The organism is Pseudomonas sp. GD03875, assembly GCF_029840585.1.
In the GTDB taxonomy this organism is placed as follows: domain Bacteria; phylum Pseudomonadota; class Gammaproteobacteria; order Pseudomonadales; family Pseudomonadaceae; genus Aquipseudomonas; species Aquipseudomonas paralcaligenes.
Genome location: NZ_JAOCCV010000039.1, coordinates 1 through 46,974 on the forward strand (window position 1 = coordinate 1; position 46,974 = coordinate 46,974).

42 protein-coding genes and 1 pseudogene are annotated in these 46,974 nt (G+C 59.7%); 21 read left to right on the plus strand and 22 right to left on the minus strand.

Annotated elements, in window-relative coordinates; all coding sequences use genetic code 11:
- Positions 1-53: 53 nt before the first annotated feature.
- The 3 genes from N5D30_RS23130 to N5D30_RS23140 form a co-directional block, all read right to left on the minus strand.
- Positions 54-398 (minus strand): hypothetical protein, encoded by a 345-nt coding sequence (locus N5D30_RS23130; RefSeq protein ID WP_279910877.1) that lies wholly within the window; start codon positions 396-398, stop codon positions 54-56.
- 66 nt (positions 399-464) lie between these two features.
- Positions 465-845: a ribbon-helix-helix protein, CopG family gene (locus N5D30_RS23135; protein WP_279910878.1), complete on the minus strand. Its 381-nt coding sequence runs from the start codon at positions 843-845 to the stop codon at positions 465-467.
- A 698-nt stretch (positions 846-1,543) separates the two neighbouring features.
- Complete coding sequence (locus N5D30_RS23140) at positions 1,544-2,575, minus strand: zinc-dependent alcohol dehydrogenase family protein (protein WP_279910879.1); 1,032 nt, start codon at positions 2,573-2,575, stop codon at positions 1,544-1,546.
- Positions 2,576-2,746: 171 nt separating this feature from the next.
- On the opposite strand from N5D30_RS23140, the gene N5D30_RS23145 reads away from it, so the two are divergent.
- Positions 2,747-3,664, plus strand: coding sequence for a LysR family transcriptional regulator (locus N5D30_RS23145; protein ID WP_279902407.1), 918 nt, complete (start codon positions 2,747-2,749; stop codon positions 3,662-3,664).
- On the opposite strand, the gene N5D30_RS23150 is transcribed toward N5D30_RS23145, so the two are convergent.
- Positions 3,661-4,113 carry an RES family NAD+ phosphorylase gene (locus N5D30_RS23150; RefSeq protein WP_279910880.1) on the minus strand — a complete coding sequence of 151 codons (453 nt, stop codon included), beginning with the start codon at positions 4,111-4,113 and terminating at the stop codon, positions 3,661-3,663. The two genes, N5D30_RS23145 and N5D30_RS23150, sit on opposite strands and share 4 nt — an antisense overlap.
- Positions 4,110-4,574 (minus strand): antitoxin Xre/MbcA/ParS toxin-binding domain-containing protein, encoded by a 465-nt coding sequence (locus N5D30_RS23155; RefSeq protein WP_220814156.1) that lies wholly within the window; start codon positions 4,572-4,574, stop codon positions 4,110-4,112. Before N5D30_RS23155 ends, N5D30_RS23150 begins: the two co-directional genes overlap by 4 nt.
- Positions 4,575-4,784: 210 nt before the next feature.
- Here N5D30_RS23155 and mexE point away from each other — a divergent pair, with 210 nt between their 5' ends.
- From mexE to N5D30_RS23170, 3 genes are all read left to right on the plus strand, one after another.
- Positions 4,785-6,026: a multidrug efflux RND transporter periplasmic adaptor subunit MexE gene (gene mexE, locus N5D30_RS23160; RefSeq protein WP_279910881.1), complete on the plus strand. Its 1,242-nt coding sequence runs from the start codon at positions 4,785-4,787 to the stop codon at positions 6,024-6,026.
- A 108-nt stretch (positions 6,027-6,134) separates the two neighbouring features.
- Positions 6,135-9,317: an efflux RND transporter permease subunit gene (locus N5D30_RS23165; protein WP_279910882.1), complete on the plus strand. Its 3,183-nt coding sequence runs from the start codon at positions 6,135-6,137 to the stop codon at positions 9,315-9,317.
- On the plus strand, positions 9,314-10,702 hold the full coding sequence (locus N5D30_RS23170) for a TolC family protein (protein WP_279910883.1): 1,389 nt from the start codon (positions 9,314-9,316) through the stop codon (positions 10,700-10,702). The genes N5D30_RS23165 and N5D30_RS23170 overlap by 4 nt, the downstream gene beginning before the upstream one ends.
- A 115-nt stretch (positions 10,703-10,817) precedes the next feature.
- Here the strand turns inward: N5D30_RS23170 and N5D30_RS23175 are convergent, their stop codons facing one another.
- The gene (locus tag N5D30_RS23175; protein ID WP_279910884.1) at positions 10,818-11,246 is read right to left on the minus strand and encodes a hypothetical protein; all 429 of its coding nucleotides are present in this window, start codon (positions 11,244-11,246) and stop codon (positions 10,818-10,820) included.
- A 200-nt stretch (positions 11,247-11,446) separates the two neighbouring features.
- On the opposite strand from N5D30_RS23175, the gene N5D30_RS23180 reads away from it, so the two are divergent.
- Positions 11,447-12,526, plus strand: a complete 1,080-nt coding sequence (locus N5D30_RS23180; RefSeq protein WP_279910885.1) for a hypothetical protein — start codon at positions 11,447-11,449, stop codon at positions 12,524-12,526.
- Positions 12,527-12,898: 372 nt separating this feature from the next.
- Positions 12,899-14,308 carry a site-specific integrase gene (locus N5D30_RS23185; RefSeq protein WP_279910886.1) on the plus strand — a complete coding sequence of 470 codons (1,410 nt, stop codon included), beginning with the start codon at positions 12,899-12,901 and terminating at the stop codon, positions 14,306-14,308.
- On the opposite strand, the gene N5D30_RS23190 is transcribed toward N5D30_RS23185, so the two are convergent.
- The 4 genes from N5D30_RS23190 to drt2 all read right to left on the minus strand — a co-directional run bounded on the left by N5D30_RS23190 (position 14,302) and on the right by drt2 (position 17,000).
- The gene (locus N5D30_RS23190; protein WP_279910887.1) at positions 14,302-14,595 is read right to left on the minus strand and encodes a type II toxin-antitoxin system RelE/ParE family toxin; all 294 of its coding nucleotides are present in this window, start codon (positions 14,593-14,595) and stop codon (positions 14,302-14,304) included. The genes N5D30_RS23185 and N5D30_RS23190 overlap by 7 nt on opposite strands.
- The gene (locus tag N5D30_RS23195) at positions 14,583-14,855 is read right to left on the minus strand and encodes a CopG family ribbon-helix-helix protein (RefSeq protein WP_003155922.1); all 273 of its coding nucleotides are present in this window, start codon (positions 14,853-14,855) and stop codon (positions 14,583-14,585) included. Before N5D30_RS23195 ends, N5D30_RS23190 begins: the two co-directional genes overlap by 13 nt.
- A gap of 123 nt (positions 14,856-14,978) precedes the next feature.
- The gene (locus N5D30_RS23200) at positions 14,979-15,224 is read right to left on the minus strand and encodes a type II toxin-antitoxin system Phd/YefM family antitoxin (protein ID WP_279910888.1); all 246 of its coding nucleotides are present in this window, start codon (positions 15,222-15,224) and stop codon (positions 14,979-14,981) included.
- Between the two features lie 486 nt (positions 15,225-15,710).
- Complete coding sequence (drt2, locus tag N5D30_RS23205; protein ID WP_279910889.1) at positions 15,711-17,000, minus strand: antiviral reverse transcriptase Drt2; 1,290 nt, start codon at positions 16,998-17,000, stop codon at positions 15,711-15,713.
- 492 nt (positions 17,001-17,492) lie between these two features.
- On the opposite strand from drt2, the gene N5D30_RS23210 reads away from it, so the two are divergent.
- The gene (locus N5D30_RS23210) at positions 17,493-17,714 is read left to right on the plus strand and encodes an AbrB/MazE/SpoVT family DNA-binding domain-containing protein (RefSeq protein ID WP_279910890.1); all 222 of its coding nucleotides are present in this window, start codon (positions 17,493-17,495) and stop codon (positions 17,712-17,714) included.
- A 139-nt stretch (positions 17,715-17,853) separates the two neighbouring features.
- On the opposite strand, the gene qatD is transcribed toward N5D30_RS23210, so the two are convergent.
- From qatD to qatA, 4 genes are read right to left on the minus strand one after another with little or no spacing between them, the layout of a single operon-like run.
- Positions 17,854-18,621 (minus strand): Qat anti-phage system TatD family nuclease QatD, encoded by a 768-nt coding sequence (qatD, locus tag N5D30_RS23215; protein WP_279910891.1) that lies wholly within the window; start codon positions 18,619-18,621, stop codon positions 17,854-17,856.
- A complete protein-coding gene (gene qatC, locus N5D30_RS23220) occupies positions 18,618-19,994 on the minus strand; it encodes a Qat anti-phage system QueC-like protein QatC (protein WP_279910892.1) in 1,377 nt (458 codons plus the stop codon). The genes qatD and qatC overlap by 4 nt, the downstream gene beginning before the upstream one ends.
- A complete protein-coding gene (gene qatB, locus N5D30_RS26130) occupies positions 19,991-20,854 on the minus strand; it encodes a Qat anti-phage system associated protein QatB (protein ID WP_347881211.1) in 864 nt (287 codons plus the stop codon). Before qatB ends, qatC begins: the two co-directional genes overlap by 4 nt.
- Before the next feature lie 8 nt (positions 20,855-20,862).
- Positions 20,863-22,812 carry a Qat anti-phage system ATPase QatA gene (gene qatA / locus N5D30_RS23230; protein WP_279910894.1) on the minus strand — a complete coding sequence of 650 codons (1,950 nt, stop codon included), beginning with the start codon at positions 22,810-22,812 and terminating at the stop codon, positions 20,863-20,865.
- Positions 22,813-23,194: 382 nt separating this feature from the next.
- Here qatA and N5D30_RS23235 point away from each other — a divergent pair, with 382 nt between their 5' ends.
- Positions 23,195-23,467, plus strand: coding sequence for a hypothetical protein (locus tag N5D30_RS23235; protein ID WP_279910911.1), 273 nt, complete (start codon positions 23,195-23,197; stop codon positions 23,465-23,467).
- A gap of 96 nt (positions 23,468-23,563) precedes the next feature.
- A complete protein-coding gene (locus N5D30_RS23240) occupies positions 23,564-24,532 on the plus strand; it encodes a DUF932 domain-containing protein (protein WP_279910896.1) in 969 nt (322 codons plus the stop codon).
- A gap of 86 nt (positions 24,533-24,618) precedes the next feature.
- Here the strand turns inward: N5D30_RS23240 and vapC are convergent, their stop codons facing one another.
- Complete coding sequence (gene vapC / locus N5D30_RS23245; RefSeq protein WP_009408500.1) at positions 24,619-25,023, minus strand: tRNA(fMet)-specific endonuclease VapC; 405 nt, start codon at positions 25,021-25,023, stop codon at positions 24,619-24,621.
- Positions 25,023-25,253 carry an AbrB/MazE/SpoVT family DNA-binding domain-containing protein gene (locus N5D30_RS23250; protein ID WP_003285520.1) on the minus strand — a complete coding sequence of 77 codons (231 nt, stop codon included), beginning with the start codon at positions 25,251-25,253 and terminating at the stop codon, positions 25,023-25,025. The genes vapC and N5D30_RS23250 overlap by 1 nt, the downstream gene beginning before the upstream one ends.
- 156 nt (positions 25,254-25,409) lie before the next feature.
- Between N5D30_RS23250 and N5D30_RS23255 the strand changes: the two genes are divergently transcribed.
- From N5D30_RS23255 to N5D30_RS23270, 4 genes are all read left to right on the plus strand, one after another.
- The gene (locus N5D30_RS23255) at positions 25,410-26,414 is read left to right on the plus strand and encodes a lambda-exonuclease family protein (RefSeq protein WP_279910912.1); all 1,005 of its coding nucleotides are present in this window, start codon (positions 25,410-25,412) and stop codon (positions 26,412-26,414) included.
- A 137-nt stretch (positions 26,415-26,551) separates the two neighbouring features.
- Positions 26,552-27,577: an IS110 family transposase gene (locus tag N5D30_RS23260; RefSeq protein ID WP_279910913.1), complete on the plus strand. Its 1,026-nt coding sequence runs from the start codon at positions 26,552-26,554 to the stop codon at positions 27,575-27,577.
- 273 nt (positions 27,578-27,850) lie between these two features.
- Entirely contained in the window at positions 27,851-28,762 is a 912-nt protein-coding gene (locus N5D30_RS23265) for a hydrolase or metal-binding protein (protein ID WP_279910897.1), read from the plus strand.
- Positions 28,759-28,941 carry a hypothetical protein gene (locus N5D30_RS23270; protein WP_279910898.1) on the plus strand — a complete coding sequence of 61 codons (183 nt, stop codon included), beginning with the start codon at positions 28,759-28,761 and terminating at the stop codon, positions 28,939-28,941. The genes N5D30_RS23265 and N5D30_RS23270 overlap by 4 nt, the downstream gene beginning before the upstream one ends.
- A 58-nt stretch (positions 28,942-28,999) precedes the next feature.
- Here N5D30_RS23270 and N5D30_RS23275 read toward each other — a convergent pair whose 3' ends face one another.
- The 4 genes from N5D30_RS23275 to N5D30_RS23290 all read right to left on the minus strand — a co-directional run bounded on the left by N5D30_RS23275 (position 29,000) and on the right by N5D30_RS23290 (position 36,078).
- Positions 29,000-30,343 carry a GIY-YIG nuclease family protein gene (locus N5D30_RS23275; RefSeq protein ID WP_279910899.1) on the minus strand — a complete coding sequence of 448 codons (1,344 nt, stop codon included), beginning with the start codon at positions 30,341-30,343 and terminating at the stop codon, positions 29,000-29,002.
- Positions 30,344-30,354: 11 nt separating this feature from the next.
- Positions 30,355-32,439, minus strand: a complete 2,085-nt coding sequence (locus tag N5D30_RS23280; protein WP_125863953.1) for an ATP-dependent helicase — start codon at positions 32,437-32,439, stop codon at positions 30,355-30,357.
- Positions 32,440-32,454: 15 nt separating this feature from the next.
- Complete coding sequence (locus N5D30_RS23285; RefSeq protein ID WP_279910900.1) at positions 32,455-35,235, minus strand: DNA methyltransferase; 2,781 nt, start codon at positions 35,233-35,235, stop codon at positions 32,455-32,457.
- 174 nt (positions 35,236-35,409) lie between these two features.
- Entirely contained in the window at positions 35,410-36,078 is a 669-nt protein-coding gene (locus N5D30_RS23290) for a hypothetical protein (protein WP_279910901.1), read from the minus strand.
- 138 nt (positions 36,079-36,216) lie between these two features.
- Here N5D30_RS23290 and N5D30_RS23295 point away from each other — a divergent pair, with 138 nt between their 5' ends.
- The 8 genes and pseudogenes from N5D30_RS23295 to N5D30_RS23330 all read left to right on the plus strand — a co-directional run bounded on the left by N5D30_RS23295 (position 36,217) and on the right by N5D30_RS23330 (position 46,080).
- Complete coding sequence (locus N5D30_RS23295) at positions 36,217-37,092, plus strand: WYL domain-containing protein (protein ID WP_279910902.1); 876 nt, start codon at positions 36,217-36,219, stop codon at positions 37,090-37,092.
- A 13-nt stretch (positions 37,093-37,105) separates the two neighbouring features.
- A complete protein-coding gene (locus tag N5D30_RS23300) occupies positions 37,106-37,687 on the plus strand; it encodes a plasmid pRiA4b ORF-3 family protein (protein ID WP_279910903.1) in 582 nt (193 codons plus the stop codon).
- 349 nt (positions 37,688-38,036) lie between these two features.
- On the plus strand, positions 38,037-39,677 hold the full coding sequence (locus N5D30_RS23305) for a VRR-NUC domain-containing protein (RefSeq protein WP_279910904.1): 1,641 nt from the start codon (positions 38,037-38,039) through the stop codon (positions 39,675-39,677).
- Positions 39,674-40,297, plus strand: a pseudogene (locus tag N5D30_RS23310) (ATP-dependent DNA helicase); the annotation flags it as partial. The gene N5D30_RS23305 and the pseudogene N5D30_RS23310, both read left to right, overlap by 4 nt.
- 248 nt (positions 40,298-40,545) lie before the next feature.
- Complete coding sequence (locus N5D30_RS23315; RefSeq protein ID WP_279910905.1) at positions 40,546-40,923, plus strand: hypothetical protein; 378 nt, start codon at positions 40,546-40,548, stop codon at positions 40,921-40,923.
- Positions 40,924-40,980: 57 nt separating this feature from the next.
- A complete protein-coding gene (gene imuA, locus N5D30_RS23320; RefSeq protein WP_279910906.1) occupies positions 40,981-41,598 on the plus strand; it encodes a translesion DNA synthesis-associated protein ImuA in 618 nt (205 codons plus the stop codon).
- 7 nt (positions 41,599-41,605) lie between these two features.
- The gene (locus tag N5D30_RS23325) at positions 41,606-43,015 is read left to right on the plus strand and encodes a DNA polymerase Y family protein (protein ID WP_279910907.1); all 1,410 of its coding nucleotides are present in this window, start codon (positions 41,606-41,608) and stop codon (positions 43,013-43,015) included.
- Positions 42,991-46,080 carry an error-prone DNA polymerase gene (locus N5D30_RS23330; protein ID WP_279910908.1) on the plus strand — a complete coding sequence of 1,030 codons (3,090 nt, stop codon included), beginning with the start codon at positions 42,991-42,993 and terminating at the stop codon, positions 46,078-46,080. Before N5D30_RS23325 ends, N5D30_RS23330 begins: the two co-directional genes overlap by 25 nt.
- Positions 46,081-46,169: 89 nt before the next feature.
- On the opposite strand, the gene N5D30_RS23335 is transcribed toward N5D30_RS23330, so the two are convergent.
- Both N5D30_RS23335 and N5D30_RS23340 read right to left on the minus strand, forming a co-directional pair.
- A complete protein-coding gene (locus tag N5D30_RS23335) occupies positions 46,170-46,643 on the minus strand; it encodes a hypothetical protein (RefSeq protein ID WP_279910909.1) in 474 nt (157 codons plus the stop codon).
- 3 nt (positions 46,644-46,646) lie between these two features.
- Positions 46,647-46,974, minus strand: a 328-nt coding sequence (locus tag N5D30_RS23340) for a DNA/RNA non-specific endonuclease (protein ID WP_279910910.1), incomplete at its 5' end; no start/stop codon positions are given.

Sequence of the window (46,974 nt, forward strand, 5' to 3'; positions counted from 1 at the left end):
ACCCGTTAGGACACGCTGCCGTCAGCAGATCACGTCAGCGTGGCCACCCCAGATCAATGCCGGCTTTGCTCCAGGACGCGCAACGTGCGGATATCTGACCAGAACATCTCATTCGGATATGTCTGGCCACCTGATGCACTGAAGACCATGAAATGAGGATGTTCGTAGACCCCCTGCAAAGCAAGGAATACGCCCACGATGTGAACCAGGCACCAGAGAGGTTCCGGATCATCACCCCAAGCAAGCTCAACCAAAGCGGTCTTGCCGAGAAGTAAAACCGCCTCCTGAACGCTGATCGAACATGATTTTTTTTCATTGTTGACCAGCTTTTCGGCCTGGCCCGGCGAGGCGACAAAACCAGCAAACACAAGGGTTTCAGTAGAATTTGCGACAGCCATTTTCGATCTCCTAGTGATCGAGGGTGGTTAGCTGAACCCAGGAGTTGCCGCTCCTGGGCTCAGCGATTAAACCGGACGAGACTTGAGGTAGACCCTGATCGCCTGCCGGATATGGTGCGAGACGGACGAATCATCCCTCTCAGCAAAAACCTTTAACGCCTCCAGTTGCTCAGGTGGCAGCAAAAGCGTGTAGGGAACCTTCTTCGAACGTGACTCACGAACCGGCGCTCGCTTGGCTTCATCTGGAGCAACAGATGGCTGAACCGAGACCGCAGCCGGTGCAGAACGCGCAGCCTTTGCATCACGTAAAGCTAACAGCGATTTTTTCAAATCGAACGGCTTGGCATCGCCAACGAGGCGTTTTGCATGGGTCTTCGACATGCCCTCAAACTCAACAAACAGATCAATCAGTTCGCGTCGTTCAGACGATGAAATTATGTTAGTCATGCCTATACCATATGTATGTTATACATCGATTATCCATAAAAATGGATTTCTCGCAAGGCGCTGTAGGCCCCGTATTTACTGGGCTGCGTAAGAAACATGACTTATTGACGGTTTTCACACCGGTTTATCTGACGTGTTACGTGTTACAGGGACGTCAGGCGGGCGGCGCACGGCGGCCGTTGGTCTCGCACGCTCGACCTAACGGACGTCGGGCGCCGCCCGCCTAGCAACCTGCTGACGCGCTTCGCTTGTCCCCTACCCGCTCCCAGGACAACAAGTTGCCCTGAGCCCGGGCAGGCCGATTTGCATCAGAGATTGAGGATGGCTTTGCAAGCATCCTGCAAAGCCTCAAGACGAGAGTCGAAAGCCGAACTCTCAGCATCGAAATCAGACAGCCTGCGGCGCAGATCCCGAAGCTCTGCGACCAAGTGTGAGTGACGTTCCAGGATGAAACAAACGGCATCGAGAGGGTGCCGACTGGGCGCATAGAGCTGCGCCAGTTCGACAAGGTGTAGCGGGATTTCGAGGGGGGTGGGCTTGCACATAATCGGCCCTATGTTACGCGGCGCCCGGAGGCATAGAGATTGTCCGGGCGCCGCTCAACATAAGGCCGGAGCATTATGCGAACTTACGTATTGCGTGTCAGGAAAGTCACACGCCACTTTCGAATCGGAAATTCGGTCACGCCAGGCTGACACTCAGTCAGCCCGGGTATCCAGAGTCATCACCACGCGCCCGCCCGCCGGACAGGTTTCCATGAACTGGTTGGCCGCAACGAAATCCTCGAAGGCAAAGGTCTTGGCGATGGTCGGCTTGAGCAACCTGTCCGCGGCCATCTGGTTGATGCGTACGATCGCGCGCTGCACGGCAGCCTCGTCGCGCTGCAGGCCCAGTTCGGGCTGGCCGGTGAAATCCATCACGCAATGCCGGAAGAACTGCAGGTGCTTCTTGAACGCGGCACAGGCCGGAAACGCCGCATCGTTGCCACCGTTGACGCCGTAGATGATCAGCTTGCCGCGGGTCGCGGCCACGTCGCCGAGCAGCTTCATCTGCGGGCCCGCGCACTGGTCGAGCACGACTTCGACGCCCTTGCCGTCGGTGAAGCGCTCGACTTCCAGGACCAGATCCTGTTCTTCCGTATCGATCACCTTGTCGGCGCCCAGTTCGCGCAGATAGCCACGGGTATTGCCGTCACTGGTGGCCGCCACGACCTCGGCGCCGAGCGCCTTGGCCATCTGCACCGCCTGGGGCGCCAGGCAATGGGCCGCCTCGGTGACCAGCACGCGTTGGCCCGGCTGGACCTCGGCGAGTTCGACCAGGGCGAAATACGCCAGCATGTAGGGGGTGTAGAGAACAGCGGCCTCGGCCGGCGTCAGTACGTCCGGGTAGCGAGCCAAGCCCTTGGCCGGCATCAGCACCAGGTCGCCCCAGGCCGGATACTGGTTGGTACTGAACGCGGGAAAGCTGGCCACGGCCATGCCCGGCGCGAAGTCCGTCACGCCCGGCCCGACCGCCTCGATCACGCCGGCCAGTTCGAAACCGACGCCCGCCGGCAATTGGGCAGTCTGATCAGGTGCCAGGTTCTGCCTCCACAGCACGTCTCGCCAGCCGACGCCGAGCGCTTGGGTACGCACCAGCACCTCGCCGTGGCCGGGTTTCGGAGTCGGCAGTTCCTCCAGGCGCAACACGCTGGCGTCACCGAACTGATGGAAGCGGATCATGCGGGACATCACACACCTCGCCGTAGTCTCTATGGCCACGGACTCTATACGGGCTTTCCCTCGGGCACCACCCGGACGGATTGATAGTCACCATAAACGGTGCTGATCCGCGAGCGGCGGCGGGCTTGACGTTATCTTGCCACGGCCGCACCTTTCACACACCCAAAGTGGAAGCCCGCCATGAACCGCAACGATTTGCGCCGCGTCGATCTCAACCTGTTGATCGTATTCGAGACGCTGATGTACGAGCGCAGCGTGACCCGTGCCGCGGAAAAACTCTTCCTGGGCCAGCCGGCCATCAGCGCCGCCCTCGCCCGCCTGCGCAACCTCTTCGACGACCCGCTGTTCGTGCGCACTGGCCGCAGCATGGAACCCACCGCCCGGGCCAACGAGATCTTCGCCCTCCTCTCTCCCGCGCTGGATTCGATCTCGACCGCGGTCAGCCGGGCCACCGACTTCGACCCGGCCACCAGTACCGCGGTGTTCCGCATCGGCCTGTCCGACGACGTCGAGTTCGCCCTGTTGCCACCATTGCTGCGGCGCCTGCGCGCCGAGGCGCCGGGCGTCGTGCTGGTGATCCGCCGGGCCAACTACCTGCTGATGCCCAACCTGCTGGCCTCCGGCGAAATCTCGGTAGGCGTGAGCTACACCGACGAGCTGCCCGCCAACGCCAAGCGCAAGGTGCTGCGCCGCAGCAAGCCCCGCCTGCTGCGGGCCGACAGCGTGCCCGGCGCCATCAGCCTGGACGATTTCTGCGCCAGGCCCCATGCCCTGGTTTCGTTCGCCGGAGACCTGACCGGCTTCATCGACGAGGAACTGGAGAAGCTGGAGCGCAAGCGCCGGGTGGTGCTTGCGGTGCCCCAGTTCAACGGATTGGGGACTCTGCTGGCGGGCACCGACATCGTTGCCACCGTGCCGGACTACACCGCCGCTACGCTGACCGCCGCGGGCGGTCTGCGTGCCGACGATTTGCCGTTGCCGACCCGCACCTTCGAGCTGCATATGGCCTGGCGCGGCGCGCAGGACAACGACCCGGCGGAGCGCTGGCTGCGCTCGCGCATCCAGATGTTCTGCGGCGATCCGGACAGCCTCGGCTAAAGAAGACGGGGATCGAGCCGCAGCTCCACCTCGCGGGCCGAAGCCTGGCAGTGGGCGAAACCGGAATGACGGGGGTTGAGCAGGACGTTGTATTCCAGCGGCACGATCACCGAAGGCACCACCAGACCCAGCGAGCCCAGGCTATCTAGCCAGGCGTCGCCGGCCTGCTGGGAGGTCGGCGTCAGCGGCTCGGCGTTCCATTGCTCGGGCAAGGGAAACAGACGCATCAGGCTGTCGTCCGGCACCTGGATTTCCAGCACCACGAAATCCTCCAGCGCCTGCTCGTCCTTGAGGTGAACCAGCACCTCTAGGATGGCCAGGGAAATGCTGGTCGCGCAGTACACGGCGCGCCGCCCGACGCTGTTCCAGCGGCCACCGTACAGCTCCGCGCCCAGGCCGCTCCAGCAACTGTCGAGATGGCGACGCCGGCAGATGCGATAGAGCTTCACATGAACACGCCGTGTTCCAGACGATGGATCAGCGCCAGGACTTCCCGGGTGCCGAGTTCGGTGCGCAGGTACTCGACGGGCGTCTGTCCGCCCAGCGCCCGCTCGGCGCTGTTGAGCCAGCGGGAAGCCGCCTCGGCGTTGCCGCCGAACAGCTGCAGCGCCGCGTCGTAGATGGTCAGCAGACTGACTAGGCGATCGCTCTCCTCCCGCTGCAGGCGGCCGCTCTCGCGGCGCCTGGCCAGGGTGCGTTCGCTCAGGTTGAGGCTGCGCAGGATCTGCGCTGGCGCCAGGTGCGAGATACGAGCGAAGCGCTCGATCAGCGCGTGATTCATGCCCTTCTCTATCTCGCGTTGCAGCAGCCTGACGTCGGTGGGAAGGCCGAGAAGGCTCCAGATCGAGCCGTCGCGGGGCGGCGGCGGCTGGAAGCGCGGCATTTCGGCCAGAGCAGCTACGATAGCCATGGAGAACTCCTTCTGTCAGATGGCATTAAAATATATGCCATATGGCAATCATACTGCCTGGCGCCGCCCTCGCCAACACCACAACCACGCCCTGCTTTGATGAACCAAAATCACGCGCATTGATAATTGAATTTGTGGCGTTCGATTCGTGCCTTCAAATTCCGCGCCGCAGACTCCGCCCATCCACAAATCCGACTGGCGGAGTCAAACATGGAACAGTCACGCAATCTCTCCTGGCGCTTCCCCCTGGCCCTCGCGGCCATGCTGGTGCTGAGCGCCTGCGGCAAGGGCGAGGAAGTCGGCCAGCAGCCCTCGGCCGCCAAGGTCAGCGTCGCCGAAGTGATCGAACAGCCGATCAACGAATGGGACGAGTTCACCGGTCGCCTGGAGGCGCCGGAATCGGTCGAGGTGAGGCCGCGCGTCTCCGGCTACATCGACCACGTCGCCTTCGACGAAGGCAGCCTGGTGAAGAAAGGCCAGCTGCTGTTCCAGATCGATCCACGCCCGTTCGAGGCCGAGGTCAAGCGCCTGCAGGCCCAACTGCAACAGGCCCGCGCCGGCCAGACCCGAGCCATCAACGAAGCCCGTCGCGGCGAGCGCCTGCGCCAGAGCAACGCGATTTCCGCCGAACTGGCCGATGCCCGCGCCAGCGCCGCGACCGAAGCCCAGGCCGCCGTCGCCGCCATCCAGGCCGAGCTGGAGAACGCCCAGCTCAACCTCAGCTTCACCCGCGTTGCCTCGCCGATCGACGGCCGCGTCAGCCGTGCCGAAATCACAGAGGGTAACCTGGTCAACGCCGGCCAGTCGCTGCTGACCTCGGTGGTTTCCACCGACAAGGTCTACGCCTACTTCGACGCCGACGAGCGCGTGTTCCTCAAGTACATCGAGCTGGCCCGCAAGGCCGGCGGCGACGCCCGTGGCGCCAGCCCGGTGTACCTCGGCCTGTCCAGCGAGAGCGGCCATCCGCACGCCGGCCAGCTGGACTTCCTCGACAATCAGGTCAACCCGCGCACCGGTACCATCCGTGGCCGCGCCGTGTTCGACAACAGCAAGGGCGAGTTCACCCCCGGTCTCTACGCCCGCCTCAAGCTGGTCGGCAGCAGCACATACCCGGCCGCGCTGATCAAGGACGACGCAGTCGGCACCGATCTCGGCAAGAAATTCGTCCTGGTGCTCGGCGAGAACAACACCGTGGACTACCGCGCCATCGAGCTCGGCCCGAAGCTGGAGGGCCTGCGTATCGTCCGCACCGGTCTGGCCAAGGGCGAGAAGATCGTGGTCAACGGCCTGCAGCGCGCCATGCCCGGTGCCACCGTCGAGCCGCAGGCCGTGCCGATGGCCGACGAGGCCACCCTCGCCCAGCTGGCGAGCCTGCGCCAGGCGGTCGACAACCGCGATGCACCGCGCGTGGCGGAAAAGAACACCACCCTGCCCCGCTCGCCGCGTAGCTGAGCCAGACGTAGGGCGGGCAATGCCCGCGCCTCACCGAACCCGCGGGTTTCACCCGCCCTGCGAATGACCCAAGCCTGGCGCGCATGACGCGCCAAGTTCGAGGACTCCATGAACTTCTCCCAGTTCTTCATCAAGCGGCCGATCTTCGCCGCCGTGCTATCCCTGCTGGTGCTGATCGCCGGCGCGATCTCGCTGTTCCAGCTGCCGATCAGCGAATACCCGGAAGTGGTGCCACCCACCGTGGTGGTGCGCGCCAACTTCCCCGGTGCCAACCCCAAGGTGATCGGCGAAACCGTCGCCTCGCCGCTGGAGCAGGCCATCGTCGGCGTGGAGGGCATGCTCTACCTGTCCTCCCAGTCGACCAACGACGGCAAGCTGACCCTGACCATCACCTTCGCTCTCGGCACCGACCTGGACAACGCCCAGGTGCAGGTGCAGAACCGCGTGACCCGTACCATGCCGACCCTGCCCACCGAGGTGCAGCGGCTTGGCGTGACCGTGGACAAGGCCTCCCCCGACCTGACCATGGTGGTCCACCTGACCTCGCCGGACCAGCGCTACGACATGCTCTACCTGTCCAACTACGCCGCGCTCAACGTCAAGGACGAGCTGGCGCGGCTGGACGGCGTGGGCGACGTGCAGCTGTTCGGCATGGGCAACTACTCGCTGCGCGTGTGGCTCGACCCGAACAAGGTGGCCTCGCGCAACCTCACCGCCACCGACGTGGTCAACGCCATCCGCGAGCAGAACCGCCAGGTCGCCGCAGGTGCCCTCGGTGCGCCGCCCTCGGATGCCGGCAACAGCTTCCAGCTGTCGATCAACACCCAGGGCCGCCTGGTCAGCGAGGAAGAGTTCGAGAACATCATCATCCGCGCCGGCGACGACGGCGAGATCACCCGCCTCAAGGACATCGCCCGCATCGAACTGGGCTCCAGCCAGTACGCCCTGCGCTCGCTGCTGAACAACCAGCCGGCCGTGGCCATCCCGGTGTTCCAGCGCCCGGGCTCCAACGCCATCGAGATTTCCGACTCGGTGCGCGAGCGCATGGCCGAGCTGAAGCAGGCCTTCCCCCAGGGCATGGACTACGAAATCGTCTACGACCCGACCATCTTCGTGCGCGGCTCCATCGAGGCGGTGGTGCACACCCTGCTCGAAGCCATTGTGCTGGTGGTACTGGTGGTGATCCTGTTCCTGCAGACCTGGCGTGCCTCCATCATCCCGCTGGCCGCCGTGCCGGTGTCGCTGATCGGTACCTTTGCCGTGATGCACCTGTTCGGCTTCTCGCTCAACGCCCTGTCGCTGTTCGGCCTGGTGCTGGCCATCGGCATCGTGGTGGACGACGCCATCGTCGTGGTGGAGAACGTCGAGCGCAACATCGGCCTCGGCAAGTCGCCCATCGACGCCACCCGCCAGGCCATGAAGGAAGTGACCGGCCCCATCGTCGCCACCGCCCTCGTGCTGTGTGCCGTGTTCGTGCCGACCGCGTTCATTTCCGGCCTCACCGGGCAGTTCTACCAGCAGTTCGCGCTGACCATCGCCATCTCGACCGTGATCTCGGCGTTCAACTCGCTGACCCTATCGCCGGCCCTGGCCGCCGTGCTGCTGAAGGATCACCACGCGCCGAAGGACCGTTTCTCCCGCGTGCTCGACAAGCTGTTCGGCGGCTGGCTGTTCAACCCCTTCAACCGCTTCTTCGACCGCGCCAGCCATGGCTACGTCGGCACCGTGAAGCGCGTGCTGCGCGGCAGTTCGATCGCCCTGCTGGTCTACGGCGGCCTGCTGGCGCTCGGCTACCTGGGCTTCTCCAGCACCCCGAGCGGTTTCGTGCCGCAGCAGGACAAGCAATACCTGGTCGCCTTCGCCCAGCTGCCGGATGCCGCCACCCTCGACCGTACCGAGGACGTGATCAAGCGCATGTCGGAAATCGCCGGCAAGCATCCGGGCGTGGAGAACACCGTGGCCTTCCCGGGCCTGTCGATCAACGGTTTCACCAACAGCCCGAACAGCGGCATCGTGTTCACCCCGCTCAAACCGTTCGACGAGCGCAAGGCCCCGTCGATGTCGGCCGCCGCCATCGCCGCCGAACTGAATGCCCAGTTCGCCGACATCCAGGATGCCTACATCGCCATCTTCCCGCCGCCACCCGTGCAGGGCCTCGGCACCATAGGCGGCTTCCGCCTGCAGGTGGAGGACCGTGGCAGCCTGGGCTACGAGGAGCTGTACAAGCAGACCCAGAACGTCATCGCCAAGGCGCGCCAGCTGCCCGAACTGGACCCGATGTCGATCTTCACCAGCTACCAGGTCAACGTGCCCCAGGTGGATGCGGCCATCGACCGCGAGAAGGCCAAGACCCACGGCGTGGCCATCAGCGACATCTTCGACACCATGCAGGTGTACCTGGGCTCGCTGTACGCCAACGACTTCAACCGCTTCGGCCGCACCTACCAAGTCAACGTCCAGGCCGACCAGCAGTTCCGCCTGGAGCCGGAGCAGATCGGTCAGCTCAAGGTGCGCAACAACCGTGGCGAGATGATCCCGTTGTCGACCTTCGTCAAGGTGGAAAACAGCGCCGGTCCGGATCGGGTGATGCACTACAACGGCTTCCTCACCGCCGAGATCAACGGCGCGGCAGCGCCCGGCTACAGCTCCGGCCAGGCCGAGGCGGCCATCGCCAAGCTGCTCAAGGAGGAACTGCCCAATGGCATGACCTACGAATGGACCGAGCTGACCTACCAGCAGATCCTCGCCGGCAACACCGCGATCTTCATCTTCCCGCTCTGCGTGCTGCTGGCCTTCCTGGTGCTGGCCGCCCAGTACGAAAGCTGGAGTCTGCCGCTGGCGGTGATCCTGATCGTGCCGACCGTGCTGTTCTCCGCCATCGTCGGGGTGATCCTGGCCGGCGGCGACAACAACGTGTTCACCCAGATCGGCCTGATCGTGCTGGTGGGCCTGGCGTGCAAGAACGCCATCCTCATCGTCGAATTCGCCAAGGAGAAGCAGGAAGAAGGCCTGGATCGCGTCGCCGCGGTGCTGGAAGCCTGCCGACTGCGTCTGCGCCCGATCCTGATGACTTCCATCGCCTTCATCATGGGCGTGGTGCCCCTGGTGCTCTCCAGCGGCGCCGGTGCCGAGATGCGCCATGCCATGGGCGTGGCGGTGTTCAGCGGGATGATCGGCGTGACCTTCTTCGGCCTGTTGCTGACCCCGGTGTTCTACGTGCTGATCCGCGCCTTCGTGGAGAAGCGCGAAGCGCGCAAGGCCAACCAGATCGCCCATGAGGTGCATGCATGAAGCCGTTGATTCCCGCCCTGCTCGCCCTCGCGGTCAGCGCCTGCGCCGTCGGCCCGGACTACCAGGCGCCGGATACCCGGCCAGCGCAGATCGCCAGCCTGGAAGCCGGAAACTATGACCGCACAGGCTTCGAATCGGCCTGGTGGCAACAGTTCGACGACCCTACCCTGAGCCAGCTGGTGCAACAGTCGCTCAAGGAAAACCGCGAGCTGCGCGTGGCCTTCGCCCGCCTGCGCGCCGCCCGCGCCATCCGTGACGATGTCGGCAACGACCAGATGCCGGTGATCACCAGCCGCGCCAGTGGCGAGTTCGGCAAGGCCCAGCAACCGCCGACCACTGAGGAGCGCGTGCGCCAGGAACGCTACGACCTCGGCCTGGACATGGCCTGGGAACTGGACCTGTTCGGCCGCATCCAGCGCACCATCGAAGCCAGCGATGCGCAGAGCGAAGCCGCCGAGGCCGAGCTGTACCAGTTGCAGGTCAGCCTGATCGCCGAACTGGTGGACGCCTACGGCAACCTGCGCGGCGCCCAGCTCAGGGAGCGGATTGCGCGCGACAACCTGAAGAACCAGCAGGAGTCGCGCGGCCTCACCGAGCAGCTGCGCGACGCCGGCGTGGGCAGCGAGCTGGACGTGCTGCGCGCCGACGCCCGCCTGGCCGCCACCGAGGCCAGCCTGCCGCAACTGCAGGCCGAGGAAGCGCGGGCCCGCCATCGCATCGCCACCCTCCTCGGCCAGCGCCCGGAACAGCTCAGCGTGGACCTGTCGCCCCGGCCGCTGCCGGTGATCGCCAAGGCCCTGCCGATCGGCGACCCGGCCGAGCTGCTGCGCCGCCGCCCCGATGTGCGGGTGGCCGAGCGCCAGCTGGCCGCCGCCACCGCCAACGTCGGGGTGGCGACGGCGGACCTGTTCCCTCGGGTGAGTCTGTCCGGCTTCCTCGGCTTTACCGCCGGTCGCGGTTCGCAGCTCGGCGCCGCCGATGCGCGGGCCTGGGGCGTGGCACCAACCATCAGCTGGGCCGCGTTCGACCTGGGCAGCGTGCGGGCCCGCCTGCGCGGCGCCGAAGCCGAGGCCGACGGCGCGCTGGCCCAGTACGAGCAACAGGTACTGCTGGCCCTGGAAGAGTCGGAAAACGCCTTCAGCGACTACGCCAAGCGCCAGCAGCGCCTGGTCTCGCTGGTCCGCCAGTCCGAGGCCAGCCGCGCGGCGGCAGCCCAGGCCGCGGTGCGCTATCGCGAAGGCACCGAGGACTTCCTGGTGCTGCTCGACGCCGAGCGCGAACGCCTGGCCGCCGAAGACGCCCAAGCCCAGGCCGAAGTCGAGCTGTATCGCGGCATCGTCGCCATCTACAAGGCGCTCGGCGGCGGCTGGCAGCCCAGCGCCTGATCCATCGAGCCCGTCCGCCACGGCGGGGGCATGATCCTCCTGGGCCGACACCGCCCTTTGTCGGCCATTGCGCATCCCCACGGTTCAGCTCCTATCCGTGGGGATTTTTTTATCTTCAGACATCTCCAGCGCGCGAGTACCTGACTCCGCCTCCACCGAAGCCCGCGCGAGGATCATAGCCGGCCCATACCTCACCCCAGCCATATAGGCCGGGCGCCCAGCCGCGTACGGCCAGCCACTTGCGCAGTGCCTTGGCGCGACGACGCTCCTTGTGCTCGGACCATTCATCCCAGCCACGGCCATAGGCGCTTTCGTCATCGTGGAACAGTACGCACTCCACCAGCGCACCCTGGTGGAAGGCCAGCTCGATGCCCAGCCGGAAATCTCCGTCCAGCCACGGTTCGAGCCGGTACCAGACCCAGCCCGGCCCGTTCTTGCGCCGATGCAGAATCAAGCCCCCATGGCTTCCCACCAGAAACGACTCCTCCAGGCCTGGCGCAATATGCAGACCCGCCGGGTGCAGCAATTCGAAGACCTTATTCACTCGCCCAAGGCTCCGGATGAATCGCATCGGCGCCCACGGGCACGCCGTCGGCAGCAACGGCATAGCGGCTGGGAGCTTCGGGGCAGTGAGTCGTATCCATGTGACGCTCGAATCCATGGCGGTTCTATATGATGGGACGGCTATTCCCTTGCGACCAGCCTGGGAACGATCAAGCGCCCTGCTCACCCCTGGAAACCGCCATGCCGATCATGCCCACCGCCGTCCGCCAGCTCATCGACCAGGCCATCGTGCCGGGTAGCATGTCCCTGCCCCGCCACTACCCGCGGCCGGACGACTGGGATGGCTGGCAGATCGGCTTCCGCCGCCACGGCCTAACCGGCGAAAGTCTGGTCGGCACCGCGCCGGGCGCCTGGCAGCCCGGGTGGTATGTGATCGCGCTGAACGGCTTCGACGATCCGTTCTTCATCGACCTCGACGAAGAAGCGCAAGGCTTTCCCGTCTACTACGCGCCCCATGGCGCCGGACGCTGGGACGCCGAGTGGGTCGCCTCCAGCCTGCAGCACTTCGCCGAGATACTGGCCACTCTGCGCGATATTGCCGCAGACGAGACGGCGGCGCAGAACTACCTAGAGCGTGAGGTCGGCCTGGCCGGCGAACTGTGGCCCGAAGTGCTTGAGCACTACCGATCTGCAGCGTTGGTGGAACATGAAGATGTGTCCCTCGAAGCACCACCCGGTGATGAGATCTGGCAGCACGGAGCCCTGATCATCACCCGCATCGGGCCACAGAAGATGAAGGTCGTCCAGTTCCTCCGGCAGGCACTGGAGCTGTCGCCGCAGGAAGCACTGACGCTGGCGGGGCAGCAGAGCATCCCCGTGGCGCAGGGCTACCTAGTGCGCCTGCAGCGAACCCAGGTCCATCTGCAAGGGCTGGGCGCCACGGTGGAGTTCCGTCCGGACAGCCCGGCGCTGAGAACTTTCCAGCGCGACACGTTCCTTCGCATCGAGGAGCTGATCGACTGCGTCAAGGCACAGCAGGAGCGTGAACTGGCCTACGACCTGTATACGGCGGAGGCCGACGCCTTTGATCCTAGAGACGCGGTATTCCTCGCCGGCCCCGTGCAAGTGGCTGCAAATGGCGAAGAGGCATACCCGGACTCGGTCACCCGCCGGGGGCTACGGTTCTCCTACTCCGGCGAGCAGTTCCAGGACGTCGTCGACCTCGCCATCCAGCAAAAACCCGACGCCAGCCACGCCGAAATCATCCGCGCGCTCAACCACTACAGCGAGCACGACGACTTCCTCGATATCGGTGAATGACCTCAGCGCTGGTGGCTCCAGCGGCCTTACAGCCAGCGCCTGGCACATCCACCGCTCGGACAGGCCAGACAACCGAAAAAGTCCCCAAAACGAAAAAGGCCAGCTCATCTCTGAACTGGCCTAAGTCGTGGAGTTATTTGGTCGGGACGGAGTGATTCGAACACTCGACCCCTTGCACCCCATGCGCTTATTTTATAGATCCCCATAGATCGTACCGGACACTATCGGAAAGGCTAAACCCTAGTAAATACGCGCCTTAGAGGCTACTCTTTCATCCAATAGCATCCGATACCGTCCACCACCAGCCAAGCATTTTGGTGGCACAAAAGTGGCACAAAATTCGGGCGCGAGGAATTTTACTAGGGGTAGAGAGTGTCCAAGGTAACGATCAAGCAATTGGAGGCACTGACAGCGCAAGATGACGGCAAGGTCTTCCGTGAGGATGGAGGACTGGTTGCTGAGGTGCGTGTCGGAGTCCGCGGGATCACAGTTCAGTTCAGCTATGAATTCAAGCTGGATGGAGCGCGCACCAGGAAGCGCTTGGGTAGTTGGCCGAAGAAAAGCTTGGCGCAAATTCGGTCTGAGCGAGACGAAGCCCGGGTACTTGTCACAAAAGGATTGCACCCCACTCTTGCAGCAAAAGCAGCACGGATCGAAGCGCAAGCGGCAATCGCCACCACTATTGCTGAAGCAGAGCGTGAAGCCGCAGAAAACAAGACAGTGGCCGATCTGTTTGATGACTGGATACGTGACGGCGTCTCCCGCCAGGACGGCAATGCTGAGCTGATCCGCAGCTTCAAGAAGGACGTCCTGCCACTGATTGGCAAGAAACCGCTGCGCAACCTGAGCGAGAAGGATCTGCTAGCAGTCCTGCGCTCTGTCAAATCTCGCGGCCTCAATCGCACCGTCGTTATCCGCAGCAAGGACATCGGCCAGATGCTGCGCTGGGCCGAGAAACGAAAGCCATGGCGTGGCCTGATGGCTGACGGCAATCCGGCCGACCTGATAGACGTCAACAAGCTGCTGGACCATGACTACGAAGAACAGCGTGATCGACTGCTCTCCCCTGATGAGATTCGAGAACTGCGCGACATCCTCGAACGCCTGGAGAAAGACTACGAAGATCTTCCTGCTGGCCAGAAGTATTCCGGCATTCGACCGGTTAACACGCGTGTCCAGTGCGCGCTGTGGATTTGCCTGAGCACGCTCTGCCGAATCGGCGAGCTGCTTAAAGCCGAATGGCGCTACGTGGACCTGGAGAAAGGCACCTGGTTCATCCCGGCAGAAGCCACCAAGGGCCATAAAGGAAAGCGCCAGGATCACCACGTGTTCCTGTCAGCTTTTTCCATCACACAGTTCAAACGCCTGCAGAAAGAAACCGGCGAAACGCCGTTCTGCTTCCCCAGCAAAGACAATCAAAGCCACGTCGACACCAAGACCGTCAGCAAGCTCATCGGAGACCGCCAGTGTCGATTCAAGAACCGCAGCAAGCCACTGGCTGGCCGGCATCATGATGACTCACTGGTGCTGAGTAATGGTGCGAAAGGGGAATGGACGCCGCATGATCTCCGCCGAACCGGCGCAACCATGATGCAGGAGCTGGGAGTGACACTTGAGATCATCGACCGCTGCCAAAACCACCTGCTGGGCGGCTCAAAGGTTCGCCGTCATTATCTGCACCATGATTATGCCAAGGAAAAAAGCGAGGCATGGCGGTTGTTGGGCGAGAAGCTGGAGTCGATCCTTACAGGTAGCCCAGTAGCTGCTGTCGAGCCTCAGTAGCCAGCTTCTTTTTGATGGCGAAAGGCCAAGACATAAGCTGTGTCATCTGCGCGCTCATAGCGATACAGGGCGACGTAACCTGAGTCCCCAAACTCGATGATGAGCTCTCGCAGCTCAGGCAGATCTGGAAATGGGCGCCCTACTTCCGGACTTTCCTCCAATCGAGCGAATTGGCGCTCGATTGCCAGTGCAGCGCGGCGCGCGACCTGCGGATCTTTATCGGAGAGGAATCGCCGGCAACGCTCCAAACCCTTCGCCGCGCCTTCAGTGACAATCAGTCGTGGCACTTGGGAAGCTCTGCCTCAGCATCTGTACCCCAGCTACCAAGCCAGGTGCGAGCCTCTTGGCCGGTCAAATGCCTACCGGTTTCCTGATACGCAGCCCAAGATGCCAGCGCTTCTTGTTTGAAGCTCTCGCGGGCCTCCTCACGCTCGACGTACTGGGTGATCGCCTCACGCATGATCCAGTGAGATGAACGCTGCCGCAAACCAGCCAAATGCTGAATGCGACCTTTCAGCTCGTCGTCAATTTTGATGGAAGTGGCCATGGTTAGCCCTCCGTTATCTAAAGGTATTACCTTTTAATAAGGTAGCAGAGAAAAAACTGTGCTGTCCATGAATACGCCGATGGGCATAGCGCCGGATGGTCCAATCCAAGCTGGAGCATCTGCTTACAGGTCTTCCAGGGACACTTGAATGGATTTTTCAGCTGCCCGAGCCTTCGCCAATGTAGCCAGCTCGAAATCGTCCAGACGTTCCAGTATTTGCTTGTACAGCTCTGCTGGCACTAGATATGCCATAACACGATCTTGGTCGAGCAAGGCTACAGGGGCACCTGCGGCTTCAGCCAAAATGCGGGATGGGTTTTTCTTCAGCTCAGAAATGCTGACTGCTGCCTGAGAGAAGATCTTTTGCATAGAAAGCCTCTTTGTCCCTATTGCCCGAGGGTTGCAGGACGAATCTGGATGAGAGATCACTACCCCGGATGAGCTTGAAGCCCACACGGCCTTTCAAATATAGATAGGCCAGACTTTTATTTGTTAACTGGGCCGGACACTGATGTCGGAATGGGCAGAGTTCTGCACGAGAAAAAATGACCATCCACAGCCAGCAACAAAGCAGCCGGTAGCAACAGGCAGAAACCGGCCGATTCTGTTGAAAAACTCCCTCGGCGATTTTCTTCGCCGAAAGTGCACGGCTGAGGCTGAAATCTGAATCGTTGCGCTGGTCGAGTTGCTCTGGATTTCGCGTAGAAGCGCTCGATTTGTACATTTTTCCGGCTACGAGCAAGCAGCTCTGTCGCACATCGAGTTTTTCAACAGAATCGGCCAGAAGCAGTCACTAGCTGAGAAGGCACACGCCCCTTCTCGCAAGCCTTGCTTGAGGCCGGAAGCATGGCCTATTCAATGTCGTTCGCCTTGCGCATCTGAAATGCGCTCGCGGAGCCTGTTCCAGTGTGGTTTGAGCTGCTTCTTGATCGATGGGGCGTTCATGATTCTGGCTGCCCGGTAGCCATAAGAAATGAAATTCCTTCGGCCCAGGTAGGAGTAACGCTTGTACAGCTTCTTCAGGAACATCGAACGGGGCAGCTGGCCTCTGGAAATTCGCTTGGCGTTGACCTTATCCATGCATTGTTCCGCCATCCAAATGCCTTTCCTCACACGATCCTGGTAGCGAGCCAGTGACGATGAACGCAGGTAGATGTTGGTCCCGTCGAAGATAAAGCCCAGGTATTGCAGAGGTCGGTCAGATCTCAAGCCCTTAGCCGAGAGCTTAAATTTGCAGGTCTCCGTCTTGGAGGCCTGGATCTCCAGGCCTATCGCATTGACCCGTTGGTCGACTAGGGCTTTGGCCTCCGCCTCCTTCTCCAGCGGCACAATTAGCAGCACATCATCGCAATACCGGTAATAGGCACCGCCGCAGGTTTGGAGATAGGTGTGGATCTGCTCATCGAAGCCCATCATGTACACGTTGGACAGTAGGGCGCTGATAGGGGAGCCCTGAGGGATACCCTTTTTATCCTTGTTGGTTTCGATCAGGCCGCCATCACGCACCTTGGTCCGGAACTCATGGGGCTCGCATATTCGCTTGCGGCCTTGTTTTGAGGTGTTCTTGGAGAGCCCCAGCTTCTCGTAGACTTGGTCCCTGTAGACGAACGAGAACTTGGTGAGGGATCGATACACCGCGTAATGGTCGTCGGACAACTGGCTGGTGCCTAGTAGCGTCTGCCAGGCACTTTTGAGATGCGCATGATCTAGGTTGTCAAAGAAACCTTTGATGTCGATGGCGATGACGCAGCAGGAGTCTCGCGTCGCGATATCTAGGAACGCCTCGCGAGCAAAATTGATATTGCTTTTGCCAAGGGCCCGAAACGCCAGAATGGCGGGGGACCACTGCACCTTAGCCAGATGGTCCTCGTAGGCCTGGTTCAGCAGTTCGCAGTAGTAGGAATAAATGTGGCTGTCGACATGCGCAGCGTAAGAAATGGGCCGTTCTTTGGGGTCTTTTTTGACCACCTTCCCTATACTTTTGTCGAAAAACACTTTCTGTGTTTGTGCGACATAGCGAATAAAGGGATAAAAGGCATGCTTAGCAACAGTCTTAGGGCTTGAGACTATCTCTAGCGCCGCAGCCTGGTTGATCGGGCGATCAAAGTGCAGATAGCCCCGAGATTTGTACCAATTTTCTGGCATCAGCGTACATCCATGTTCGAGCCAACCGGCCAGGCATAGGATGGCGGCAATCCTCAGCCGCCTGGCCGGATAAACTCAAATGCTCCTCACATCATCCAATCGGTGTTGGTCACCCAGTTCCGATTTCGCCGCGATTGCTAGGATCGACGTATAGTGTCAGCGTCACACTTGGAGTACCTATGAAGATAAGTATCCGAGGGCTGCTGGCCGCATTGCTGGTCACCCTGGGTTGTTACACCTGGGATGCCGCCTTGGGGCTTGACAGCTTGTGATGCACCTTCGGATCTATACCCGAAGCCCTTGCAGGCTAGCATAAATCTGGCTGAATCAGCCCCCCATCCTCGATGGAGCTCATCAGAATCACTGCTGTGCCAGTTCCGGTAGGGGACATCCACTAAGGGCTGCTCGCCACAGAGTATGATCCCGGCTAGCGGCCTGACCGAGCCCCAAGATCGACCGCACCGAAGGTGATCATGACGGTGGAGAAAAGACATGGGCCCCAAGCAAGTGACTATCGAAGACTGGGACGGCGATGGCGCTATCCGCATGCCGGATGAAGCCCTTCAGGAGCTAGGCGTCGACGTTGGCGACACTCTCTATGTGATCGAGGAGTACGTCGGCAATGCCCGGTGCCTTGTACTCAGCAATACACCACAGATCCCGGATCGTACCGATGAGCTGGTCGCCCACTGGAATCGAGATGGCGACGAATAGCGCCGATCACAGCAGGCAGCTTTCGCCTGTAGATTCAACCGGTCGACGCAATCAGGGACAACCAATACCAGTCGGAGTGAAGGCAGCATCCCCGCTCACTGACCTGATGCTACCTTGAAAGCCATTCACACCTGGAGTACTAGCTGGACACTAAATCACGCAAATTACTGATAATCTGGGCAGCTGCTTGCTCTGGCGATTGCTCTCGAAGTATTGCCAAAGCTTGTACAGTTTTCGGAATGTCTGTGACAGGCCTGATTGACCGTCCCTCGCTCTGCACGAACGGGCCATCGGTCTCTGTGAGAATTCGACCAGGAGGCAGTGAGGCAACTAAATTTCGATGTTTAGCTGAGGTCAGCATCTGAGAATTGATCGAAAAATAGCATCCAAGCTCCACAGCCCTTCTAGCCTCACTAGCGGAGCCAGTGAACCAGTGAAGCACAACTGTTCCGCGGTCGCGCGGAAGCAGGCGTTCGATATGTGACAGAACTTTTCCCACACTGCGTACGCTGTGGACAGTGAGGATCTTCCCGCCCTGCTCCGAGCAAGCCTCCAGCACCCTCTTAAACACACGCTCCTGGGCCTCAAAGCTTCGATAGAACTGGGGCCCGGCATCAAGCCCCACCTCTCCAACGTATCGAGTCTCCTCAAGGAGGCGCTCTAGGAGCGGCAGCTCCGATTCACGCTCTGCCACCAGTTGGGGATGTAACCCCAATGCCACCCGGACATGTCGAGAGGATGCCGCAAGTTCACGATTGCGCCGCCATGCTTTCGGTGTCGTGGTCACGGCCAAGGTAGCGACCTCTGCCTGATCGCACTCCAATATGAGGCGCTCATGATCAGGATAAAGGTCGAGATGGCAGTGGAAATCCACCCATTTTGGAATCGGGCTTTTTTGCGGCTTCATAGAGGTATAGCTGTGACACCCTTGAGATAGTCGTCGACCTCCAGCAGCCCATTCCGATAGACCTGCTCGAAGTCCCCTAAACGGTCAGGGTGATCGATCAACGGCCCCGGCTCATGAATTGCGAACTTGGCTCGGTGAGGCGCACGCTTGAGACGCGCGATGGCGAGCTGGAAGGAACGCACATGTTCGCCGTCAGACTTGTTAGTGTCCAGCGCTTGCGCATGCAGATCTGGGATGACATATCGGGTCTGATCGGGGCCACACCCACGGAGAATCGCTGCCCGCCTGATGATGCAGGGGACGCAGAACCCACAGTGCTTGGGGGATCGATTCGAGGGATCAGGATGGTACCTAGCCTTTCCAGGCGAGGAGCATGACATAGTCAGATGCACATGATCCGCTAGGAACGCAGGGTCAGAGCACTGCTCTGCCATTTGCCCCTTTGTCAGATGGCTGAACATGTTGAACAGCCTCGTGCTAAGGCCCAAACGCCCAAAGAGCTCATTCACCCGCGCCATGTAGTATGGATGCGTCGTGCGCGTGCTACATGCACCCAGGCGGCGTGGGTCTAAGGGGACGTTCAGAGATATCAAGCCATTTTCAGGCACATGAATGGTGATCGAATCGCCGATAGCTTCCGCAGCCATGGCCGCCAGCGCGAAGAACAGGAATGAGCGCGCTCGAAGTGTATCTTCACTACCCCCACCTTCCACGAGATCGTGCGGGAACCCCACACGGGCCTGGACGTGGTTGATCGATATCTCGGAAAACCTTTCCTGCAGCGCTGCCCGGCAGTCGTTCTGATAGGTGCTGGTGCTGTTGGTGTCCCAGTAATGGCTCACAAGCAATGGCTTGCCGCCGCCACTGAGTAGATCGATCGCCCCGATGAAGCTGTCCATCCCCCCTGAGAACAGGCAGACGCTATCCGACTCATCTGTTCTCAAGCTCTCCGGAGCGGGAGATAGCTCATCGATATCCAAGGGCCGCTCGCGGAAGACCAGGCGCCAGCGATCACCAGTGAGGAATTTCAATGTCGAGGCCAGCATGTCAGACGATGCTTTCCATAGTGCTGGATCTGCGACGGGGACGTAGAGGTCGATCTCTCTCGTCCAGGAGTTCTCTGATTCAGTGTCTCGTGAGATTCTGGTGTCCGCTGCGGTAAGGGTCGCTGCCAGCAGTGCCAAGTCTACGGCGGTCTCTCCTGGGGTCAGACCCAGATCAGCCAATTGCTCAATGGCTTGGCCAATCCCGTACTGCAATCGCCCGTGTCCGTCGAGGAACTGGATGTCGGTGATGACACTGCCAGGCTGCAGTAGCGCTAGATCCTGGTCATCCGTTTCGCCAAGCCGACAGATGATGCTGTGGTGCCTCATTCCAGCCCCTCCGCTGCAGTCGCGATAAGATCGAACGCCGCTTCATAGATCGCAGAGGTGACTTGATTGACCTCTTGATCTGTGGGAGCCGGCCATTGCTCAAGCCGATTGGCGAGCTGGCCCCGTGTACAGCCTGTGATGAAGGAACTCAGCTGAGATTGGATGCGCTCAACTGCATCCACATCATCCGGCATGGTGATCCCCCGGCCGCCCAAGTCCGCCATGATCATGCTCTCAATCGAGTTCGCTACGAAATCGAGGAAGAAGTTCTGCCGATCAGTTTGAGTCATATCCTCGAAGCTACCACTGCCTGCCTCGTCCAGTTCCGCGATCGTGTTCAGTGCAGCCTGGCGAGCAACACCTTCGTCAATGGCACCGCCAGGCGGGCAAATGAACTCAAGCAGCGAGAGCAGCACCTGAGAGGCCGGTTGCCCTGGCGCTACGGTGAGCTGCAACCGCCGCAGTGTTTCCGCGGCCCCGTTGCGCTGAACATCTCCGAAGATACTGAGCAACTTTGCCGCAGCAGCGCGGGATGTCCCCATGCGGCGCGCGCCTCTCGACGATCCTCCTACGCCTTTACGCACATATGAAGACAGGGCATTCCCCAAATCGCTGGGGCTTCCAGTGCGGGCGAACCGAGTGAAGCTGCTGCGAGCCCCCCGAAGTGAGCCAGTGCCGTCATTGTTTACTGGCCCTGACGGAGCTGAGCCTGGCTGAGATGGCGTAGAACCGGGCTGAGATGGATTAGATTGGCCTGGCCCGTTCGGTTGAGCGGCCGGAGCAGCTGGTTGTGCGACATCATCAATCCAGGAGGGCACCAAGCCGGAGCTCGGGCCTCCATATCCTTTGGAGGTACCCATATCAATCCTTATGATTTCCCGCTTAATTCAAGTACGCGCTTGGCTGCCTTTTGAAGCGTCTCGTTCTCAATCTGCTGACTCCAGCCCCTCAAAATTCCCTCAAGCCCCTGGATGGCATTTGTATCCTTAAGGCACTCATGCCATGGGGCGGGAGCCCACATGCCAAGCTTGGGCGTGGGCAGCGATCGGACGAACTCTATTAGGCGTTTCTGCAGCGCGGGGCGCTGTTTGACAAGTTCGATCAAGCCCGCAACGCCTTTGGGTTGATTCGAATAATCATCTGCTTGGATTATCCGATCACGGAGTGCATCAAAAACATTCTCGGCATCAATTTCAGCTAATGCCACGATGTCCTTCTTCGTGGCCGCTTGCCGGACCTGCAATGGCGGGCCCATTAGCTTATCGACGAGCGCCTCAAGATGGCTCACTGCGACTTGCCCCATCAAGGAGCTGCGTTTGTCTCGAGTCACGAAGATGTAGGGACGCAGATCAACGCCGGTCAGCACGGGATCGATCGCCGCCCAATTGCTGATCCAATCGCTCTTCTCCCAATCGTTCACATCGCCAGAGTTGGCCACTGCCTTGAGCTTCCCAGAGCCTTTCCCCTCACCCGGCTCTGAGTCGGATCCCTTGGACTTCTTAGCCCGCTTTTCCAGCTCCGCGATGGCAGGTACCGTACCGTCCGCATCCAGGCTCGCGATCCGGGCCAACTGCTCGTAAAAGTCTGGGTGAAAACGCTCCGCCAGCATGATTTTCGCAAGTATTGGACGCCGGATATCCTCAGCAAACCCACGAGCCTCGGCGATGGCGTAGCGCAGCATCATGGAGTTCAGGAAGCGTTTGATCTGCCGGGGGTTGCCCCGAGTACCCTCGCTCAAGATCCGGGCCAGCAAGGCGCTGGTATCCAATGCTTCCTGGGCAAAGTCGGGAAGCGGGCTGCCGAAAGCGCCAGCTACGGCTTTGCGGTCGAGGCCGGTGCTCTTCCAGGGACGGAGCATGTCCTGTTGAGCGGTATTCAAGAGCTTCTTGAATCGATCATCATCCGTTTTGACGAAGCTCTCCAGCTGAAGCAGCGTGATGTAACTCCGGGTCTCTGCCAGCCCCAGCGCCGGGATGCGGAATGGTACTTGAATGAGTTTTTCAAGGTAGTTGCGCGCATAGGTCACCGGCCCCGCACCCTGTGGCAGGTCTGGGAAGTGCTCGCGCACTGCGTATTCAATCATCGCCTCATCGGCACCGACCACGAACGCCGTCCGGTTTACGAAGAGGAAGAGACGGATAGCCTCAAGCGTGGCGATGGCAGTCTTGGGCAGGCATCGATCAAGGTCATCAACGATAACTACTAGTTGGTCTATGTCTGCGGCCGTTAAGAGTTCTTCGAACTCGGCCCGGAACTTATGCATGTGCTCGGGAAGCTGCTCAGAATCTGTTTCAGCATCCTTAATGAAACCCCCGGCCTTCTCCGCAAGGCCCGTGAGGCTTTCAATGCTCAGATGGTCACCCGGGTTCTGCACGAAGGCGGAAATGGACTCCACTGCCCCTTTGAGCTGGTCAATACTGGGAATGCCGGTCAACGCGGTGAGCCCTAGCCCTCCAGCATGCTTGGCTAGCTTGAACCAATCAACGCGCCGCAACACTTTTTTTGCAGCATCAGCGACCTTTGTAGAGTTAGGGCGAGCGCGGCGTAATTCATCGACAATCGTCTGGATGACGACAGTCTTTGCATCCTCGAAACCTTCGAATGTCCAGCCGTTGAACCAGATGCAGCAGACGCGATCATCAGAATTGAGGATCTGCTGTGTCATCTTCAGAACGCTGGATTTACCGGCACCCCAGTCGCCGTGAACGCCAATGGTGACCGGTGCCCCCCGTGATTCTCGAAGTAGACGTTCTACTGTTTTAGCGATGGGGGTGTAGTACAGCAGGTCAGTAGCCGTTTCCTGGTCGTTCAAGAACATGCAAAGAACTCCCTTCCTAGCATTTGAGATCTACCCATTGAAGTAAATTCAGCGCTGGAAGACAGCTGTTTTCACATCACCTGACGGGCATACATAGATGCCACGAGTAGGCCAAAGCCAGCGCACTGCTGTCAATGCACCAAGCTGATGTGGCCGCGCTCGCTGTGTCTCGTACGGTGCGGCATCACGCTGAATGCCTCCTGCTGTTGTAGACACTCAATGAGCGCTTTTGGCCGACTCCAGCTGCTGCAAAGCAGCCATTCGATTCAAAAAAATCTCGACCACACATTACTGCCATGACATCAGCACCAAGGAGGATCTTCCCATGTCATTGCAGTGCCCCCGCTGTCACTCCCCCAAAGTCGCTTCTTTCCATCACGCCATGAAAACCGGCGCAGCCATCGGCGCTGTCGGTGGCCTCGCCCGTGGCGTCAGTGCTGCTCTTGCAGGCGGCAAGGCCGGCGCAGCGCTCGGCGTAATCGCCGGCCCTTTCGGTATCACACTCAGCTCGGTATCGGGCGCCATCCTCGGTGGCCTGGCCGGAAGCGTCGGTGGCTGTGCGCTCGGCGCTCAGCTTGGCGAATCGCTCGATCGCCATGTGCTGGCCCACAATCTCTGCCTGCTCTGCGGTCACCGCTTCAACCTGCCGGCCTGATCCGGCAACCGCTCTCCTCTTCCTTATCTCTCATTGATTGCCGGTGCTGCGCCATGCGCGGCGTTTATGCCGGCCTGCACCCAAAGGAAATTCGTCATGGCTCATCAAATCGAACAAATGGCCTATGTTGGCGCTACTCCGTGGCACGGCCTGGGCAACAACCTGCCGCAGAAACAGCCCATCGAAGTCTGGCAACGCGAAGCCGGTATGGACTGGCAGATCCTGGAAAGCCCTGTGCATTTCAAGTCGGACGCAATCGGCCACCTGGGCGCGATCCATTCGTTCCCGGAGCAGAAAGTGCTCTACCGCTCGGACAGCAAGGCACCGCTGTCGGTGGTCTCGCAGCGCTACCACACCGTTCAGCCCAAGGATGTGCTGGAGTTTTACCGGGATCTGACCGAGGTCTCCGGCTACGAGCTGGAAACCGCTGGCGTGCTCAAGGGCGGGCGCAAGTTCTGGGCGCTGGCGCGTACCGGACAGGGCGCTGCACTCAAGGGTAACGACCAGGTGAATGGCTATTTGCTGCTGGCCACTTCCTGCGACGGCACCCTGGCCACTACAGCAACGCCTACCACCATCCGCGTAGTCTGCAACAACACGCTGACCATCGCCCTGGACGGCACCAGCCGTGCGATCAAGGTGCCGCACAGCACCCGCTTCGACGGCGACCTGGTGAAGAAGCAGCTTGGCATCGCCGTCTCGCAATGGGACGACTTCATGTACCGCATGCGCCACCTGGCTGAACGCAAAGTGCAGTGGCATGAGGCACTGGGCTTCTTTATGAACGTGATGTGTGAGACCAACCCGACCGGTCCGCTTCCTGAACAGCTGCCGAACGAGCGCGCTCTGCGCAAAGTTCAGGAGCTGTACGAAGGCCGTGGCCGGGGCAGCCAGCTGGACTCAGCACGCGGCACTGCCTGGGGCTTGCTCAATGCCGTGACCGAGTACGTCGATCACGAACGCCGGGCGCGCAGCACTGAGTATCGATTGGACTCTGCCTGGTTCGGCCAGGGCGCGCAGATCAAGCAACGCGCGCTGGACGCAGCACTGCAGCTCGCCGCTTAAGCTGATGCGGCATAAACACAACCCCTGATCGCCACAAGGGTGATCAGGGGTTGTTCAGCTGCTCTGCATTAAATGATCGCCCTTAATCAGGCGTTCACCCAATCCTCGACGCGCAAACCTGGAACTCGCTCGAACTCACGAAGATTATTCGTGACCAGAATCAGTCCCTGGGCACGTGCGTGTCCTGCAATCATCTGATCATACGGGCCAATAGGCTTGCCGATACGAGCCAGCTCAGCTCGCAATTGCCCGGAATGAGCCGCTGCCTGAGCGTCGTAAGGCAGTACTTCCAGGCGCGCAGCAAAACCTTCAACGTCCGCCAGATTACGCTCGGGATTAGCGGACTTCTCGGCGCCGTAAATAAGCTCCATCAGGGTGACAGTGCTGATGCTCAGCTGCCCTGAATGGCGCTTGAAGGCTTCCCGCACCTGCTCAGGGCGATTCTTGATCGTGAAAATGCAGATGTTGGTATCAAGCATGTATTTCAGCATCAGAACGCATCTCGCTCTTGATCTGCAGGCTGCTCGCGATCCGCCATGTAGTCAGCGGTCACACCTTCGCCATCGAACCAGACGTCCCAGGCTTCGCCTGCCGGCGTGATGATTCGGGCTCGACCAACTACCACTACATCCACCCGCTTCACATCCTCAGGCAGCGCAACCGCCTTGGGCAAACGCACCGCCTGACTGCGGTTGCTCTGAAAAACTGCACCTTGTTCCATGGAAACCTCCTGGGGATATGCCTTACGTATAGCCCATTGTGCCAATCAAGCGGGATATGTCAAAGGCATATCCCTAACTAGCCATCCACCTACCACCATAAACGCCCGGTCAGCCTTGTGCTGGCTGGGCGTTTTTATGCCTGCAGGAGAAACATGATGAAAGCTACTTCATTAAACCGCAGCACCAGCAAATCCCGCCCGGCTCTGCGCCTGGTCAGCACCAAGGAACTGCCGCGCGAGGACTGGCTGCAGATCCGCAAGCAAGGTATCGGCAGTTCGGACGCTGCGGCTGCGGTCGGTCTGAACCCCTATAAATCGCAGCTTGAACTGTGGATGGAAAAGACCGGCCGTGATGCTGGCATGCCCAAGGCCGACCCACAGGATGAGGAAAGCCCGATGTACTGGGGCAACGTGCTGGAGCCCATCGTGGCGTGGCACTACAGCAAGCGCACCAAGCACAAGGTCCGCCGCATCAATGCCGTGCTGCAGCATCCGAATCCGGAGCTGTCCTGGATGCTCGCCAACATCGACCGCGAGGTGATCGGTGCTGACGACGTGCAGATCCTCGAATGCAAGACCGCCGGCATAAACGGGGCACGCCTCTGGAAAGAAGGCGTGCCTGAGTATGTACACCTACAGGTGATGCACCAGCTCGCCGTCACCGGCAAGCAGGCGGCGGATGTGGCAGTGCTGCTGGGCGGCCAGACGCTGGAGATCCATCGCATCGAGCGGGACGAACAGATGATCGCTCGCCTGATCGAGCTGGAGCGCCGGTTCTGGCACTACGTGGAAACCGACACCCCGCCTCCGGCTGATGGCACCGCATCTGCCGAGGCCGCTCTGCGCTGCCTCTATCCGGAGGACAACGGCCAGGTGGTCGACTTCAGCCAGCATGCGGGACTCACCGCCGCCTTCATCGAGTTAAAGGCGCTGCGCCAGTCGATTGCCGACAAGGAAAAGCGCGAGGCTGAGCTCAAGCAGATGCTGCAACAGGCCATGGGCGATGCTAGCCGGGCGGAGTTCGCCAGCGGCTACATCACCTGGCGCAAGGCCAAGGACAGCATCGGTCTCGATGTCGCGCAGCTACTCAAGGACAAGCCGCACCTGCAGGCCAAGTACCCACTGCTGAAACCGGGTGCGCGGCGTTTCCTGGTCGGTTGAAACACACTCCCATCATCCCTTCCCCCCTTGGCCAGTCCATGCCGCTCACCCTGCATGGCTGGCCTAATGAGATGGTCACCCCCGACACCCTGCGAAGGCTAGCCTTCGCAGGGTGTTTATTTCCAGAGGCCATCGCCATGAACAACGCAGCATTGATCGGTATTGATCTGGGCAAGCACAGCTTTCATCTGCACGCCCAAGACAGCTCCGGGCGGGAGGTCATGCGCAAGAAGACCACACGTCAACAGTTGTTGCGTGTGCTGGCCAACCTGCCGCTTTGTACGGTTGTCATGGAAGCCTGTGCAGGCGCTCATTACCTGGCCCGCGAAATCCAATCACTAGGGCATGAGGTCAAGCTGATCTCGCCACAGTTCGTGCGGCCGTTTGTGCAAGGCAACAAGAACGACTTCATCGATGCGCAAGCCATCTGCGAGGCTGCCTCACGACCTGCCATGCGTTTTGTAACGCCCAAGAGCGAGGCCCAGCAGACCCTCTCGGTTCTGCATCGGATGCGTGAGTCACTGATTCGTGATCGAACCAAGAGCATCAACCAACTCCACGGTTTTCTCCTGGAGTTTGGAATCAGCCTGCCCACGGGCATGGCAGTCATCAAGCGGTTGGCCATGGTCTTGGCCGAGCATGAGTTGCCCGCCAGGCTGGTGGCGTTGCTCAAGCGCCTGCATGACCACTTTGGCTACTTGGATGAACAGATCAAAGCGTTGGATAAAGAGCTGACGGGGCAGTTGGCAGAGGATGATCTCGGCAGTCGGCTGCTGAGTATTCCTTGTGTGGGCCCGGTTACCGCCAGCGTGCTGGTCGCGGAAATGGGCGATGGTAAGCACTACGCCTGCAGCCGAGATTTTGCGGCCTCCGTAGGCCTGGTGCCGAGGCAGTACAGCACAGGCGGACGCGCCAATCTCTTAGGCATCAGCAAGCGTGGTGACAAGAACTTGCGCCGCCTGCTGGTGCAATGCGCTCGCGTATACCTGCAGCGCCTGGAGTATCAACGCGGCGCTTTGGCCGACTGGGTACGCCAGCTACTCGGGCGGCGCCACACCAACGTGGTCGTGTGTGCGCTGGCCAACAAGTTGGCACGCATTGCCTGGGCGATTGCCACCAAACATTCCCGCTACGAAATCGAACCAGACGGCTATGCCGCCTGATCTCGTTTGCTGGGCAGTACCACCACCCCTCCAGGTTTGCGATAGCTGAACAACTGATGACGTGAACGGCCCACCGGCCTGGCGAAGAACCTGTATTAAAAATCGGCTCATGAAGCCGTTGGCCTTTTCAGGATCGCCAGGCGCGACTCTCATCGTGGCGCGGGGCATGCCCCAGACAGACGCCGGATAGATTTAAGCAAGCCAAACACCCATCTCTGATCAGCGTTGCAAAAACGGGGGTGACCATAGATTTTTCATTTCAGGAGAATCACGATGCTCAAAGGTCTGGCTATCACCCCGCCGGTACTCGGGCGGATTTCCATCGGTAAGGTCATCGAGAAGAACGGCAAGCGACTGCCGGAGAAGGATGACCAATTCACCATCACGTCCCAAGTGCAGGGTAAGGACGGCTGGCTACTGCACCCGCTCAATGACGAGCTGCGTCAGGGCAAGGACGACAAGCTGCGCAGCATTCCGGTACGCCTGCTGTTCAACGAGCCGGAGCTGAACTTTCGCGCCGACTACACGCTGTTCGATCGGCAGTCGGGCCGCCCGGTCTGTGTCGGCAATGGCGAGACCTGCAAGCGGGTTACCCAGGACGGAATCCAGTCGCTGCCCTGCCCCTCACCGGATGCCTGTCCGCTGGCCAAGGGTGGTGCCTGCAAGCCCTATGGCCGGCTCAATGTGGTCATCGGCGATGAGGATCCGCTGGGTAGCTTCGTGTTCCGAACCACCGGTTTCAACAGTATCCGCACCCTTGCCGCCCGCCTGCATTACTTCCAGGCCATCTCGGGTAACCGCCTGGCCTGTCTGCCTCTGGAGCTGCGTCTACGCGGGAAGTCGACACGCCAGAGCCATGGCACGCCGATCTTCTACGCCGATCTGACGGTACGCGGAGGCATGGACATGGCTGAGGCGTTGGTAACCGCCAGTGAGCTCGACTCACGGCGACAGGCTGCGGGCTTCGATCAGGCCGCCCTAGATGAAGCAGCGCAGCGTGGCTTCGGCAATGGCGCCTTCGAGGACAGTGAGGAGGATGCTGGAGCCATCGTTGATGAGTTCTATCCAGTCGAGGAAAACCCATCGACAGCCACTGCTATACAGCACACCTCAACCAAAGCCAGCCTGACAGATAAGCTCGATACCCTGGCAGAACGACAAGCTAACTGTAAGGAGACGGTATGAAGCTGCTGCTACGAACTCTCGCTGCAGTATTCATGTTTGCCGGCATCTTTGCCGGTTGCGTGACGGCGTTGCTTCTGGCGGCCCTGATGCTGCGCTTCCCACCGCTACTGGTCGCTGTGGTGCTGGCTTGCTGGCTCCTTAACCGACTACAGCAAGCTGCAGATAAAAAATCTCACTGATAACTCGATGCGCCAGAGAGAGCAGCTTGGATGCGCTCTCTCTAACTTAGCCATCTAATTATTTTTTGTGCAAACCAGCTTCCGCAGCCTTACCCCAACTACACCTCTGGTGTTTCATGCCCGCTCCCCATTCGCGTCGGATGATGGGAGGCGTTTTTTTTACGATTTTCCCGGTCGTATTGTCCATTCGGTACTGGGTGATGCTGCCGTCAATGATCCGGTTGATAACCTCTCGGGCCACCTCGAGCGACACCGCGAACCATTCGCGGGGGCGGTAATGTTTGCCATCCTTTCCGACCAGTTCCACATTCAAGCGCTGCGCCGCAAGGAAAGCATGCACCAAAGCCTCGAAGCGCTGGGGGTTCATATTGAAACACTCGAAGTCCGTGACCTTCTGAACCGGGCTCTCCAAAAATGCAATATCCCGCTCGGCATTGCGAATCCGCTCATCTACAGTCTGCTCGGTGTAGCCGATCTTGTAGAGATACGGGAACTGCTTCAGCGCGGGATTCTGGCTTAGCGTTTTGACGATGTAGATGCATCCCGTACGACGGTCGCGATGCGTGACTCGAATGTCCTGAAAAGCCTGGGCCAACGCCTCGTCACGATCCTGCAAGATGCGCCGACCGGTCTCGTCCATGTAAAGTGCCCGACCCAACGAACGGCGCAGCATGTTCGACTCGGTACCGTTCTCGAAAATCAGCCGTAGCCGGGCATCCGTATGCTCGCCACGTCCATGCTCTTCACCAACCTCATCCACGAAGCACATGACGCCGTTTAGGATAAACGCCTCACCAGGTGCGACTTGCCAGTTCTCTGCAAAACGGACTGTCTCGGCTTTGCCACTTTTGAGATCCGCATGCAAATCATTGAAGATCGACTTGAAGCGCCAGAAGTCCTCGCAAGGTGTGCGCTGGGCGACCTCATCCGGGACTTCTTTCGTCAGCGGGACATGCTTGAGATCCAGAATGCTGGTGTCACCCAGTTCCAGTAGCCCTAAATCATCCCCTCCCAGGATGTCATCGATGCAGATGACATCCTCTGGAGCCACCGCTGACTGAGGCGGGGGCTCGTCCTTGAGCACACCTTGTGTCAGGGAAAAACCGGACAGCAGTCCGTGCCGGTCGAAGGGCATCAACGCCTCATGATCCTCAATTCTCTCCAGCGTCGCCGCCAGACGCTTGGCCATTTGACGTTCGGATAGATGGTCGCCATGCGCTAATGGCCGCCGCCCGTGATGATCGATGAACTGATTGATCTCCTCAAAGCGCGACGCCAGCAAATTCCCCTTACCAGGCGAGGCTGCTCGGGGCTTCACGTTGAGCAAGCCATACTCGTCCGACGCGCCAAAAACATCGTCCAGAGAACTATGCACTCGCTGCTTCTTTCCATGCAGGTTCATTCCATTGCCCCTCACACTTCCTGAGCCTGCTGCTGAAGCTTCTCGCGCTTACGCCTCTTGAGATACTCCAACCCTTCGGCATAGCGCGCCTCAATAGGATCATTCGAGGTCAAAGAAGGCTCCCGACCTTTCTCCTGGCGGAACTTCACAATACGTGGCCAGAGAATCACCGCCTCCTCGTCAGTCATGGTGATTCGAGCGCCCGCTACCACATCCTGAATGGTCTTCAGCATCGCCGGCGTAACCGACTTAGACAGGATCTCGTAAGCTCCATGGAACGGGTTAACCTGGTCAATCAGGTCGATGGTGACATTATCGATATTGATGAACCTGTCGCCCATTTTCACAAATTGGCGGCTGCCTTCTGGGGACTTGGGCGGCGGAAGAGGCAGTTTCTGGCCTGCGCCCCCATCAGAGTCTTCCAGCTGGATACCTACACCACCCGCATTGCTGCCAGAAGCATCCTCCTCCCCAATGATCACCGCCCCAGGCGGCAGATCTTTTTCATCGAACAGTCCACCTGAGCTACCAATCATGGCCTTGGTCAGCACGCCAACTCGGACCTGCTCAATCTCATCCGGGGTCAGGTCGGGGTACTTCGTTTCGATGATCTTCGGCAGCTCAACCTCGTTGATTACCTCGGGCTCGACACCACCAATCAGTGACTCGCCAACCTTGGGCTTCTGAAGCAAAGCGGCGACGATGTCATCACTGTCCCCATTAAGAATCTTGATGACCTTATCGGACACCGGGGCGGTAACGTCGTTGATGATGATCGTGCCGGGTTCAACAACTTCGCCATCCTTGAGCTGCGAGCGCGGCTTGAAGTTCACGGTCGGTGCCAGAACCTGCTCCATCAGCAAGGACAGGGTGATCGCCTTGAGCATGTTGTTCACCGACACTTTCACGTCTTCATCTTCGGCGTCCGGCTGGGCGATCAGGTTGGTGAACTGCGCGTGGGTTTTGCCCGGAGAATCACGCGTGGCACGACCGATGATTTGCACCACCTCGGTCATCGAGGCCCTATAGCCGATGGTCAGGACATGCTCACACCAGGGCCAGTCGAAGCCTTCCTTAGCCATGCCCAACGCAATCACAGCATCGAGATCATCGCCAGATGTGACGCCCCGCAGGTACTCCACGACCGAGGCACGAATCGGGCCATCATCAACCAGATTGGCCACTCTCATGAGCGAGCCATCAGAGCGGCGAACAGTGATGATTCCGGTGTTTGGATCTTGTTTGAGCACGGCCCCCATCACATCAAGGATGTGGTCAACTTCCCCGTGCTTGTCCTTGGTGGACTCACCACTGTTGACGTTCGGGATGTGAATGATGGTCTTTTTACGGGTATCCAGAACATCCTTCAGAGCATCGATGTAGCGCCCCTGGTAGAAGTGGTAGCCAAGGCCTAGCGACTTCAGGTAGCGGTAGCCATTCAGCTGTTCGTAGTAGGTGTAGGTCACCTTATCGAACTTTACCTCGTCCTCCGGCAACAGAATCGGCACTGTGTCACCGCGGAAGTAGGAGCCGGTCATCGCTACGATGTGAGCACTGGACTCCTTCATCACGGCATCCAGCAGCGCACCGAGGCGGTTTTCGCCGTCGACCGAAACGTGGTGGAACTCGTCAATGGCGATCAGCGTGTCATTGAAGTCGGCAGGGGTAAGCTGCTCGAAGGCAAAGCGCAGAGTCGCGTGGGTGCACACCAGCGTTTGCTCAGCAGGGTTATCCATGAATCGCTTGAATGCCTGCACCTTGCCAGGCTCACCGCCTGGCACGCACAGGTTGTTGTGCGGCAACACTGACCAGTCAGCAAAGAAACCATCCTTGGTCAGCGCGGTATCCCGGAATGAGGCGCCGATGGACATCTCCGGCACCGCTACGATCACCTTGCGAAGCCCTTGGTTGATCAGCTTGTCGAGGCCCAGGAACATCAAGGCCCGCGATTTCCCGCTGGCCGGTGGTGCCTTGAGCAGCAGGTACTGACTGTTACGGGAGGCGAAGGCCCTGGCCTGCATCTCGCGCATCCCCATCTCATTCAGCGTCGCACTCTTGCCCGTCTGGGCGTACTCAACCTTCAGCAAATCAACCATCGTGGGTGCATCCTTTCAAAGTTGTTCAGCGGTGACCGTCTTGGCTGCGCGCGGTTTACGAAGCTTCTTGGCAGCAGCCTCAGCAGCCTTCTGCTGATTCTCCTGCTCGATCAGCTTCTCATAGCGTGCGAACAGATGCTCTAGCCGCTCAAAAGCATCACGGAACGGCCGAGCACGGTAGAGATGCTCAACAGCAGCATCGAGCGCCTTGTGCGCAGCCTTAAGATCATCGGGCATTAATTCCGGGTCATACAGATTAGCAAGTGACTTATCGGGGTAGTTTTCGCGGGCCATCAGCACATCTTCTGCAAGTAACTCGATCTCCCTGCGCTGGGCATCGGTTACTTCTGGCCAAGGAAAGGTGTTGTAAACCAGAGAGGCTGAGTAACGGTAACGGCTCTCAAGCCGTCCACCAACCACCCTCAGCCAATCCATATGAGTCTCTGATGAAAGCACTCCGAACTCAAAGAGGCCAGCTTCCGGAATCATCAAAACTTGATTGCTGGTGATTACCGATGCGTCCATATACCCAATAGGGGCATAAACTCTTCGCTCAGACGTAACCCTAGGAACAATAAGGTATTGCCCATCTCTAGGCTGCCTAATCTCAGGGAAAAGATGTGGCACCAACGATGCTTTCTCGCGAGTCTCTTTCTTATCGCTGAGGAGTCGCTCTTGCCTTACGGAATCAACTCTATCTTTAACTAGCGGCATATCAAGAATTTCTTCAATTCTCGCATCTCTCAGCCAAAGGCACCATCGATCCTTCGATTTCAAAAACTCATCAGCACCAACAAACCTCCTAATCCACTTGGCAGATTTTGGCTCCAGCCGAATAAGCTCATCCTTCTCAGAGCTATCCATTATAAGTCCGCTGCTCTTTGTATAGTTATTACCATCCATAATCATACTGACATCGCACAGCGCAGCAGATCTAGACAGTACAGGTCCGCAATCAGAGTCAAGGAGGTAAGGATTTATGTTTTTCGCCTTCGACTCCATTAATTCACCAGAAGACTCATCAAATATCTTGAATTCTTTTCTTGAGAAAGAGAGTCCAATTACAACGACATGGACGCCAGCGTTTGACTTTGCGCTATTCTTCCAAACAAATGGTCTGTACGCAAAAGATATAGAAACCCCAATATCTTTTATCGATGGCCACAAAACCCCCACCTGCTCACCCTGAGCAATAGAGTTTGTTGCAACAAAAGAGCACTCACAAATCGTTCCGCCGACAAACTCAGCGGCCTTATAAAACCAGCACGAAACATAATCAAGGCACTTAAAGCCTTTAACCCCACCAAGAATTCTCTCAAGATCATCAGACTGAGCGCTTGTCCTGTCCTTCTTACCAACAAATGGAGGATTTCCACATATATAAACCTCAGCCGGAGATTTATTTTCACCAAACCGCGGACATATCGATTCCCAACTCATGGTCAAGCTATTTCCATGCACGATATTCCCACTCGCTTTCAGCGGCAGCATCGGCTCGGCATGCCCGAACGCCACCTGGAACTCCTGGTGCATCTGGTGCTCGGCCAGCCAAAGAGACAGCAGGGCAATCTCATGCGCGAAATCGTCAATCTCGATGCCGTAGAACTGAGACAGCTGGATACCCGTCATGAAGATGACGTTCTGCTTGCTGACGGCGTTCAGCGCACGTAACACCTCCATCTCGAAGCGGCGCAGCTCCTTGTAAGCGATGATCAAGAAGTTGCCAGAGCCGCAGGCAGGGTCGAATACCTTGATGGACGACACCCGCTCCAGCAGGGCCTGGAGCTTCTTCTCACTGCCACGGGAGCGTTCCAACTCGGCATAAAGCTTGTCGAGGAACAGCGGCTTGATGACCTTCATGATGTTGCTCACGGAGGTGTAGTGCTGCCCCAGCGTGCCGCGCTGATCCTCATCGATCACCGCCTGGAACATCGAGCCGAAGATGTCGGGGTTGATCTGCGACCAGTCCAGGGTGCTGCATTCCAGCAACAGACGGCGCGACTTGGCCCCAAACACCGGGATCGGCGTTTCCTTCTCGAACAGGCCGCCGTTCACATACGGGAAGTCGCTCAGGTGCTTCGGCAGTGACTGCCGCAGGCTGCTGTTGTCCGACTCGTTGAGCACAGCAAACAGCTTGCCCAAGAACTCAGCCAGATCCTCGCCATCCTCGCGGGTCGTCGACTTAATCGCATCTGTGAACTGGTTCTTGGCGAAGATCCCCGTATCTTCAGCAAAGAAACAGAACAGTAGCCGGGTCAGGAACACGTTGAGCGCATGAACCTCTTCAGCAGTGCTGATTTGGTTACGCTCACGAATCAGATCGAACAGCCGCCCCATTTTCTCAGCAGCCTTAACGTCTGCCACGCTTTCCGAATGGGTATAGCTTTTCTCGAGGCCGGCCAGCGGCAGGAAGAAGGTGTACTGCTGATGCAGGTCGGTGAACGGCGTTTCCATGCGCTCATCAGCCTTCACGTCATAGGCCACCAGATCATTGAAGTTGGTAACGATGACGAAGCGGATCTTCTGGGCCTTGATGACATCGCTGTCCTTCAGGCTTTCCGCCGCCTCATGAACATTTTCGCCCGCCGGAATCGCACGGAAATAGAGCTGGCCTTTCAGCGCCACATCACCCGCGACCTTAGCCACGTTGCGAGCACCGCCGTTCCTGACCTGGGTGATGGTGCTCTTGGCAAAGCCATAGGCATCCAGGAAGCCATAAATGAACTCGGCCTGGGCATCCTCACGCTGGGTAAGAGATTGAAGGGTGTCGTAAAGCTGAGTTTGGTTGATCGACATGAAGTCTTCCTTTTATTCATCTGTGGCCAGCCAAAAGCTTTGCCGCCCTAAAGCTTGCAGGGTAGGGCGTGCTCGCCGCTTCCCTGCGAGGTATATGTGATCGATGCCACACCTTAACCGGTTGGATAACTTCGGGCCAGTATCGGTAAACGGCTCAGGTGCTGATTTTCCAACTTAGTTGGCTGGGGAGCAGTCCTTGGACATGGGCGTCTTGGCCACATCACCTCCCCCAATGCAGATCAGGCTGACGCGCATGCCACTCTGCAGCCCGGCGGCGTAGTTGGCATGGGCATCATCAAGTTTGAATTGCGGCTCCATGAACTGATTTACCCCGCCCCGCAGAGTGACGTAGGGGTTGCCGAACAGATCGGTATTAATGGAATCCACCACGCCAGTGACCTTGAAGGTCTTGCCTTTGAACTGCTGGTCCGCCGCGACCGTATTGCGGTCATAGGCCTGGGCCAGTTGCTGAGCGCTCACTTCTAGCAGTGGCTCAACAGGAGCAACCACTTTCGCCGGTTGGCTCTGACTGCTTGAGGCTGGAGCAGGCTTGCTGGACGGACGATCCCCCGAGGCCATCGCAACCACCATCAGCGCGAGCCAGACAAAGCCGATCACCCGGCTGGTAGTGCTATGCCCTTGGCGCAGCAGGAACCAAACAAAGATGACCGGAAACAGAAAAATACCGACGCCCAGCCAGAAGCCGACGTTGCGGCTCATAGCTTGGGCGGGATGCATTTGAACGGTGGCAGTCTGCTTAGCGATAGGCGCACCACAATGCGGACAGGCAACCGCCTGGTCGCTGGCCATGCGATCGCACTCGCCGCAGTTGATCAATGCCATTTCACTACTCCTTGATTGCACTTCCTGAGCCAGCCTGGATTGGCCGGCTTGTTTGTCAGGATCAAGATATGTAGCGTGGCTTGACGTATCTAGAGTGTGCGTCTGTACAGGTAAAGTTTTCGAGCAAGTGAGGCTGGCATGAAACGCAAGCAGGAAATCGAGTCCGTGCGCTGGGATCTAGCGCTACGCTACCGCCTAATCGAGACCGTGGTCTGGTGGGAGGGCCGCCTGACGACAAACCACCTGATGCAGAGCTTTGGCATCAGCCGCCAGCAGGCGTCAAAGGACATCAACTCCTACATCAGCGAATACGCGCCTAAGAACCTCGAATATGACAAGCATTTGAAGGGGTACGTGCCGAGCCGGCGCTTCAAGCCGCTATTCATCGATGACAGCGCCAGCGCCTACCTGCACCTACTCAACCAGAATCACGACCGGGCACCGCACATAGAAGGACTGGCGCTGGCCTATGCGCACACTGAGGTACTGGATGTGCCGGATCGCTCAGTACGCCCGGAGGTGCTGCGTCCACTCATCAAGGCCTGCCGCGATGGGCTGCGACTGGAGTGCGAGTATGTGTCCTTCACGACGCCGGACGGCGAAACCCGTCTGATCGCGCCGCATACGCTGATCTTCACCGGCACGCGCTGGCATGTGCGCGCCTATTGCGAGAAGAATCGAGATTACCGCGACTTCGTGCTTAGCCGCTTTCGTGGTGAGCCCGGGTTAATGGACGACGAAACCGAAAATACCCATGTGCATGATACGGGTTGGAACAGTCAGGTGCAGGTCATCATTGAACCGGACTCTCGCCTCAAGCCGGAGCAGCGCGCGATTATCGAAGCCGACTACGGCATGCGTGACGGACAACTGGTGATCGAGACCCGAGGTGCTCTTGTGCAGTACGTGCTGCAGCGCTACCAGATCGACCCGGCCAAGGTGCATGCCAAAGCCACCGCACAGCAGATCGTCGTCGCCAACCTCGATGAACTGCATCCCTGGCTATACCACTGAACGCGGAGTTCCCATGGCTACTCAGCCTCAACTGTACACCCTGCATATCCAGCTGGAGCCGCTGCACTTCAACCCACCGATTTGGCGGCGGATACAGGTGACCGGCGACTGCACGCTACGCAAGCTGCATCACTTCATCCAAGCTGCGTTTGGCTGGAGCAGCGTCCATCTACATGAGTTCAGTGACGGGCTTAATCGCTACATGCCGCTGGACGCCGAATTTGCCGACATGTTCGAAGACGCCCTGGACGATCGCAAGGTCAAACTCAAGCGAGTCCTGAAGAACACAGACCGACTGCGCTACCTCTACGACTTCGGTGATAGCTGGCAGCATGTGATCGCAGTGGAGGCCAGCGAGCCCTGTGATTTCAGCGGAACCTGGTGCGAAGTGCTAGACGGCTCCCGGGCCTGTCCACCGGAAGATGTGGGCGGAGTTCCGGGCTATCAGCACTTCCTGCAGGTTACCCAACAGGCTGACAGTGACGAAGGCCGCAGTGCGCTGGAATGGGCAGGCGGCAGCTTCGATGCAGAGCTGTTTGATCGCCGAGCGGCTAATGCAGCAGTTCAACGGATCTGCAACAACTTCTGGGGCTAGCCGACTAGCCCAGTAAGCTGCCAACCCTCTCGAAGCAAAGTTTCAGTCATTCAGAGCGCCGGCTTTCAGCAAGAATGGCCTCACACCCTGAATTTAGACGGATCCGGATCATGAAATTGGACGGAACGTTATCATGAAGATAGTCGGCAGTTAGCCATACTCATCCTTGGATTCAGCCGTGCTCAATCAGATGGCATGGCAGCCGTAGGTGAGCCGCGCTGGCATGGTATCCATGTCAAGAACGCCGCCGCTCACTTCTCATTGCGTGGGGTATAGGCAGAACCTCTGATAGTTGATCGCCCAGGCGTCAAAGCGGACAATCCTGTACAAGAATACAGTAATCACTACCATGTCCGCCCCACTACCGCCCGAGCTCTACTACCTCAGCAATTTCCGCACCGCACTCGCTTGGGTGGCTGAGCGCTATGCCGACTTGCTGTCGGATGAAGAGCGCGCCTTTCTCGACACCTTCCACACCATGGCCTGGCCATCCCAGGCTTTGCTGGTGCGTATGGTCATGCGCAAGGGCTGCCATTTTCGCCTGAGCAAGCTCGTCTACCCAGAAATAGGCGACTGCATGACGGCAGCCGGCCCACTGCTTGAACAGGGCTGGATCACCGAACAAGCGGTACTGACCGCGGATGAGGTTGCCGAGCTGCTGCGCAAGGATGAGGTGCTGACTTATCTGCCGCTCACCGACCGCCGCGCCACGCAGAAAAAGGCCGAGCTGCTCGAACAACTGCACGGCACGGAGCTACCTGCTCAGACCTTCAGGGACTGGTGCCCTGGGCTGGATGATCAGTTGCTGAGCTTGATGGTGGGCGAATTGTGCGACCGTCTGCGCCTGATGTTCTTTGGCAATCTGGCCCAGGACTGGTCCGAGTTCGTGCTGGCGGATCTGGGCATCTACCGTTACGAATCGGTGGACATAAGCCCGGAGTCGCGGGGTTTTCAGTGTCGTCAGGATCTTGAGGATTACCTGCACCTGCGCCAGTTGCGCGTCAGTGTTGAGCAAGGCGCAGATCTGGCGGACATCGTGCCGCCGTTATTGGCGTTCAGTTCAAGCAACCCCTACCTGTGCAGTCGCCAGTCGCGCCTGCTGTTTCAGATCGCTCAGCAACTGGAGAAGAGCTGCGAGTTGGAGCAGTCCCTGCTGCTCTATCAGGAAAGCAATCATGGCGAAGCACGCTGGCGGCAGATTCGCGTGCTGGAACAACTGGGACGGGATACCGAGGCCCATGATCAGGCGCAGGTCTTTAGCCAGGAGCCGGGCAGTGATGAAGAAAGTCAGCGTCTGGAACGGGCCCTCACCCGCCTGCGGCGTAAGCTCGGCCTGCCGACGATGAAGCGCGCCAAGGCAGTGGGCGAGAGCCGTATCGACCTGGTGTTGCCGATGCCGGCACATGGCTGTGTGGAAATCGCCGTGCGTGATCATCTGCAGCAGGATGATGCTCCGGTGCATTACGTGGAAAACACCCTTATTTGCAGCCTGTTCGGCTTGCTGTGCTGGGAGGCGATCTTCGCGCCGCTGCCGGGGGCGTTTTTTCACCCGTTCCACAGCGGCCCGGTGGACCTGCACAGCCCGGACTTTTATGCGCGTCGCCAACCTCTTTTCGAGCGCTGCCTGCAGCGGCTTGAACAACCCGGCTACGGGCAATTGATCAAGGATCGGTATCAGGAGAAGCTCGGTCTACAGTCGCCCTTCGTGTTCTGGGGCATGCTTGATGAAGCGCTGCTGGACCTGGCGCTGCAGTGCATTCCCGCTGCACATCTGCATGCCTGCTTTACCCGCCTGTTGCGTGACCTGAAAGCCAACCGCGCCGGCATGCCGGATCTGATTCAGTTTTATCCGCAGGAACAGCGCTACCGGATGATTGAAGTAAAAGGCCCAGGCGACCGCCTGCAGGACAACCAGAAGCGCTGGCTGGCGTTTGCCGCCGAGCAGGGCATTCCGGTCGAGGTCTGTTACGTGAGATGGGCCGCGGCATGACCTACGCCGTAGCGGTACGTGCCCTCTGCGAGTTCACCGCCAAGGAGGGTGATCTTGACCTGCGTTTCACGCCCTCACCCACCGCTCAGGAAGGCATCGCCGGTCACCAGACCGTGGTGGGCCGGCGCGGCTCTGACTACATTGCCGAACTGCCACTCAGCGGCAGCTACCCCGGACTCTTCGTCAGTGGTCGCGCTGATGGCTATGACCCGGAGCGCAATCGTCTCGAAGAAATAAAAACCCACCGGGGCGATATCAGCCGCATCCCGGCTAACCACCGAGCGCTGCACTGGGCGCAGGTGAAGGTCTACGGCTGGCTGCTCTGCCAGCAGTTGGATCTGCAGGAAGTGGAGCTGGCCGTCGTTTACTTCAACGTGCTCACCCACACCGAGAATGCCTTCATCGAAGTGATGAGTGCCGCCGACCTGCAGCAGTTTTTCGAGCAGCAGTGTCAGCGCTTTCTGGTCTGGGCAGAGCAGGAAGAAGCCCACCGAAAAATACGCGATGCCTACCTGGATACGCTGCGCTTCCCCTACCCCGATTTTCGCCGTGGGCAACGCCAGTTGGCCGAAGCGGTATATCGCAGCGCCCGTGATGGCCACACCCTGATGGCTCAGGCCGTTGTCCCGGAAGAATGACGAACTCTCCCGCACCGGAGCGCTGTCTTAGGGCAACTACGTCTAAGGCGCTTCCTGGGCAAGCCACTCTTCCACTTCACCCAATAGCGGCCAGTGGTCTCTGGCCCATTTGTACTTGGGAGGTGGGGTGGTGGTAATGACATAGGCGCGTCGATTTTGATGGTGTCATCAAAATGCAGCATGCGCGCAAGCGCCAGACTGGTTAGACCAGCCCCAGCCACGTTTACAGGTTGCCACCAGAAATCGGCCTCAGCCAATCCAGAAGCACGATTCCGCCACGTGTACTTACCGCTTGGCCGCTGGTCGAGGAAGTCATTCAGGCATTCATCAAGCGCTGCACTGGGAGCATGACATTGCAGATATCGCTCAAATTGAGCGTGGTAGTACTCCCGACAGCGTTTATCAGCGTCCTGCATAAATCGTCCTTTGCTATTTCCTCAGGATTCCCACCATCAGCGTTGCTGAACGACCAGATCAAGCTTCGCCTACATGCATTGTCTTGCATTTCGACATGCCGTCCCTTCGAAGAGCTTTCAGGTTCGAGAATGATCTCCGACAAGGGCATCTTCAAGGTCGCGGTGAATGCAACACTCGTCGCCTCGGCTTGACCAAAGTCTGAGGCATATCGAATACTGTACATAAACACAGTATTCGGATTTTTTGTCATGGCATCCGTGGTCGCCCTTGACCGTCTGCTCGACGCGCGTCGCGTCTGGCGAGGTCAGGCCATTGCTTCCCCCTCTCCCAGCCCTCATCCAACGGGGTACGCGGAACTGGACGCGGCCCTTCCTGGTGGAGGCTGGCCGGACTCGGCGCTGAGCGAGATCCTGGTCGCCAAGACTGGTATCGGCGAGCTTCGCCTGTTATGGCCCACCCTGGCACGTCTGACCGCCGCAGGCGAGCGAGTGGTCTTGGTAGGACCTCCCCATCTGCCCTACCCCCAAGCCTGGCTCTCGGCCAATGTGGACTTACGCCATCTGGCCATCGTCCAGGCTACGGGGCGCGACGCCCTATGGGCCGCCGAACAGTGCCTGCGCTCAGGCAGTTGTGGCGCCGTGCTCTGCTGGCCCCGACAGGCTGACGACAGAGCCTTGCGTCGTCTGCAGGTAGCTGCTGAAACAGGCCAGACGCTGGCGTTCGCCTACCGCCCCCTGGAGGAAGCGGTAAACCCATCACCCGCGGCTCTTCGCCTGGCTATCGATGCCCACCCGGCTCAGCTACGGGTACTCAAGTGTCGTGGCGGCCTGGCTCCTGCACAGCCAATCGCAGCGGCCTGGCGGTGAGGCTGACATGCTCTGGGCCTGCATTCTGCTGCCGCAACTGGCCATGGATGGCGTGCTGCGCCACTGCACCGACACCGACGCTCCCCTGGTACTGCTTGCTGGTACACCGCAACGTCGCGTACTGCAGGCGGTCAACCCGGCGGCCCGCGCGCTCGGCCTAAAACCCGGCCAAACCCTCACCGCGGCCCAGGCGCTCATCCGCGACTTCGTCACGGCCGACTACGATCTGGCGGCCATCGAGCACTGGCAACGTTTCCTCGCCGCCTGGGCCTACGGCTTCAGTGCCCAGGTCAGCCTACACTATCCGCGCTGCCTACTACTGGAGGTGCAGTCCAGCTTCGGTCTGTTCGGTCCCTGGCCTCGCTTCGAGGCGCGCCTGCGCGAAGAACTGACCGCACTGGGCTTCCAGCACCGCATTACCCTCGCGCCCAACCCAGCGGCTGCGCGGGTACTGGCCAACACCCACGACGGTCTGGCGATCACCGATACCAGGACGCTGCGCCAGACACTCGACCGGCTGCCGGTGGACCGTCTCGGCCTACCTCGTGAAGTCGCGACATCCTTCGCCCGCATGGGACTACGCCATCTGCGACAACTGCTCGCCCTGCCGCGCGACAGCCTGGCGAAACGCTTCCCCACCGAAGTGCTGATTCAGCTCGATACGCTGCTCGGTCATCGCCCGTTAGCCCTGGATTTCTATCGCCCTCCGGATGTGTTCGACGCACGTATCGAACTGAATTTCGAAGTCGAGTCGCACCAAGCGCTGCTGTTCCCGCTACGCCGACTGACCGCCGACCTCGCTGCCTTTCTCGCGGGCCGCGACAGCGGGGTGCAGCGCTTCGTCCTGCACCTGGAGCACCGCAATCAGGCCGACACCCAGGTGCTGGTCGGCCTGCTCGCTGCCGAGCGTGAAGCAGCCATGCTCTTCGAGCTGACCCGGGGCCGCCTGGAACACCTGCAACTGCCGGCACCGGTACTGGCGGTGCGGCTGGTGGCGCGCGAACTGCCAGCCTTCACCCCGGAGCACCGCCAGCTATTCGATGACCGCCCGCAGCAATCGCTGCCCTGGGAGCAGTTGCGCGAGCGTTTGCGCGCCCGCTTGGGCGACGATGCCGTGCAGGGGCTGGATGCCCGCGCCGACCATCGCCCCGAACACGCCTGGCAAACAGGACAGCGCAAACCAGGCTCTCCCCTCCCCGCCACGGGTCCTCGCCCCAGTTGGCTACTGGCCGAGCCGCAACCGCTGCGTGAAGACTCGCTACGCATCCTCGCTGGCCCGGAACGCATCGAGTCTGGCTGGTGGGACGGTGGCGACGTGCGCCGCGATTACTACCTGGTAGAGACACGCGCTGGCCAGCGCGGCTGGGCCTTTCGCACGTCCGAGGGGCCGCTGTGGTTACATGGTTGGTTCGCATGACCGACTATGTCGAGCTGCACTGCCTGTCCAATTTCAGCTTCCAGCGCGGTGCTTCCAGTGCCGACGAGCTGTTCGAGCGTGCCGCCCGCCTTGGCTATCGAGCTCTGGCGATCACCGATGAGTGCACCCTGTCAGGCATCGTCCGTGCCTGGCAGGCCTCGAAGGACACCGGCCTGCCGCTGATTGTCGGCAGCGAGATGCACATCGAGCATGGCCCCAAGCTGGTCCTGCTGGCCGAAGATCTCGGCGGCTATCAGGCGCTCTGCCGTCTGATCACCCTCGCCCGGCGTCGTGCCGAGAAAGGCACCTACCGGCTGTTGTTCGATGATTTCGACCAGCCACTGGAAGGCCTGCTGGCAATCTGGCTGCCGGCGGAAAATGCCCGGCATGTGCCGTGGCTGCGAGAGCATTTTCCAGATCGGCTGTGGCTGGGTGTTGAACTGCACCGGGGCGCGGACGACGCCACACGCCTGCGCCAACTGCTCAAGCTGGCCAAGGAAAATGACCTGCCGCCCGTAGCCTGTGGCGATGTACACATGCATGCCCGGGGCCGCCGGGCGTTGCAGGACTGCATGACGGCCATCCGTCATCATCTGCCGGTAGCCGAAGCAGGCGCCTATCTGTTTTCCAACGGCGAACGCCACCTACGACGCCACGAGGAACTGATCGAGCTGTATCCGCCAGAACTGCTCGCCGAGACACTGCGCATTGCCGCGCGCTGCACCTTCGATTTCGAGCAATTGCACTATCAGTACCCGCACGAGCTGGTACCCACAGGCCACGACGCCACCTCCTGGCTACGTGAGCTGGTCCGGCAAGGCGCCCAGTGGCGCTGGCCAGATGGCGTACCGGCAGATAGTCAAACGCAGCTCGAGTACGAGTTAGCGCTGATTACCGAGCTGCGCTACGAGAGTTATTTCCTCACGGTCCATGACATCGTCCGCTTCGCTCGCAATGAGCACATCCTCTGCCAGGGCCGAGGCTCTGCAGCGAACTCCACGGTGTGCTTTGCCCTGGGCATCACCGAACTGAACCCCGCGAGCAGCAAGCTGCTGTTCGAGCGCTTTCTGTCTCGTGAGCGCAACGAGCCGCCGGACATCGATGTCGACTTCGAGCATGAGCGCCGCGAGGAAGTCATCCAGTACGTGTTTCGCCGCTATGGGCGAGGGCGTGCCGCGCTGACCGCAGTCGTGAGCACTTACCACGGCGCTGGCGCGGTGCGCGACATCGCCAAAACACTCGGCTTGCCGCCCGATCAGATCAATGCCTTGGCCGATTGCTGCGGGCGCTGGAGCAACCGCCCACCGTCGGCGGAGCGCCTGGCCGAAGCCGGCTTCGACGCGGACAACCCAGTGCTGCGTCGGGTACTGGCGCTAACTGGAGAGCTGATCGGTTTTCCTCGTCATCTGTCACAGCACCCGGGAGGCTTCGTGATCTCGGAGCACCCGCTGGAGACGCTGGTGCCGGTGGAAAATGCCACGATGGCCGATCGCACCGTGATTCAGTGGGATAAGGACGATCTCGATCTGGTCGGTCTGCTCAAGGTCGACGTGTTGGCTCTCGGCATGCTCACCGCACTGCGCCGATGCTTCGGGTTGATCGAACGCTACTGCGGTACTCGCTGGACACTGGCTGAGCTGCCCCAGGACGACAAGGCGACCTACGAGATGATCAGCCGCGCCGACACCATCGGCGTGTTCCAGATCGAGTCGCGAGCGCAGATGGCCATGTTGCCGCGCCTGAGGCCCAAGGAGTTCTACGACCTGGTGATCCAGGTGGCCATCGTTCGGCCCGGGCCGATCCAGGGCGACATGGTGCATCCCTACCTGCGCCGGCGGAACGGTGAAGAGTTGGTGGAATACCCCTCCGAGGAATTGAGGCCGGTGTTCGAGCGCACCCTCGGTGTGCCGCTGTTCCAGGAGCAGGTGATGGAACTGGCCATCGTCGCCGCTGACTACACCCCGGGTGAAGCCGATGAACTGCGTCGCAGCATGGCGGCCTGGAAACGTCATGGCGGACTGGAACCGCACCGCCTGCGGCTGACCTCGCGCATGCTCGAAAAGGGCTACACAGCCGAATTCACCGAGCGCATCTTCAGGCAGATCGAAGGGTTTGGTAGCTACGGTTTTCCCGAATCCCACGCCGCCAGCTTCGCCCTGCTCACCTACGCCAGCTGCTGGTTGAAGTGTCATGAGCCGGCGGCCTACGCCTGTGCCTTGGTCAACAGCTGGCCGATGGGTTTCTACAGCCCTGACCAGGTGCTGCAGGACGCTCGCCGACACGGCATCGAAGTGCGTCCGGTGGACGTGCGTTACAGCGAGTGGGACTGCAGCCTGGAGCCGACCAGCCATGCACAGCCGGCCATTCGCCTTGGGCTGCGGATGGTCAAAGGCATGCGCGAGGACGATGCACGGCGCATCGAGAGAGCACGCCAGAGAAGCTCCTTCATGGATCTCGAGGACCTGAGCCGGCGTACCGGATTAGATGCCCGGGCCCGCGAACGGCTGGCAGATTCCGGCGCCCTGCGAGGCCTTGCCGGACATCGTCATCGGGCGCGCTGGGCCGTGGCCGGTGTGGAGCCGCAGTTGCCTCTGTTCGCCGGGCAGGCCTCGCCCACTGAAACACCTGTGAGCCTGCCGCTACCTACGGTCGGCGAGGATCTGCTCACCGACTACGCGACCCTGGGCACGACTCTCGGCCCTCATCCCCTGGCGCTGCTGCGTCGCCAGCTCAAGGCTCAGCGCTGTCGCAGTTCACGCGAGCTTGTCGCTGTCGAACCAGGCCGACCGGTCAGCGTTGCGGGGCTGGTGATCGGTCGCCAGCGTCCGCAAACCGCCAGCGGGGTAATCTTCGTTACCCTCGAGGACGAGTTCGGACTGGTCAACGTGGTGGTCTGGCACGACTTGGCCGAGCGTCAACGGCGGGTGCTGGTGCAATCACAGATGTTGCGCATCGATGGACATTTGGAGGCAGCGGATGGCGTGCGTCACGTCATCGCCGGCCGGCTGAGCGACCTCACTTCCCTGCTGACTGGGTTGGATGTGCGCAGCCGGGATTTTCGATGACATCGGGTGGGCATACAGGCAAATCGGTGAAGCAATCATCGAAACGCCGTGGCGGCAAACAGTCTCAACTAAATCCACCCGCGAGGGCACTAGCGAGATGCAAGCTGCTCAAGCCTTTCCACCAACAGTCGCCAATCCTTATCGGGTACTCGGCCATCAATCCAATCCTGAATCTGCGCCTGCAGCTCAGGTCGGGGATACTGTTTGAACTCATCCAACCAGTCTTCGGGATCAGGCATGATGTCGAAGGTAGGCAGATGGTCGTAGTCGAACTCAAACTTGAATTTCCCATCCGGGGTTAACGTGAAGATTGCTGTGTACCAGGCGTGGCCATTGATGTCCTGGGCTGCCATTTCTTGGCGAAGCTTCTCGAAGGGAAGATCATAGCGCTGATCAATACTTGGAGAAGAGACCTCGCCTGTACTTGATAGAAAACTAATCTGAGTGATACTAAAGCACGTAATCCCCATAAAGCTGGCCCTCGCCTGAGCCCAATCGTCAGGTGTGAGGTTGAACACTTCTTGAGCCAATTCTCTTTGAAGTTTCTCAATGCGTGGGTTCATATTTTACCTAGGGTTATTAATTTTAATTTTGCGACTTGTACCATCAATCACCTCTGTAACATTGAAGGTTCCCGCCCGCATCGTATCATCGGTATAAATCAGTTCAATATGGACTTTAACACTCTTCTTATCTCTTAGCGCCTGTGCCCAGTTCTCTTCCATTTTCCCCCATTTACCATTGGGGTATTTATTGATTTCACTGGCCATAGGCGTGAGATTTTCATAGCCCTCGAAGCCTCCAAACTGGGAGCCGATGAGATGACCTCCATGGTCGTCAGGCAAGCGGCCATCGTCAGCCCCTACTGTGCGCTGTGCATGTTTGCTCCGCTCT

Bases quoted from the DNA above. Each gene is read 5' to 3' on its own strand.
- N5D30_RS23130 (WP_279910877.1), bottom strand. From the start codon at position 398: ATGGCTGTCGCAAATTCTACTGAAACCCTTGTGTTTGCTGGTTTTGTC.
- N5D30_RS23135 (WP_279910878.1), bottom strand. From the start codon at position 845: ATGACTAACATAATTTCATCGTCTGAACGACGCGAACTGATTGATCTG.
- N5D30_RS23140 (WP_279910879.1), bottom strand. From the start codon at position 2,575: ATGTCCCGCATGATCCGCTTCCATCAGTTCGGTGACGCCAGCGTGTTG.
- N5D30_RS23145 (WP_279902407.1), top strand. From the start codon at position 2,747: ATGAACCGCAACGATTTGCGCCGCGTCGATCTCAACCTGTTGATCGTA.
- N5D30_RS23155 (WP_220814156.1), bottom strand. From the start codon at position 4,574: ATGGCTATCGTAGCTGCTCTGGCCGAAATGCCGCGCTTCCAGCCGCCG.
- mexE (WP_279910881.1), top strand. From the start codon at position 4,785: ATGGAACAGTCACGCAATCTCTCCTGGCGCTTCCCCCTGGCCCTCGCG.
- N5D30_RS23165 (WP_279910882.1), top strand. From the start codon at position 6,135: ATGAACTTCTCCCAGTTCTTCATCAAGCGGCCGATCTTCGCCGCCGTG.
- N5D30_RS23170 (WP_279910883.1), top strand. From the start codon at position 9,314: ATGAAGCCGTTGATTCCCGCCCTGCTCGCCCTCGCGGTCAGCGCCTGC.
- N5D30_RS23180 (WP_279910885.1), top strand. From the start codon at position 11,447: ATGCCGATCATGCCCACCGCCGTCCGCCAGCTCATCGACCAGGCCATC.
- N5D30_RS23195 (WP_003155922.1), bottom strand. From the start codon at position 14,855: ATGGCCACTTCCATCAAAATTGACGACGAGCTGAAAGGTCGCATTCAG.
- N5D30_RS23200 (WP_279910888.1), bottom strand. From the start codon at position 15,224: ATGCAAAAGATCTTCTCTCAGGCAGCAGTCAGCATTTCTGAGCTGAAG.
- drt2 (WP_279910889.1), bottom strand. From the start codon at position 17,000: ATGCCAGAAAATTGGTACAAATCTCGGGGCTATCTGCACTTTGATCGC.
- N5D30_RS23210 (WP_279910890.1), top strand. From the start codon at position 17,493: ATGGGCCCCAAGCAAGTGACTATCGAAGACTGGGACGGCGATGGCGCT.
- qatD (WP_279910891.1), bottom strand. From the start codon at position 18,621: ATGAAGCCGCAAAAAAGCCCGATTCCAAAATGGGTGGATTTCCACTGC.
- qatC (WP_279910892.1), bottom strand. From the start codon at position 19,994: ATGAGGCACCACAGCATCATCTGTCGGCTTGGCGAAACGGATGACCAG.
- qatB (WP_347881211.1), bottom strand. From the start codon at position 20,854: ATGGGTACCTCCAAAGGATATGGAGGCCCGAGCTCCGGCTTGGTGCCC.
- qatA (WP_279910894.1), bottom strand. From the start codon at position 22,812: ATGTTCTTGAACGACCAGGAAACGGCTACTGACCTGCTGTACTACACC.
- N5D30_RS23235 (WP_279910911.1), top strand. From the start codon at position 23,195: ATGAAAACCGGCGCAGCCATCGGCGCTGTCGGTGGCCTCGCCCGTGGC.
- N5D30_RS23240 (WP_279910896.1), top strand. From the start codon at position 23,564: ATGGCTCATCAAATCGAACAAATGGCCTATGTTGGCGCTACTCCGTGG.
- vapC (WP_009408500.1), bottom strand. From the start codon at position 25,023: ATGCTGAAATACATGCTTGATACCAACATCTGCATTTTCACGATCAAG.
- N5D30_RS23250 (WP_003285520.1), bottom strand. From the start codon at position 25,253: ATGGAACAAGGTGCAGTTTTTCAGAGCAACCGCAGTCAGGCGGTGCGT.
- N5D30_RS23255 (WP_279910912.1), top strand. From the start codon at position 25,410: ATGAAAGCTACTTCATTAAACCGCAGCACCAGCAAATCCCGCCCGGCT.
- N5D30_RS23260 (WP_279910913.1), top strand. From the start codon at position 26,552: ATGAACAACGCAGCATTGATCGGTATTGATCTGGGCAAGCACAGCTTT.
- N5D30_RS23265 (WP_279910897.1), top strand. From the start codon at position 27,851: ATGCTCAAAGGTCTGGCTATCACCCCGCCGGTACTCGGGCGGATTTCC.
- N5D30_RS23270 (WP_279910898.1), top strand. From the start codon at position 28,759: ATGAAGCTGCTGCTACGAACTCTCGCTGCAGTATTCATGTTTGCCGGC.
- N5D30_RS23275 (WP_279910899.1), bottom strand. From the start codon at position 30,343: ATGAACCTGCATGGAAAGAAGCAGCGAGTGCATAGTTCTCTGGACGAT.
- N5D30_RS23280 (WP_125863953.1), bottom strand. From the start codon at position 32,439: ATGGTTGATTTGCTGAAGGTTGAGTACGCCCAGACGGGCAAGAGTGCG.
- N5D30_RS23285 (WP_279910900.1), bottom strand. From the start codon at position 35,235: ATGTCGATCAACCAAACTCAGCTTTACGACACCCTTCAATCTCTTACC.
- N5D30_RS23290 (WP_279910901.1), bottom strand. From the start codon at position 36,078: ATGGCATTGATCAACTGCGGCGAGTGCGATCGCATGGCCAGCGACCAG.
- N5D30_RS23295 (WP_279910902.1), top strand. From the start codon at position 36,217: ATGAAACGCAAGCAGGAAATCGAGTCCGTGCGCTGGGATCTAGCGCTA.
- N5D30_RS23300 (WP_279910903.1), top strand. From the start codon at position 37,106: ATGGCTACTCAGCCTCAACTGTACACCCTGCATATCCAGCTGGAGCCG.
- N5D30_RS23305 (WP_279910904.1), top strand. From the start codon at position 38,037: ATGTCCGCCCCACTACCGCCCGAGCTCTACTACCTCAGCAATTTCCGC.
- imuA (WP_279910906.1), top strand. From the start codon at position 40,981: ATGGCATCCGTGGTCGCCCTTGACCGTCTGCTCGACGCGCGTCGCGTC.
- N5D30_RS23325 (WP_279910907.1), top strand. From the start codon at position 41,606: ATGCTCTGGGCCTGCATTCTGCTGCCGCAACTGGCCATGGATGGCGTG.
- N5D30_RS23335 (WP_279910909.1), bottom strand. From the start codon at position 46,643: ATGAACCCACGCATTGAGAAACTTCAAAGAGAATTGGCTCAAGAAGTG.